A 53430-nucleotide genomic window follows, 5' to 3' on the forward strand; every position below is an offset into this window, starting at 1 on the left:
TGACGCCGGCTCATCCAGCAGGAGAACCTCAGGATCATGGATCAGGGAGCGCGCCAGGCTCAGCCGCTGCTGCTGCCCGCGGGAAAAGACCCGCGCTGGCTTGTCCGCCAGATCACTCAGGTGCACCGTGTCCAGCAGCTCGGCCGCGCGGGCCCGGGCCGCCGGACCGGTCATTCCGTAAAAGGCGCCCATGGCCATCAGGATCTCGGTGGCGGTCAGCGAATCCCAGCTGCCCAGGGTGTCCGGCATCCAGCCCACCCGGCTGCGGACCTGCCCGGGATCGACGGTCGGGTCGAAACCACCGATCCGCACCTCTCCGGCGTCGGGCGCCAGCAGCGATGCCAGCATCAGCAGGAGCGTGGTCTTGCCGGACCCGTTGGGGCCAATCAGGGCCGTCACCGCTCCAGGCGGAGCCGTGAAGTCCATGCCCCGCACCGCCTCCACAGCGCCGAACCGGCGCCGGACTCCCAGGGCGCTCACCCCTGCGCGCACGCCGGCGGAACCGCTGCGCGCCTTGTTCATCCCGGGGTTCTCCGCGGGCTCACCGTTGGCCATGGCCCCACCCTAGGAGCCGGCGGCCGGAACAGTGCCGCCGGACTCGCCCGAACGTGACGTTAAGTTCATATGTCCGGCGGTATTTCGGCCCGGAACGGCAGCAGCGATAGACTTTTGCTGATTGGCCGCAGGATTTGCGGCCCGGCTCCCCGGAGTCCCGGGGAAAGAAATCAGATGCACCGCGCCGAGGATGTCGCCGGGCAACAACCGGAAGTGATGCAGAGAGCGTGTACGCATGAGCCTGATAGTGCAAAAATTCGGCGGGTCCTCCGTATCGGACGCCGAAGGCATCAAGCGCGTCGCCAAGCGTGTGGTGGACACCCATGCCGCAGGCAACGAGGTGGTCGTTGTGGTCTCCGCCATGGGCGATTCCACTGACGAGCTGCTGGACCTGGCCGGACAGATCACCAGCGGCGGCAACGCCCGCGAGATGGACATGCTCCTGAGCGCCGGGGAACGCATCTCCATGGCGCTGCTCGCCATGGCGATCAATGAACTGGGCGGTTCCGCCCAGTCCTTCACCGGCAGCCAGGCGGGCATGATCACCGACGCCATCCACGGCAAGGCACGCATCATCGATGTCTCGCCGCACCGGATCAAGACGGCAATCGAAAAGGGCGACGTCGCCATCGTTGCCGGATTCCAGGGCATGAGCCGGGACAGCCACGACATCACCACCCTGGGCCGCGGCGGTTCGGACACCACCGCCGTCGCCCTGGCCGCAGCGCTGGGCGCGGATGTCTGCGAGATTTACACCGACGTGGACGGCATCTACACGGCGGACCCCCGCGTGGTCTCGTCCGCACAGAAAATTGACACAATCTCCAGCGAGGAAATGCTGGAGCTGGCCGCCTCGGGCGCCAAAATCCTGCATCTGCGCTGCGTGGAGTATGCCCGCCGCTTCGGCGTGCCGCTGCACGTGCGGTCCTCCTTCAGCCAGCATGAGGGAACCTGGGTCCTGCCCAGCCCCGACGACAAGATCAAGATTCAAGAGGGAGAACCCTTGGAACAGCCCATCATTTCCGGTGTTGCACATGACCGCTCGGAGGCCAAGGTCACCGTGATCGGCGTCCCGGACATCCCCGGCAAGGCAGCGGAGATCTTCGGCATTGTGGCCGGAGCCAACTCCAACATCGACATGATCGTGCAGAACGTGTCGACCCAGGGCTCGGGAAAGACTGACATTTCCTTCACGCTGCCGATCATTGACGGCAAGGACGCCATCGACGCCCTGAATGCGGCCAAGGAAGAGGTCGGCTTCGACACGGTTGATTACGACGAGCAGATTGGCAAGCTGTCGCTGATCGGCGCCGGCATGCGGTCCAATCCCGGCGTGTCACACCGCTTCTTCGAAGCCCTGCATCATGCCGGCGTGAACATCGACATGATTTCCACGTCGGAGATCCGCATCTCTGTCGTCACCGACGCCAAGCTCCTGGACACCGCGGTCCGCGCGGTCCACGCGGCGTTTGGGCTCGACGGCGACGACGAGGCCACCGTTTACGGCGGCACCGGGCGCTAACACCGGGGGAAGCTAAGCGGCGTTCCTCAGAGTTCGGGGGCGTTCAGCGGCGGCCGATTGGCAAAATACCGGTAGGTTACTGCCGGTCCCGCCGGGTTTGGCTCCACCGGTAACGTCCTGCGGACACCGTAGTGCCGGCCGCCGGTGTCGGTTTCCACGCTGATGGACGCCAATTGCCGGTCAATCTCGTCCTCCACCGGATCATGAAGGTGCCGGACAGGTTCGGTGACCCGGTCCCGTTCCGCATCCCCGTAAAAGACGGACACCATATGGGCCAGCCTGCCCAGCGGTCCCCCTCCATGCGTGGCGGGTGCGGGCCGGGGCATAATTTCATCGCTCATGGAGAATTCCTTGTGCGGTCGAGGCCGGAGGAATCCCTGGGTGAGGGCTCCGGGGGTTCATCAACCGTACGCTTCGGAAACCCCCTGACGAGGGGTCTGCGCAAAAACTCTTTGGACTTCGATATCCAAGGCGCCGGGGCTCCGGCGCCGGCGGGCCGAACTTACTCCGGCTGGCGCGGAACGATGTAGCTGCTGCCGTCGGCTCGGGTAACCGTCTCCCACAGGGCCTTTTCCTGTGCCTGCTGTTCCTTGAGCAGCTGCTGGTTTTCCTCAGTCATGGGATGGTCCAGGGAACTGGTCTGGGCAGGGCCGAAAATCATCCGGACCTTGCCGGTGGTCCGCATGAATTTCGAGGTAAAGCTCTCTTTGTCCGCCATGTCCAGCACCTTTCCGCAGCGACTACTCCTTCTGCCATAGTACGCTAATGATTAGTGCACTAATGATGAGAGGGAGCGGACAATGGACCAAGCTGACGAGGATCTCCTGCTGGAACATCAGCTCTGCTTTGCTCTCTCCGTGGCCTCCCGCAGCGTGGTGGGCGCCTACAAGCCGGTGCTCGAGAATCTCGGGCTGACCCACCCGCAGTACCTGGTCATGCTCGCGCTCTGGGAGCAGAGCCCCCGCAGTGTCCGCAGCCTGGGCAACGCCCTGGCCATGGATCCGGCCACCCTCTCGCCAATGCTGAAGCGGCTGGAAACAGCTGGACTGCTTACCCGGAACAGGGCACCGGGGGACGACCGGTCCCTGGCCGTCGCTCTGACGAAAGCCGGCCTGGACCTGCGCCGGGACGCCGCAGAGATTCCGGGAACCATGATGGCCAGGCTGGGCCTGAACCGCGGGCAGGTGCAGGAACTCAATGACACCATGCGCCGGCTGATCGCAGCCGCGCAGGCTGCCCCCGCTGACGCCGGGAGTGCCGGATAGCCGGCGGGAAGCAGCCGGAACCACCGCGGACCGGGATAATGGGAACCGTGACCCCTTCCCCCTTTTCAACTGTCCTGACGGAGGACCAGTGGCTGCCGCTGAGCCGGCGGCACAGCGAGCGCGTGCATCCCTTCGTGGACGGCTTCCTCGAGCGCCGCTCAGCCGGGCGGAAGCACCCGGTGGAGGATTTCCTCTTTACCTATTACTCCCAGAAACCCGGCCAGCTGCTGCGCTGGCATCCCGGCGCCGGCGTTGTGCTGACCGGTGATGCTGCGGCGGAGCGGACGCAGTGGAAGTTTTACCGCTCCCTGACAGAACCTGAGCTGGAGCGGGAGGGGCTGGACAGCAGCACCGCAGCGGTCACCGTGGACATCGACGGTTTTATCGCAGCCCGGGGCGGCGCCGTCGACTTCACCCGCCTGCTGCTATCCCGCACGGCAGCCCGGAAGCCGTCCCTGGGTTGCTTCGGCATGCATGAATGGGCCATGGCCTACAAGTCCGAAGAAAACGGCATCCGGCATGACTACCTCAAGCTGCGCCTGGGCGCTGAGGGAACCGATCAGCTGGTGGAGAAGAGCCGGATCCGCTGTACGCACATTGATGCTTTCCGCTTCTACACGCCCCAGGCCGTTCCGCTGAACGAGCTCACCCCCACCCGGGAAAATCAGTCCGAGCTGGAACAGCCGGGATGCCTGCACGCGAACATGGACCTGTACAAGTGGACCTACAAACTGGTCCCGCTGCTGCCCAGCGCTTTGGTGATGGACTGCTTCGAGCTGTCCTGGCGAATCCGGATCATGGACATGCGCGCGTCCCCCTATGATCTGCAGGACTGGGGCTACAGTCCCCTGCCGGTGGAGACGCCGGCCGGGCGCGGAATGTATGCTAGCGCTCAACGCGCCTTCAGCGAGGAATCGCAACAGCTGCGGGCCCGCATCCTTGGCCTGCTGGACCCCCTTCAGGAGCAGCTATGCAACCAGAACCCACAGGCCGGATCAGCCGCACCGGGGAACAGGCCTACGACCTGACGCTGACCCGAAACTTCATCGAGCCGCCGTCGGCGCTGTGGAACAGTTTTACCAATCCGGTCCAGGCCGCACAGTGGTTTGGGCGGTGGGAGGGGACCCCCGCCCGCGGTGAAAGCGTTGACCTGCAGATGCTTTACGAGGACGGGCTGCCATGGAGCCGGGTGACGGTTTCCGAATGCGCCGCACCGGAGCTGCTCCGCCTCCTGGTCGAGGACGAATACGGCAGCTGGGACCTGGAGGTCCGGTTCAGCCCGCGGTCAGGCGGTACCCAACTGGATTTCATCCACCACCTGGAAGACCCGCTCGCCGCCGAGAGCGTGGGCCCGGGCTGGGAATACTATCTTGACCGGATGACGGCGGCCCTCACCGGCGGAACCGCCCCCGAGTTTGATGACTATTACCCCGGCCAGGGGCCCTACTTCCTGGCGCAGGCACGGGCCGCTGCCGATTCGGGCGGGACCCCGGACGAAAACCCCGGACAGGTTCCCGGGACGTCAGGCTAGGCTGGGACCCACCCTAGCTGGAGGTCTCACCATGCTCCGTCCGTTCCGTTACCTGCTGATTCCCGCGATCACCGTCATGGCCCTCGCCGGATGCGGAAGTTCCGGCGGCAGCGAGCCGTCCGAACCGGCATCCCCGTCCGCGTCGAACACGACGCCGTCGAGCCCGGCATCCTCAAGTCCCTCAGCCTCAGGCCCCGCGGCAGCTCCGTCGTCACCGGCCACCACATCCCTGACCGTGGAGTTCCGCGCGGAGGGCACCGACGTCACCGACACGTATTCACTCGAGTGCGACGGCGAAACCCCCGTGGGCGACTCCGGAGCCCCTGACCCGGCCGCCGCCTGCGCTGCGCTGGCCACCCGGGGTACGGAAGCGTTCGCCCCTCTGGACCCCAATCTCATGTGCACCCAAATCATCACGGGCCCCCAGCGGGCGCATGTAAGCGGCACGCTCAACGGTGCCGCCGTGGATCGTGAGTTCTCGCTGTCCAACGGCTGCGAAATCGGCCGCTGGGAAAGCCTTGCCGGACTGCTCGGCCCCGCCGCAGGCGCCCTCTAACCGAACCTCCGCCGGCAGCCCCTGCCCTCTGGCCCGGGAACTTTTTTCGCCGGACTTGTCTGTCCCGGAACCACTTGCGTAAACTGAGTAAGCATACTTACTACCTGTTCTGGGCGATGGAGTTCTCCGTCCGGACCTGAACTGGAGGAACGATTATGTCAACGCAAGCGAGACCCGAAGGTGCAGCCGACCCGGCCCCGGAACCCTACGTCCCGTGGTGCACTCACTGCGGGACGGATGAATTCCTGATCATTGAATCCGTGGAACCGGCCGTTGGCGAAGACGCAGCGGAGTTTCTGGAAATCAGTTACACCTGCTCGGAATGCGACCGCTTTTACGGGCATCCGGTCCGGCACTCCCCCGTATGGGCCCGCCGGATGAACAAGGACAGTGCGGTCATGGAATACCTGCACTGCGGTGAGCCCATGCAGCCCAAGGACACCACCTCAGTGTCCATTTTTGAACCCGTCTACACCGGACCGGACAACATCGTGGTTCCCGAGGTGCAGCTGGACACCACAGTGCTGCGGTGCCGCTGCGGGTTCCAGATGGGCGTTCCCGCCTAAGCGGGTCCCGCAATTGTCCTTCCGGCGGATCTACACACGGCGTAATGTCCCCTGTGGAGATCCGCCGGCAGTGCGTAACGTGGCAGCCAGACCCCTTAGGAGACACATGCGCACGCATAAGACCCTCGCAGCACTTGCACTGGCTGCCGCTGCTTCCCTGGGCCTGGCCGCCTGCGGATCAGGCGATGCCGGCTCAGAGGCCACGGCTGCAACCGGACTTGAGGCCGTCCAGGAGGCGGGCACCATTGTGGTGGGGACGGAGGGCACGTACCGCCCGTTCAGCTTCCACGCCGACGGCGCGGGTGATCTCACCGGATACGACGTCGAGATCACCGAGGCGGTAGCGGAGAAGCTCGGTGTTGAGGTGAAGTTCGAAGAGACCCAGTGGGACGCCATCTTCGCCGGGCTGGAAGCCAACCGCTTCGCGATGATCGCCAACCAGGTCTCCATTAACCCCCAGCGCGAGGAATCGTACGAGTTCTCGGAGCCGTACACCGTGAGCCCGGGCGTGATCGTGGTGCCTGCCGGCGAAACGTCGATCAGCTCCTTCGCGGATCTCAAGGACAAGACCACCGCACAGTCCCTGACCAGCAATTGGTACACGCTTGCCAAGGACAATGGAGCAAACGTCGAGGCGGTGGAAGGCTGGGCGCAGGCGGTCGCCCTGCTCGAGCAGGGCCGTGTGGATGCAACGGTCAACGACAAACTGACTTTCCTCGACTATATGCAGCAAACTCCGGACGCACCGCTTGAGGTCGCGGCCGAAACCGACGATCCGGCCCTTTCGGCGTTCGCTTTCGCAAAGGGCAACACTGAACTGCGCGACGCCGTCAACGAAGCGCTGTCCGAACTGCGCGCTGACGGAACGCTCGCCGAGATCTCGGAGAAGTACTTCGGCGAGAACGTCTCCGAGTAGCTCCGCGCATGGATGAGTCGACGTGGGACCTTGTTCTGCGCTCCTTCCTGCCGATGCTGGAAGGAGCGGTGAAGGGCACCATTCCGCTGGCCCTGGTCTCGTTTGTCCTGGGTCTGGCCATTGCGCTCGGCGTTGCCCTCATGCGCCTGTCCAAGGTGCGGATCCTCTCCGGGATTGCCCGCGTCTACGTGTCGATTATCCGGGGAACCCCCCTGCTGGTGCAGCTCTTCGTCATCTTCTACGGGCTGCCGTCCATCGGTGTGGTGGTTCCCTCCTGGCCCAGCGCCGTCATCGCTTTCTCCCTCAACGTGGGCGGCTACGCGGCAGAAGTCATCCGGGCTGCCATCCTTTCGGTCCCGCGCGGCCAGTGGGAAGCGGCGTACACCATCCGGATGTCTCCCGCGCAGACGCTCATCCGCGTGATCCTTCCCCAGGCGGCACGGGTATCGGTGCCGCCGCTCTCAAACACCTTCATCAGCTTGGTCAAGGACACGTCCCTCGCCTCGCTGATCCTCGTCACTGAGCTCTTCCGGCAGGCACAGGAAATAGCGGCCTTCAGCCGGGAGTTTATGGCCCTCTACATTGAGGCCGCCGTCATCTATTGGATGATCTGCCTTGTCCTGTCCACGGGACAATCAGCCCTTGAAAGGAGGCTGGACCGCCATGTCGCCAAGTGACAGCTCAGATGAACTCACCAGCGGGAAGGGACGGGCTGCTGCGGCGGACGTCCTGGCCGTCCGGGACCTGCACAAGCGCTTCGGCGCCGTCGAGGTGCTCAAGGGCATCGACCTGGACATCCGGCGCGGCCAAGTGGTTGCACTGATTGGACCCAGCGGATCAGGCAAAACCACCGTCCTGCGCTGCCTCAACGGCTTGGAGGTGCCGGACTCGGGGACGGTGCAGTTTGCCGAAGGGGCGGCGGTGGACTTCGGCAGCAAACCTTCGCGCCGCACGGTGTCGGGACTGCGGGAACACAGTGCCATGGTGTTTCAGCACTACAACCTGTTTCCGCACCGCACGGTGTTGGAAAACGTGATGGAGGGGCCGGTCCGGGTGCAGCGGCGCTCCCGGGAGGAAGCCTCCGCAGATTCGCTGGCCCTGCTGGAGCGGGTGGGACTGGCCGACAAACGCGACGCCTACCCCTACGAACTCTCCGGCGGCCAGCAGCAGCGGGTGGGCATTGTCCGCGCGCTCGCCCTGAAGCCGCGGCTGCTGCTCTTTGACGAGCCCACCTCCGCACTGGATCCGGAGCTCGTGGGTGAGGTCCTGGAGGCCATCCGTGAACTCGCAGCCGAGGGCTGGACAATGCTCCTTGTCACGCACGAGCTTCGCTTCGCACGCGATGTGGCGGACCGCGTCATCTTTATGGACGGAGGCGTCGTGGTCGAGGAGGGGCCGCCCTCGGAGGTTCTTACGTCCCCGAAACAGGAGCGCACCCGCCAATTCGTGCAGCGGCTGCTGGATCACTAGCGGCCCCGGCGAAGGGGCTGTTCGTGACCCCTGAAAGACACGAAAGGACTGGCGCGGAATTCGCCGCTAGACTGGGAGGTGCAAGCTCGCGGAGCGCTGAATCAGCGTGAGACGGCAGGGTCCGCGGCCACCCATTTCTCTCACAGGAGTTGCCCGGATGCCCCGGATCGTTGTTGACGTCATGCCCAAACCCGAAATCCTCGATCCCCAGGGCAAGGCCATCGCCGGCGCCCTTCCCCGGCTGGGCCTGACCGGGTTCACCGGAGTCCGGCAGGGCAAGCGCTTCGAGCTGACCGTTGACGGCGACGTCACACCGGAAATCCTCGAACAGGCCCGCACTGCGGCTGCCACGCTGCTGTCCAACCCCGTCATCGAGGACGTCACCCGCGTTGAAGTAATCCCGGAGGCCTGACCTTGAGCACTCCCCTGATCGGCGATTTCGCCGCTGCGCCCGCCAATGACGAGCTGCGGGCCATCCGGATCGGCATCATCACCTTTCCCGGCACCCTCGACGACCGCGACGCCGCCCGTGCGGTGACCCTCGCCGGAGGCACCGCCGTCGGGCTGTGGCACAACGAAGCCAACCTGCAGTCCGTGGACGCCGTCATCATTCCCGGCGGCTTCTCCTACGGCGACTACCTGCGCGCCGGCGCCATTGCCCGCTTCGCCCCGCTGATGGACAAGGTGGTGGATGCGGCGAACGGCGGCATGCCCGTGCTGGGCATCTGCAACGGTTTCCAGATCCTCACCGAGGCGCACCTTTTGCCCGGCTCGATGATCAAGAACAACCACCTGAAGTTCTCCTGCGCGGACCAGCTGCTGCGCGTGGAAAACAACACCACGGCCTGGACATCCGCGTACGCCAAGGATTCCGGCATGGTCATTCCGCTGAAAAACCAGGACGGCCAGTACGTCGCCGACGAAAAGACGCTGGACGAGCTCGAGGGCGAAGGCCGCGTGGTGTTCCGCTACGACGGCGTCAACCCGAACGGCTCGCGCCGGAACATTGCCGGCATTTCCAACGCCGCCGGGAACGTCGTCGGGCTCATGCCGCACCCGGAGCACGCCGTCGAGGCCGGGTTCGGCCCGGATTCCTCCGCCTACGGCGAAGTCGGGCTGGGTTACGGCACCGACGGCCTGGGCATCTTCACTTCAGTACTCACCTCGCTCGTTGCCGGAGGCAAATAAATGACCGTTTCCGCAGCCTCCACCGAGGCGAAGAAATTCCGTATCGACACCGTCGAACACGCAGCCGCCACTCCTGAAACGCAGCTTCCCTGGGCCGAACTGGGCCTGAAGGAAGACGAGTTCAACCGCGTCGTCGAAATCCTGGGCCGCCGCCCCACCGCCGCGGAACTGGCAATGTACTCGGTCATGTGGTCCGAGCACTGCTCCTACAAGTCCTCCAAGGTGCACCTGAAGCAGTTCGGTGACAAGGTCACCGAGAAGATGAAGGAACACCTGCTGGTCGGCATCGGCGAGAACGCCGGCGTCGTGGACATCGGTGATGGCTGGGCCGTGACGTTCAAGGTCGAATCCCACAACCACCCCTCCTTTGTGGAGCCCTACCAGGGCGCCGCGACCGGCGTCGGCGGCATTGTCCGCGACATCATCTCCATGGGCGCCCGCCCGGTCGCCGTGATGGATCCGCTGCGTTTCGGCGCCATCGACCACCCCGACACCGCCCGGCTGGTGCACGGCATCGTCTCCGGCATCGGCGGCTACGGCAACTCGCTCGGCCTGCCGAACATCGGCGGCGAGCTGGTCTTCGACTCCGTTTACCAGGGCAACCCGCTGGTCAACGCACTGGCCGTGGGCGTCATGCGCCACGAGGACATCCGCCTGGCCAACGCCTCCGGCACCGGGAACAAGGTGGTGCTCTTCGGCGCGCGCACCGGCGGCGACGGCATTGGCGGCGCCTCGGTGCTGGCCTCCGAGTCCTTCGATTCCACCAAGCCGTCCAAGCGCCCCGCGGTGCAGGTGGGCGACCCGTTCGCCGAAAAGGTCCTCATCGAGTGCTGCCTGGAACTGTTCAAGGCCTCCGTGGTCGAGGGCATCCAGGACCTGGGGGCTGCCGGCATTTCCTGCGCGACGTCGGAGCTCGCCTCCAATGGCGACGGCGGCATGCACGTGGAGCTGACCAATGTGCTGCTGCGCGATCCCACCCTGACCCCGGGCGAAATCCTGATGTCCGAGTCGCAGGAACGCATGATGGCCGTGGTGACGCCGGAGAACGTCGAGGCGTTTGAAGCGATCATGGCCAAGTGGAACGTGGAGTACTCCTGGCTCGGCGAGGTCACCGGCACCGGACGCCTGGTCATCGACTGGGCCGGCGAAACCATTGTCGACGTCGACCCCAAGACCGTGGCCCACGAAGGCCCCGTGTACAACCGCCCGTTCCACCGCCCCGAAGGCCAGGACAAGCTGCAGGCGGATTCCTTCGCCGAAACCCGTCCGTTCGGCAGCGAAGCGGTCAAGAAGACCATCCTGGAACTGATGGCGTCGCCGAACATGTGCGACAAATCCTGGGTCACCAATCAGTTTGACCGCTACGTGCAGGGCAACACCGCACTGGCCATGCCCGACGACGCCGGCGTGATCCGCGTGGATGAAACCACCGGGCTCGGGGTTGCCATCTCCACCGACGCCAACGGCCGTTACGCCTACCTGGACCCGTACGAGGGCGCGAAGCTGGCCCTGGCCGAGTCCTACCGCAACGTCGCCACGTCCGGGGCAACACCGCTGGCCGTGTCCGACTGCCTGAACTTCGGCTCCCCCGAGGATCCCGAGGTCATGTGGCAGTTCGCCGAGGCCGTCCGCGGCCTGGCGGACGGCTGCCAGGAGCTGGGCATCCCGGTCACCGGCGGCAACGTGTCGCTGTACAACCAGACCGGCGGCGTCGCCATCCACCCCACCCCCGTGGTGGGCGTGCTGGGAGTGTTCGACGACGTCGCGCGCCGCACGCCGTCGGGCTGGCGTGAAGACGGGCAGGCGATTTACCTGATGGGCGTCACGAAGGACGAGCTGGACGGCTCGGAATTCGCGAACCTGCGCGGACACCTGGGCGGCCGGCCGCCGGCTGTGGACCTGCAGCGCGAAAAGCTGCTCGGCGAACTGCTGGTCAACGCCTCCCGTGACGGCATGATTGACGCCGCCCACGACCTCTCCGAGGGCGGCCTCGCTGCGGCACTGTCCGAAATGGCGCTGCGCTTCGGCGTCGGGGCCCGGATCGGGCTGGATGAAGTCTGTGAGCGCGACGGCGTGGACCTGTTCACCCTGCTGTTCTCCGAAACTCAGTCCCGCGCCCTGGTCTCCGTGGCCCGCAGCGAAGAGGTCCGGTTCAAGGACATGTGCGGTGCCCGCGGCTACGCCCACATGCGGATTGGCGTGGTGGATACCGAGATTGGCGCCCTGGACTTCCAGGGCCACTTCTCGCTGCCGCTGTCGGAGCTGAAGGAAGCCTACGAGGGGACCCTGCCGAAGCACTTCGGCTAACCCTCTCTTCCCTCCCCCTGCCCCGTCAAAGGACGTCCCCCGAGATGGCAGACAGTGCGGTTCTCAGCCCTGAGAGCCGCACTGTCTGCCATTTCGGGAAGCCTCCGCAGGGCCGAGACGCCAACCTGCAGCAATCAGCGCTGACCGGACCTTGTTAACGGCAGGCCCGCCGCCGTCGGCCATATGCCGCCGGGATATTCGAACCTCGGTCCAGCCCAGCGCCCGGATCCGTTCCTCGCGGCTGATGTCCCGTTCCACCTGACCGGGTTCGGAGTGCCCCGCGCCCTCATACTCCACGGCCACCCTGTATTCGGGGTAGGAAAGGTCCGGCTGATGGTGCATATTGCCCGCAGTATCAGGAACCGGCGCATTCACCAGCGGTTCGGGCAGCCCTGCGTCCACCAGCGCCAGCCGAAGCAGCGTTTCCGGAGGCGAATCCGCTCCCATACGGCTCAGGTCCAAGGCCAGCCTGGCCTTCCGGATCCCCCGTTTGCCGGTATGCCGGTCGATGACCTCCTGCAAAGACTCCTTGGTGGCATACGGCGCCGTCCTGTTTTCATACTCGGGACGGGGGATGCGGATCAAATGGTCTGCTATGACTGTGAGATCCGGGACGGTCAGACGCTGGGCCAGGTCAAGCCATGTCCGTTCCCTCGATGTCAGCGACAGTCCGTCCACGACACAGATCTCCCCCGCGAACATTTGTCCGGTGTGTCCGCTGACTCCTCCACGCCGCTGCGGAGACATGCCGGTGAGCCTCGTAATGTGCAGCATGCCGTCGTCGGCGAAGTGCGGCATCGGAAACTCCCAGACTTCGGCCGCGGAGTAGTGGGATGCGACGGAATAGGGAGTCACTTGGGTGAATGCCCGGTAGCGGCGTTGCGGGGGCATGCTTTGCAGGTCGGCCAGGTCCTGGGAATCCACCCACCGGATGGACCGGCTCAGGCGGGTAATCCGGGCGTGCCGCAGTCGGCCGCGGGAAATGCCGGACGCATCTGCCTCACTGACGGTGAAAGGGCCAGCAGTCAACCCCTGGGGCAACGGTTCAGGAATACGCATGCGAGAAGAATGGCCCTTTCGCATTTCCTCTGCAGCGGCTATCCACACCCTCCCGCGAACTGGCTGAAAGTGCACGTTTCAGGGCTGGGAAGCGCACTTTCTGCCAGTTCGCGGGAACAGGAGCTGGGCCGTCGCGGGAAGGGGGCGCGCGAAGAGTCGGCCCGGGACGCGAAAAAGATACTGGTCACGAAATTGCGGTAAATCCGGCGCGGGCGTGGACAATTAGCCAGTGACCTTGACCCCTGACCACACAGCATCGGCCGCGGAACCCCCCGTCCCGGCCACCGGTCCCGCCAGCGCTTCGGCCGGGCTTTCCACCGAGCGGCTGCAGCTGACTCCCATCACCGCCGCGGAGCTGGACGCCCTGATCGTCCAGTCCCGGCTCCCGGACTGGGCCCCGGATTTTCCACAGCCCACTGACCACGACGCCGCCCGGCAGTTCTTCGAAGCGGGCCTGAGCACCGTGGAAAAGGCCCTGAGCACCCGCCTCATCCGCGAACGCTCAACGGACCAGGTGGTGGGGACCATCGGCTTCCTGCTGCTGCCCGAAGAAGGGGACGTTGAGGTCAGCTACAGCATCGTCCCGTCACGGCGCGGCCAGGGCTACGCCACCGAAGCGCTCACCACGCTGGCACGGCACGCCCTGGACCAGGATGCGGTGTCGCGGGTCATCGCCTACACGGAGCCCGAAAACGACGCATCCCAGGCACTGCTGCTCACGGCCGGATTCCTCCCCGTCGAGACTCCGGGCATGGGGCTGGGCTTCATCCTTCAGGCAGCTGCGCTGCCCGAAGCCAACGTGTAGGCTGCCGCGACATACCGCCGCGTGATGAACCCCTGCACGGCACGGTTGGCGAAATCTCCGGCGGCTATCAGCCGGTTGGCGGGCCTGCTGTACGCCGCCACCCGGAAGGCCAGCTTTCCCTCGCCGTCCAGCTCGGCGTAAAAGCCCTCCTCACCCTGTTCCGGGTGTCCTTTGAGGGTGCCGTAACCAAACCCGGCGCGCTGCCCCGCTATGGGAACGCCGCCGTCGTCGACTTCGGGTTCCTCGGCCCACAGCACGCGGCAGGGGGCGTAATACCGCAGCGGACCCAGCCCGACTCCCGAGGACATCTCCACGCCCGCAGCCGCGCGGGGTGTCCGCGCCGCAACCCGGAGCCCGGACAGCCGGTGCAGGTCCCAGTTCAGGATGCCGTTGGCCAGGCGGAGGAATCCTGCCGCCGGATCCGCAACGTCCAGCCGTTCCCGCCGCAGGACCAGCCGGTATCCCTCCGGCCAGCGGTGCGTCAGCGGCTGGGGATAGGGCCGGCGGGTGTAGCCGGAATCCGGATAACTCAGGCCGCGGATCACCCGCCGGCCAGCCCTTTCCACATCAGCGATTCCCGGTCCCGCCGCGGCAGCGAGGCCACCACCAGATCGTAGGAGTCCTCCACGAGGTCCTGCACCAGGTCAACGTCCAGGCCGTCGTCGAGCCGCACCGAGTTCCAGTGCTTCTTGTTCATGTGCCACGCACCGTTGATCTGGGAATGGGCGGCGCGCAGCTGCAGCGCCAGCTCCGGTTCGCATTTGAGGCTGATGGTCAGTGGTGAGCCGCCCAGCCAGCACAGGGCAAACATCTTCGCTTTTCCGCCCGAGGCCTGCACCTTGAACACTGACGCATCCGGGCCGAACGGAAAGTCCTCATAGGCCCCCGGGAACTGCAGGCACACCCGCCTAACCTCTGCCTCGTCCATCCATCGAGCCTAGTCCGCCGCAGCACGCAGGCGCCACAAGTGACAGGATGGGAGCACCCGCATCTCAACCCGGCGCTCACCCCGAGTGGGCGCCCGAAACACGGAGGACACTTTGGCTCGCACAGGACACGGGGACCGGCTGGCGTCGGCCGCCGCGAAGGCCGCCGATTCCAAGAGCTTTGAACGCGCTGCCCGCGTCGGTTACGCCGCCAGCGGGCTGCTGCATCTGCTCATCGGAGTCATTGCACTGCGGATCGCCTCCGGAGGCAGCGGCGACGCCGATTCCTCCGGTGCGGTGTCGGCACTGTCCGGGCAGCCGGGCGGGCTGGTGCTGCTCTGGGTCTGCTTCCTGGGCTGCCTCACCCTTGCCCTTTTCCAGCTGTCCAGGATTTGGTTGCAGGGCGGAGGCTTGAAGGACAAGGAGCTGTGGAAGATGCGCGGTTCCGCCGCCGGCCAGGCCATTGCCTACGGCGCCATCGGCGTGACCTTTGGTTCGTTTGCCCTGGGCGGCGGATCGGACAGCGGCGAAAGCTCCACCAGTTGGAGCGCCCGGCTCATGGCACAGCCCGCCGGAGCGCTGCTGCTGGGCCTCGTGGGCCTGGGGATCGTCGCCGTCGGCGGTTACTTCGTCTTCAAGGGCGCCAGCCGCCGCTTCCGCAAAGACCTCCGCGCTGTTCCGCCGGGAGCCTGGGACCGCGCGGTCACCGTCACGGGTGTTTTGGGATTCATAGCCAAGGGTATTTCCCTGGCCATCCTTGGCGTCCTGGTGATGGTTGCCGCAGCCACCGCCGATCCCGAACGTTCCAGCGGTCTCGACGGCGCCCTGCATGCCCTGCGCGAACAGCCCTTTGGCTGGCTGGCTCTGGGGGCTGTGGGTGCTGGCCTCATTTGCTACGGCCTCTACACCGGGATCCTGCGGGCTCGGTTCGCCAGGCTGTAGGCGGCTTCCAAGCTGCAGGAGGGCTCAGAGCCCGAAGTGCGGGGCCTCAATAACGGGGCAGGTGTTCATGACAACGTCCAGGCCGGCGTCCTCGGCACGGCGGGCTGCCGCTTCGTCAATAACGCCCAGCTGCAGCCACACCGCTTTGGCGCCGACGGCGATGGCCTGGTCCACGACGTCACCAACACGGCTCGAGTTCACGAAACAGTCCACGACATCGATGGGGCCCGGAATGTCGCTGAGCCGCTTGTAGCCCTGGTTGCCGTGGACGTCATCGCCCTTGAGGCTGACCGGAATGATCTCCATGCCCAGGTGGTCCTGAATGTACTTGGACACCCCCAGCGCCGTGCGCAGGGGGTTGTTGGACAGCCCGACGACGGCCCACCGGCCCTTCTCCCGAAGCAGGCGCTCGACTACCGCCGGGTCATTTACGTGTGCGCCGTCAACTGCCATGTGCCGTCCTTTGTGGGAGCCGTGATGGGGCTCCAGCTTACGCCGGGGCTGCGGACACCCGCGAGGAGGTGTCCGCAGCCCCGGCGTTATGCGGAGGAAACCCGGCTACAGATCCTCGCCGGATCCGCGGCGCCGCTTAGCCGCCAGGAGCAGCAAGGCCCCAAGCCCCAGGGCTCCGGCTCCCGCCGACATCACCAGAACCGTCCCGTCGCTGCCGGTTGTGGGGAGCTTCCCCCGCTTTCCGGGCTTCTCCGGCTTTTCCGGAGCGGGTGTTGGCGCCGGCGTCGGAGCTGGTGTCGGCGTCGGCGTCGGAGTCGGAGTCGGCTCCACTACGGTGTAGGCATTGGTTACCGTGAGGCTGGCTGAACCGCCGGCCGCCACTGCAACCGGATCCGGCAGCGTGGTCTGCACGGTCACGGTTTCGCTGCTGCCGTTTGCCGGCTCCGTCACCACACACTCCGATCCTGCCTGCACGCCGGGAGTTTCCTGGCTGTAGCTGCCGGTGAAGCCGGACGGAACCGTGATCTCGGTTTCCAGGGTCAGGTCCTCACCAATAGCGCACCGGAGCATGAGCCTGACCTCACCCTGTTGTCCGGCGGCGCCTCCCGTAATCGCCTTGGTGACGGTGACAACTCCGGGGTTGAAGCCGTAGGTGTTGGTTACCGTTCCCGCCACCGAGCCGCCGCCCACGATCGTCAGGACACCCGGAAGATCCGTGGTGACTCCAACTTCCGCAGTGGAACCGGTAACCGGCTCCGTCACGGTGCATTCGGCTCCGGTGGGGACGGTGTCGAAAGTCCAGGCGCTGGGGTCCGTGGTCCCGGCGGCAACCGTGACCGTTTCATTCAGGACCTCAACATCACCGGAGAGGCACACGACGTTCAACTGGATCTCGCCCTGCTCCCCGGCTGCTTCACCGGCCACGACCTTGTTCAGCACCAGCGAACCGGCGATGAAGGTGTAGGTGTTGGCCACCACGGCTTCCGCACCGTCACCGGCCGGAATCGTGACCGGGTCCGGCAGATCGGTCTGCACGCCAACGGTTTCCGTTGCGCCGGTGACCGGTTCAGTCACCGTGCACTCGGCTCCGGCGGGCAGGTCCTCAAAGGCCGTCTCGAAGGTCTCTGTTTCGCCGCCCGGGATGTTGACCGTCTCATTCAGCACGGTGCCGCCGTCGTCGGTGCAGACGACGAGCAGCTGCACGTCTCCCTGGGAACCCGCGGCCTCGCCGGCAAAGGTTTTACGCACTGCCAGCGTGCCCGGGTTGAAGGAATACGTGTTGGTCACCTGCGCCTCGACCACGTCCCCTGCGGGAATGGTGACGGGATCCGGTGTTACGGTGACCACCGAAATGGCGCCCGTGGTGCCGGCACTGGTTTCCGTCACGGTGCACTCGGTTCCTGCCGGAATGTTGCGGAACTGGGCATCTCCGGTGCCCGTAATGCCCGGCTGGATGTTCCAGGTTTCGAGCAGAACCGATCCGTCCGGTCCGCAGCTGACAACGATGGTGATCGCCTCTTGAAGGCCCGCTGCCTCGCCGTCAACCGTCTTGAACACCTGCAGGACACCGGGTTTGAGGGTGTAGGTGTTGGTCACCGTTGCGGTGGCCGCGCCCCCGGCCGGGACGACCACCGTGTCCGGCAGCGCCACATCCACCGCAACAGTCGCCGTTTCACCGGTCGCCGGTTCGGTAACATCACACTCGGCGTTGGCCGGAATGTCCGTGAAGGTCTGGGAAACACCGGTGGCTGATCCCGCGGCCAGTGAAACGGTCTCGTTCAGCACGGTGGCTCCGTCACTGGTGCAGGTCACCTGCAGGGTCACTGCGCCCTGCTGTCCCGCCGCCGGCCCGGCCAGCGCCTTCGTTACGGTCAGGCTGCCCGGGTTGAGCGTGTAGGTGTCGGTCACCGTGATTTCCGCGCCGCCGGCGGGTGGAATAACTACGTCTCCGGTGCTTTCCGTGACGACGCCGACGGCGGTGGTGGCGCCGGTGGACGTTTCCACCACGGTGCAGGTGGCGCCCGCGGGGACACCTGGATATTCGTTCCGAATGGTGTCGGTGGAACCGGCGGGAATGGTAATGGTTTGGCTGAACACGGTGGTGCCGGCGCTGGTGCAGGTCAGCGAGAGCACCACGTCGCCCTGCTGCCCGGCCGCGGCACCGGCAATGACCTTGTTGACCGCGATGACGCCGGGGTTATAGGTGTAGTCGTTGCTGACCGTGCTGGTCACGCTGTCAGCAACCGGAATCGTCACGTCGGCGGGAAGGGTGGGCGTCGCCGTCACTTCGGTGGTGCTGCCGGTGGTTGGTTCGGTGACGGTGCAGACCGTCCCGGCGGGCACATCGGCGAATTCCGTGGTGAAGGGCTCAGTCTGTCCGGCCGGAATGGTCACCGTGGTGTTCAGTGCGGTGCCGCAGACGACCTGCAGGACAACCACACCGTGGTTGCCGGCAGCTTCACCGGTGAATAGCTTTTCCACCACCAGGGTGCCCGGAGCGAACGTGTAGGTGTCGGTGACCGTGGCCTGCGCCGCCGTTCCGGCCTCGATAGTGACGGGCTGCGGCAGCGCCGTACTGACGAGGACGGTGTCTGTGGCCCCGGTGACGGGTTCTGTCACGGTGCAGGTGTTGCCAACGGGAATCCCGGTGAAGGTTTGGGACGCCCCGGTGGTGCTGCCGGCTTCCACCTCAAGGGTGAACTGATATCCGGTTCCGCAGTCGATGGCGATGGTGACCGCTTCTTGGCTGCCGGCTGCTTCGCCGAGAATGGTCTTGGTGACCGTCAGGGATCCGACGGCGAAGAATTCCGCGGTGGCGGTGGCGGTGCTGGACAGGTCCCGGGTGTTGGCCAGAATCAGTTTTTGCGCTGCCGTCACGTCGGGATTGGTGCCGTCATACAGGTAGACGTTGCCGGTGGGCACCGTGACCACCGCCCGCGCGGTGACCATCGCCGGGTCCGTGCTGCCCGTATCGCTGCGGACCCACACCTGGGTTCCCGATGGCACCGGATTTTCCAGCGGCTGGGTGCCCGCCGCGTCGGTGTAGAGGCTGTAGCCGGCAGGAACGCTGACAGTCACTGTGGCGGCGTCTTCGGCGGCAACCGTGTAAGGACCGGTGACCCCGTCAGTGGGGCCGGCTGCCGTGGCCGGGGTGATGCTGATGTCCGGCGCGTCCGGTTCGGTAAGGGGGCCGGCGGCGACCGTGGCGTTCACGATCGCTTGGACGGCCGGGTACAGCGCGTTGCGGGGATTCACGACGTAGCCGTCGCTGAAGAACCAGATGGCCGCCTGGACGGCTGCCGCCCGCTGATTGTTATTCAGCCCCGCCGGCTGGTTGGGGACGGCGGGGTAGTACGAGTTGAGGATCCGGTTGACGTAGCCAATGTTGGGCACGGTCGCTTCGTCCCACGTGCCGTTCTCATAACCGATCCCGACACGGGTTTCGGTGCGGATATCGATGCAGTACATGGGCGCCGTTGTTTCGCCGTTAATGTCCTCGGTAACGATGACGCCGGCGAAACTCGGGTTATTGGTTTCGTAGCCTTGCGGGATGGATGTCGGGTACGTCGTGACCGGCCACGTGGTCCCCACCGGAGGCAGGGCTCCCGTCAGGGCCTGCCCCTCCCCCAGTCGGCTGATGACAATGTCGGTGTTGGGGCCGTAAGGCCCGTTAGCCGTCGGGACCCCCCGCACAAATTCGATTCTGGCCGACGCCGGAGAAGCGAGCGGGGCAGCCACCATCAGCAGCGCCAGGAGCACCCCCAGCAGGCCGCGTCCGGTAACTTGCAACGGCTTTCTCAGCGCTCCGTGGTGTGCTGCGGAAAGTGGTTGTGAACTCATAGGGTGTGCCTGCCTCTGTTGAGATCAAAAAGCGCAGTGAAACGCTTGGGGTTCCCGAACATATCGGCAGGCAACAACAGCGTTCCAGAGCGGCAAGCAATATTGGCTGTTCAACTCGCAAAGTTTTTGGAAGCTGCGTCTGCTCCGGAGCAAAAACCCGGGAAAACCGGAGCATGTACCTTTCCGGCAACCCGGAGAAACTCGTTGAGGACGCGGAAAAATACGGGCCGAATACTTGCGCCGGGATCCAGGAAAGGCGGCTTGACTCCGACGCAGCGTCATAGTTCTTACTCAAGAGCATGAATCGAACCACAATTTTCTACCTCACGTCCTACGCCCTGTCACTGCTGGGCAACTCGGTAGCTGCAATAGCCCTTCCCCTGATCGTGCTGCAGGCTACCGGCAGCATCATGTCCGCCGGCATCCTGGCGGTAGCCACCGCCATCCCCGCATTTCTGGCCGGGCTGCTGACGGGAGTGGTCATTGACCGCGTCAACCGACGCACTGCCTCTGCGGCTGCAGACGTTATTTCCGCCGTTTCGCTTGCGGCGCTGCCGGTGGTCGATGCCCTCACCGGCCTGAGTCTGGGATGGTTTATTGTTTTCGGCATTCTTGGTGCGCTGGGTGATATGCCGGGCTTAACGGCGCGGGAGGCGCTCCTTCCGGCCGTAGCCCGTTCAGCAGGTCTTTCCGCCGGGAAACTCATCGGAATTCGGGAGAGCATCGGGGCGATGGTTATGGTTATTGGCCCGGCTGCCGCGGGCGGATTAATGCTCTCCTTCGAGGGGTCGACCGTCCTCTGGATAACCGCCGCAACTTCACTGGCTGCGGCTGCAGTGACGCTGCTGATGCCGCGCAGCACCGGTGTTCATGCTGCCGCCCCGGACGCTGCCCGGGAAGCTGACCCGGAATCCATTGAAGATTCCGCTCCGGCAGGCGCCTCCGCAGGGAACCAGCTGCGGCAGGGCTGGGCCACCTTGTTCCGGGGCGACAAAACCCTGCGCGCCGCCACCTTCCTGACCCTGGCGATGGTGGCTTCCCTGGTTGCCCTGCAGGGCATCATCCTGCCCGCCCATTTTTCGCTGGGAAACAACCCCGGGCAGCTGGGCTTCACCCTCACCGCGCTGGCAGCCGGCACTTTGGCGGGCGGCATCCTCTACGCCGGCTGGTGTTCCGGGGCCGGCCGGCGCCGCTGGCTGACGGCAGGCCTTGCCGGGACGGCGGCCGGCCTGGCCATCCTGGGCGCCCTCCCGCCGTCGTGGGTTCTGATGGCCGGAGCCGTGATCCTGGGCTTGGCCTCCGGGCTGCTGGGATGTGGAACGGGAACCCTGATGGTTGAACGCATTCCGGAAGAGATGCTGGGACGGATTATGGGAACCCAAAACTCCCTGGCCCTTCTTGCGGCGCCACTGGGGATGCTCGCGGCCGCCGTGATCGCCGAACGGCACGGGCTGGCAGCGGCAGGCATCACGGTTGCCGCTGCGTGGACGCTGGCGGCGGTTTGGGCACTGACATCGCCTTCCCTGCGACTTCCCGCGACTGCCACGGCAGGGGCGGGAAGCCCACACCTGGCAACACCCGGCACAATGGACCCGGAGAGGACGGTTGCCCATGAAAAGCAGTGAGCTGGCTGCGCTGGCCGGAGTGACGGTGCGGGCTTTGCGGCATTATCACCAGCTTGGCGTGCTGCCCGAACCGGAGCGCGGGTACAACGGTTACCGCAGCTACGACGCCAGGGATCTGATCCGCCTCCTGCGCATTAAGCGCCTGGCCGCCATCGGAATTCCGCTGGATGCAATGGGGGAGCTGTTGGACGATGACGGCGTACACCGCGGCGGGGCAGGTCCGGCCGCGCTCCTTGATGAACTGGAGGAAGGCATCGACGCGGAGCTGGCACGGTTGCAGCAGCAGAAACGCCTGATCAGCGGCCTGCGGACGGCACAGGCACTGGATCTGCCGCCGGAGCTGGCCCTTATTGTCGATTCTTTTGCCGCCTCGGCGCCGCCGTCAGTACGCCGGATGGACCGCGAGCAGGCGGTGCTCCTCGCACATCTTGCCGGCGAGGAGGGTCTTGACGGGCTCACGCAGGTGTACAAGAAAATGAGCTCCCCGGACCTGGCCGAACAGGTGCTGCAGTTTTACGCGGGCTTCGCCGCACTCACGCCGGAGACCCCCGCCGAAGACCTGGAGCGCCTGGTTGCCGGATTTATGGAAACCGTCGCCGGGCCGGTCAAGGCGGCGCTGGCAGGTTCGGAAACGCCCCTCTTTGCGGATGAATCGGCTGTTGCGGCAGTTTTCGACGAGTACCGGCACAGCGCACTCAATTCCGCCCAGCAGCTTGCCTTGGCCCGAATCACGGCCCGACTGGAGAGTGCCGGCTAAGCTCCACCGGTTGGCGCCCCACGGCCTCAGCTCAGGAAGGAGCCGATGGCATCAGCGAGCGCCGCGTCGGGGACACTGCTCGCGTCGCCCTCCAGCAGCTGAAACTCACCCTCGTCCAGGGCTGCCGCGGCACGGCGGGCCAGGTCCTGTGTTTCGTCGCCGCTGGTGCTGCCGGCCAGAACCAGAACCGGAACGGAGACGCCGCCCAGCCCCTCCAGTTCCGTCTGCAGGAGCAGCAGTTCGTCCTCGCCCTCGTTCAGGGCCAATGCTGGTTCCAGCGCCACCACCCGGGTGATGACCGCTGACTCCTCTGCTGCGCGCAGCGCGAGGAAGGCGCCGGAGCCAAACCCGTACAGGCTGGCGGAACCACCGGCCACCTGCACCACGGCCAGCAGGTCATCGACGTCGGACTCCTCCGTGTACTCCTCGCCCGTCCCGCTCTCGCCGGTGCCCCTCCGGTCATAGGTGTACACGGTGTGGTTCTCCGACAGCAGGTCGGCCAGGACCTGAGTGCTGGAGCTGCTCCGGTCAGCCATGAGCGGGTCGACAATCACAAGCGGCGGACCGGATCCCTGCCGGGACCAGGCGATGCGGGTTCCGTCGGCGGAGAGAGCGGTTCCGGAGGCGCTGGGCGGGTGTTCCATGGCAGGCTCCTGCTCACATGGGGAAGAGGCGCCGGATGTGCGCCACCTTTCCAAACTAGGAGCGGGCCACGGGAGGGTCAACGCTCCGGCCCGTAATCCGGACCCGCGCCGGCGTACTGCCAGGGAACAGGGTTGGTGAGGTCAACGCACTGCGGGGCTCAGCCGGTACGAGGCGCCGCGGTGCTCCGCCGGCAGCTTGTCCCCCCGGCCGAAGAGTTTCTCGCGGAGGGTTCCGGGCGTGTACTCGGTCCGGTACGCGCCGCGCTGCTGCAGTTCGGGCACCACAAACTCGACGATGTCCTCAAACGTGCCCGGTGTGACCGCATAGGCCAGGTTGAAACCGTCGACGTCGGTTTCCTCCACCCAGCGGATCATTTCCTCGGCGATTTCCGCGCCTGAGCCGACCATCCGCGGCCCCAATCCACCGATGCCCACGGAATCGGCGATGTCGCGCACCGTCCAGGGTTCGCCGTCGTCCTTCGGTTTCTGGAAGTTGCCGGCCGCTGACTGGATGGCGTTGGATTTCACGTTGCCCAGCGGTTCGTCGAGGTTGTAGGTGGACAGGTCCACGCCCATCCACCCGGACATCAGTGCCAGCGCGCCCTCGTGGCTGGCGTACTGCTGGTAGTCCTCGTGTTTGGCGGCGGCTTCCTCGGCGGTGGCGGCGGTAATGACCGTCATCAGCGTGTAAATGCGGATGGAGTGCCGGTCCCGGCCCGCGGCCTCGGCGGCGTCGCGGATCCTGGTGACCGTGGCCTTGAGCTTTTCCTTGGTGGGCGCTCCGACAAAAACCGCCTCCGCATTTTCGGCGGCGAAAGCCACACCGCGCGGCGAGGCACCGGCCTGGTAGATCACCGGGGTGCGCTGCGGCGACGGCTCGCTGATGTGGATGCCGGGGACGGTGAAGTATTTGCCCTCGTGGTTGATGTCGTGGACCTTTGCCGGGTCGGTGAAAACGCCGGTTTCGCGGTTGCGGACGACGGCGCCGTCCTCCCAGGAGCCTTCGAGCAGTTTGTAGATGACCTCGAGGTATTCATCCGCATGGTTGTAGCGCTCATCGTGTTCCAGCTGGTCTGCAGCGCCAAGGTTCCGCGCGGCGGAGGGCAGGTAGCCGGTGACGACGTTCCAGCCCACGCGTCCGTTGGTGAGATGGTCCAGCGTGGAGAGCCTGCGCGCAAACGGATACGGATGCTCATACGCGGTGCCCGCTGTGACACCAAAACCGAGGTGTTCGGTGACCAGGGCCATCGCGGACACCAACAGCAGCGGATCATTCACCGGAACCTGGGTGCCCTGCCGCAGCGTGGCCTCGTTGGAACTGCCGTACACGTCATACGTGCCCAGGACATCGGCCAGGAAAATGCCGTCAAACAGGCCCTTCTCGCAGGTTTTCGCCAAATGGGCCCAGTAGCGCAGATCGGTGTAGTCCGAGGACCGGTCCTCCGGATGGCGCCACAGTCCCGGAGACTGGTGGCCCACGCAGTTCATGTCAAAAGCGTTGAAGCGGATCTGCCGCCGGCCGGTCTCTGTGGTCAAGGGGGTGTCCTGTTCGGACATATGGGTGCACCTTTCGCAACGGGACGCACCAGGGGAGCGCCGTACTTGCCGTCCGCGGGCGCGGTACGGCCGGATCCTCATCTGGGGCACCCCGCTACGGAGAAGAGGGTTGCCGCCCAACCAGCCAGAGCTTCGCGTTGGGACTCATGATCCTTCGGCTCCAGTATCAGCACAGCTGCGGAGCGCAGGGAAGTCGATGACCAAATATGAACCCGCCGGACGCTAGGCCAAAAACCCGTTAATGGCTTCAGCCAGCACCTGGTCCTGAACTCCGTGCCACCCGCCCTCGAGCACCTGCAGCCGGGCATCGGCCAGCGCTTCAGCGGTTTCCCGCGCCCATTCGTGCAGCCGCGGGTCACTTCCGCCGCTGACCAGCACCAGAACCGGGACCCGGATGCCGCCCAGGCTGCCCGGGTCCGCCTCCGCATTCAGGGTCAGGTCATAGGCAATCGTGTGGGCAGCCGGAGCAAACACCTCCACGTCCGACGCCTGAACCATTTCCTCCGGAACACCAATGGAGCGCTGGAACAGCCGCACGGCCTCGGCGCGTTCCCCCGCATTCACCAGGTCCTGCAGCTGGCCGCGGATGTCCGGGGTGTCCTCCACGCGGCCAGACAACGGAGGTTCCAGGGCCACCACACCGGTTACGGCGGGGGAATCCGCTGCGGTCATAAGCGCCAGCACCGCCCCGGATGAAAACCCATACAGGTCCGCCTCGCCGCCGGCCGCTTCGATGACGGCCAGGAGGTCTTCAACTTCCCGGCCCGGCTCGTAGTCCGCACTGTCACCGCTTTCGCCTTTACCCCGCCGGTCATACGTGTAGACCGTCCGGGTTGGAGCCAGCAGCTCCGCCAGGCCTGCGGCTACGGAGGTCCGGCGATCCATCAGAACCGGATCAACGATGACCAGCGGCGGCCCGGATCCCCGGCGTTCCCAGGCAATAGGCGTGCCGTCCGCAGACTGCACCTTTCCCGACGCTGACGCTGACGCGGCCATGACTGCCTCCCTGCGTGGACGACGGCAGGCTCCCGCCGCACCGTTTCCCTGGAGCCTAGGATCCACTCCTCCACAGGGTCAACGCCCGACCGCAAATCCGGAAAACAACGCAACTCCGGTTGCCTGCCGCCCACGACCAGCGGCGCGAAATATTACGCGGAGGACTTGCCCGTTTCACGAATGGCGCGTTTAGTAGCACTTGACCATCCCGAGCGGCTGAGAGACCTGGATCAGTGAAGCCGCAGCAACCCTGGTTGCCGTACCTCCTCCTTGAGGAACGGCAATATCGAGGACAACACCGCAGGAGGCCGTAACCGGCCCAAGGCGTTTTCCGTAGGGTGCTACTGCCAGGACCGATGGAGAGTTAACATGACCGCCTTGGCTTCAAAGTCCCCTGCCGCCGCGCCGCCCGCTGCGCCGGCCGGCTCCGCCCTTCCCGTCACGTTTTCCGAGCTGGGCCGCAGCTTTGGCTCCGGTCCGGCGGCACACCATGTGCTGCGTGACATCAGCTTCGAGGTCCGCCCCGGCGAGGTCCTGGCCATTCTGGGGTCCAGCGGCTGCGGAAAGTCCACGCTGCTGCGCGCCGCAGCAGGGCTGGACGCCGCCAGCACCGGGGAAGTCCTGATCAACGGCACTGCTGTCCGCGGGATTGACGACCGCTGCGCCGTCGCCTTCCAGGAACCGAGGCTGCTGCCGTGGCAGACCCTGCAGGCCAACATTGCCATGGGCCTGCCCAAGAGCATGAGCGCCAAGCACGGCAAGGCCAAAGTGGCCGAGCTGCTGGAACTGGTGGAACTGACGGCCTTCGCCAAACACCGCCCGCGCGCCGTTTCCGGCGGCATGGCCCAGCGTGCGTCCCTTGCCCGCGCCCTGGCACGAACCCCCGGAGTGCTGCTGCTCGATGAGCCCTTCGGTGCCCTGGACGCCCTCACCCGGCTCAAGATGCAGGACCTGCTGCTCTCGGTGCACCGGGCCACCCCCACCACCGTGCTGCTGGTCACGCACGACGTGGACGAGGCCCTCCAGCTGGCGGACCGCATCATCATTCTCGGCAAAGAGCCCGGGAAACACGGAGCCACCATCACTGACGTCATCACCGTCCCCGGCGCCCGGCCCCGCGACCGTTCCTCGGCCGAGCTGGCCCGAATGCGCGGCGAGCTCCTGGCCCGCCTCGGCGTCGACCGCCACTAACAGCGGCACCGCCGGCTTCCCGGCAGCTCTTTCCCAACAGCGCCTCCGGTTGCGTTCCCTTGACGCTTCCCCACCCCTTCCGTGCCGTTTGCCGCACGGCCCCTCTCCTCCACCAGAAAGAAATCCCCATGAACAGCCGTTCCTTCACCACCTCGGTTCCCTCCCCGCTCAAGGCCCTCGCCGCAGCTGCGGCCGCCGCCTCCCTGCTGCTGACCGGCTGCGTGGCCGGCGAGGACAGTGAATCCGCCGCGAACGCCGGCGCCGCCGACGGCGGAACCCTCACCCTGGACTTCGCGACCTACAACCCGCTCAGCCTGATCATCAAGGACCAGGGCTGGCTGGAGGAGACCCTCGCCGAGGACGGCGTCACCGTGGAATGGGTGCAGTCGGCCGGTTCCAACAAGGCGAACGAAAACCTGCGGTCCGGCGCCGTGGACATCGGGTCAACGGCCGGGTCCGCAGCCCTGCTCAACCGTGCCAACGGCTCCCCGATCAAGGCCATCGACGTCTTCTCCCAGCCGGAGTGGTCCGCGCTGGTGGTTGGCGCGGATTCGGAGATCACCTCCGTGGCGGACCTCAAGGGCAAGTCCGTGGCAGCCACGAAGGGCACGGACCCCTACTTCTTCCTGGTGCAGGCACTGGATGAGGCCGGGCTGAGCCTCTCGGACGTCACCGTGGAGCAGCTGCAACACGCTGACGGGCGGACGGCACTGGAAAACGGGTCCGTGGACGCGTGGGCCGGCCTGGATCCGATCATGGCCGGCGCGGAACAAAGCGGAGCCAAGCTGATCTACCGGAATTTGGACTTCAACACCTACGGCATCCTGGCCGCCAACGAGGACTTCCTTGAAGCGGATCCCGAGCAGGCCCAGGCCGTGGTCAACGCCTACGAGAAGGCCCGGGCCTGGGCCGCGGAAAACCCGGACGAAACCGCGCGGATCCTGGCCGACGTCGCCGGCCTGGACCCGGCCGTGGCGCAGACCGTGGTGCTCGAACGCAGCAACCTCGACGTGGACCCGGCCCCGGGCGATGCGCAGCGCAGCGTACTGGAGAAGATCGGGCCCACGCTCGTGGAAACCGGAGACGTCGCGGATCAGGCCAAGATCGACACCGCCCTGGAGAGCCTGTTTGACGACTCCTTCGTCCGCAGCGCCGCACCGGATGCGGTCAAGGAGTCCTGATGCCGAATATCGGAAACCCGTACCTCTCGGGAAACAGTGTTGTTCCCACATCCCGGGCCGGCCTGGCCGCCACCGGAGCGGCAGGAACCGGGCCGGCACCCGCTCCCGGCGGGCCGCAGCGGGACGCCGCAGCAGCCGGCGCGCTGTCCCGCCGCTGGGTGCGGCTTTCGCTGGGCCTCGTGGTTCCCGCCGTCCTGCTCGCGGCCTGGCAGCTGAGCACGGCCGCCGGCGTTTTCACAGCAGTTCAGCTGCCCTCCCCCACAGCCGTTTACACCGCGGCCATCGACCTCTTGGACCGCGGCCAGCTTGGCCTGCACATTGCCATTTCCACTCAGCGGGTGCTCATCGGCTTTGCTATCGGCGCCCTGCTGGGGCTGGCACTGGGTGCCCTGCTGGGCCTGTCCCGGCTGGCGGACATCCTGTTGGGTCCGGCCATCGGCGCGCTGCGCGCCGTACCGTCCCTGGCCTGGGTGCCGCTGCTGATCCTGTGGCTGAAGATTGGCGAGGACTCAAAAATCACTTTGATCGCCATCGGCGCGTTCTTTCCGGTGTTCACCACCGTGTCCCTGGCCCTGCGCCACGTGGACCGGAACCTGGTCGAAGCCGCCCGCGCCTTTGGCCTCAACGGGCTGAAGCTGCTCAGGACGGTGCAGCTGCCCGCCGTCGTCCCGGCTGTCTTCTCCGGCCTGCGGCTGGCGCTGGCCCAGGCTTGGCTGTTCCTGGTTGCCGCTGAACTTATTGCCTCGTCCATGGGCCTGGGCTTCCTGTTGATCGATTCGCAGAACAACGGACGCACCGACCGCCTGCTGCTGGCCATCGTGCTGCTGGCCGTCATCGGCAAACTGACCGATGCCATCCTCGGCGTGGCCGAAAAATGGGCGGTGGCAAAATGGGCCTGACATCCACGGTTACCGCGGACCCCATCACCGAAGCCGAGCGCATCGCGTTTTGGGAAGCCGCAGCCGGGCGGCTCCAGTGGGAGCAGCCGTGGCACACCGCGCACACGTTTACTCCCCCGCAGCGCCTCAGCGGACCGGAAATCCCCGAGGCCGACGCCGACTACAGCATCCCCGCCATTGAATGGTTCACCGGCGGCACCCTCAACGTGGCAGTGAACTGCGTGGACCGGCACGTGGCTGCCGGCCGCGGCGACAAAGTGGCACTTCACTTCGAGGGCGAACCCGGAGACCGCCGCACCGTCACCTATGCCGATCTGCAGCGGGACGTTTGCCGCGCCGCGAACGCTCTGCTGGCGCTGGGCATTGGCCGGGGTGACCGCGTGGTGATTTACCTGCCGGTGATCGTGGAAACCATTGTCATCACGCTGGCCTGCGCCCGGATTGGCGCCGTGCATTCGCTGGTGTTCGGCGGTTTCTCCGCCGAGGCGCTGAAGTTCCGGGTCGAGGACACGGGCGCCAAGCTGCTGGTCACCACCGACGGCCAGTTCCGCCGCGGCGCCGCAGTGCCGGTCAAGGACAACGCCGACACCGCGGTGTCCGGAACCAACGCCATCGAGCACGTGCTGGTGGTCCGCCGCACCGGATCCGCGATCAGCTGGACCGAGGGCCGCGACCTCTGGTGGCACGAGACCGTGGACACCGCCGCGGACCTGCACGAACCGGAAGCCTTCGACGCGGAGACGCCGCTGTTCATCATGTACACCTCCGGCACCACCGGAAAGCCCAAGGGCCTGGTGCACACCATGGGCGGCTATCTGACGCAGGCATCCTGGAGCTACGAGTACCTCTTCGCCAACCCGGATCCGGACGCCCGCGAGCGCGATGTGCACTGGTGCACCGCGGATCTGGCCTGGGTCACCGCCCACACCTACGAGATCTACGGCCCGCTGTCCAACGGCGCCACCCAGGTCATCTTCGAGGGCACGCCGAACACTCCGCATCCGGGCCGGCACTTCGAAATCATCGAGCGGTACAAGGTCACCAGCTACTACACCGCGCCCACCCTGGTCCGGTCCCTGATGGGCTGGTTCCCGGACGGTGTTCCGTCCGGCCATGACCTCTCCTCCATCCGGCTGCTGGGCACCGTGGGCGAAGCGGTCAACCCCGAGGCCTGGCGCTGGCTGCGTGAACAGCTGGGCCGCGGGGAGGTGCCGGTGATCGACACCTGGTGGCAGTCCGAAACCGGCGCCACCATCCTGTCCCCGCGTCCCACCGACGCGGAGTTCAAGCCCGGCTGCGCATCCCGCGCCCTGCCGGGAGTGAGCACCCGGATCGTGGACATTGACGGGAACCCGGTGCCCCCGAACACGCAGGGCTTCATAGTGGTGGATCAAACCGGCCCGGCCATGGCCCGCGGGGTCTGGGGTGACCCGCAGCGTTACCTGTCCTCCTACTGGCGGCAGTATGCGCGGCAGGGCTGGTTCCTGGCCGGCGACGGCGCGAAATACGACGACGACGGCCACATCTGGATTCTTGGCCGCACCGACGACGTGCTCAACGTCTCCGGGCACCGGTTGTCCACCATTGAGATTGAGTCAGCCCTCGTCTCGCATCCCTGGGTCACCGAAGCGGGTGTGTGCCCGGTGCCGGATCCTAAAACGGGGCACGCCATCACGGCGTTTGTGGTCCTGTCCCCGGCAGCGGCTGCCGCACTGCCTGAGGCAGGGCCGGAGGATCCTGCGTTCACCCGGCGGGTCGCTGTTGAGCTGCGCGCCCACATCTCCCGGGAGATCGGGCCCATCGCCAAGCCGGCCGCCGTCGTCGTCGTTCCCGATGTGCCCAAGACCCGCTCCGGGAAAATCATGCGCCGGCTCCTGACCCAGCTGTTCGAGGGCACGGCACTGGGCGATACAACGAGCCTGCAGAATGAACCCTGCATCCCGGACATCGCCCGGATTTGTGCCGCCCGGAACGGAGCCGATCAGTGAACGCGGGCCAGCGTCACCCGGTCCATCACCACAACCCCGCCCATCAGGCTGTGGACCCGCATGAACTCCGTCGGCGAGACCTCCAGGTAGGTGGCGTCCGCCTTTGCGGGCAGCAGTTCAGCGTGCATCCCGTCCAAGAGCTCCTGGAAGAGCTGGTTGGCTTCCACCTGCGGCAGCGGATCAGTGGCAGTGATCTTATGCGTGGCGGCGGCCAGCCTGTAGCCGGTTTCAATGACAACGACGTATTCATCCATCGCGGTGGTGCCCTTCGTCGGTCCGTCCGGCGTCGTCCGCCGCTGCCAGTCCGCTGTGTATGCAGCCCTGCTGAACATTCTTCGTCCGCCACGCCCAACTTGCAACGATCAACGAGCCGCTTTGCCGCGGCCACCAGGAAGGAGCACTCATTCCATGAGTGAGCGCCAATTCGGCTTCCGGACCCGTGCCCTGCACGCCGGAGGCACCCCCGATGCCACGCACGGTGCACGGGCCGTGCCCATCTACCAGACCACGTCCTTTGTCTTCAAGGACACCGACGACGCCGCCAACCTCTTCTCGCTGCAGAAGTACGGCAATATCTACTCCCGAATCGGCAACCCCACCGTGGCTGCCTTCGAGGAACGCATCGCCTCCCTCGAGGGCGGAATCGGAGCGGTGGCGACGGCGTCGGGCATGTCCGCGGAATTCGTCACCTTCGCCGCGCTCTGCGGCGCCGGCGACCACATTGTCGCCGCCGCGCAGCTCTACGGCGGCACGGTCACGCAGCTGGACGTGACGCTGCGCCGCTTCGGCATCGACACCACCTTTGTCCCCGGCACCGACCCTGCCGACTACGCCGCCGCGATCCGGGAAAACACCAAGGCCGTGTATGCCGAGGTCGTGGCCAACCCCAGCGGCGAGGTCACCGACATCGCCGCCCTCGCCAAGGTGGCGCACGACGCCGGTGTGCCGCTGATCCTGGACGCCACCCTGAGCACTCCCTATCTGGTCCGGCCGTTTGAGCACGGCGCGGATATTGTGATCCACTCAGCCACCAAGTTCCTCGGCGGCCACGGCACCACCCTGGGCGGAGTGGTGGTGGAATCCGGCAAGTTCAACTGGGGCAACGGCAAGTTCCCGGCCATGACCGAGCCGGTGGCCAGCTACGGCAACATCTCCTGGTGGGGAAACTTTGGCGAATACGGGTTCCTCACCAAGCTGCGCTCCGAACAGCTGCGCGACATTGGGCCCACGCTCAGCGCAACCTCGGCATTTGCCCTGCTGCAGGGGGTGGAAACCCTTCCGCAGCGCCTGGATGAACACCTCAAAAACGCGCAGGCCGTGGCCGAATGGCTCGAGGCCGATGAGCGGGTGTCCTGGGTCAGCTACGCGGGACTGCCGTCCCACCCGCACTTTGACCGGGCCCGGAAATACCTGCCCAAGGGGCCGGGATCGGTGTTCAGCTTCGGGGTCCGCGGCGGCCGGGAAGCCGGCAAGACCTTCATTGAGGCACTGCAGCTGGCCTCGCATTTGGCCAACGTGGGCGATTCCCGGACGCTGGTCATCCATCCAGGCTCCACCACGCATGGACAGCTGTCCTCGGAGCAGCTGTCCGCCGCCGGCGTTGCCGAGGACCTGGTCCGGATTTCCGTGGGTTTGGAGGACCTCGAGGACATCCTCTGGGACCTGGACCAGGCGCTGGACGCGGCAGTAACCGCCGAAGACAGCGCCCCTGCCCTACCTGCTGTTCCGACCTTTGAGGAGCCCGCCCGTGTCAGCTGAAACAACAACCGAAGTGCGGACCTGGGACGGCCCCAGCGCACCGGAACGGCTGGCGCTGCTCCGCCGGGCCAAATCCATTGCCATTGTTGGCGCTTCGGACAAACCGTCCCGCGCGTCGTACTTCGTGGCAACCTACTTGCTCTCGTCCTCGCCGTACACCGTCTATTTCGTGAACCCGGTGGCCAAGGAAATCCTGGGCCGCCCCGTTTACGCCTCGCTGGCGGACCTGCCGGAAGTGCCGGACATCGTGGACGTGTTCCGCCGCCATGATGACCTGCCGACAGTGCTGGAGGAATCCATCGCCGTGGGCGCGAAAACACTGTGGCTGCAGCTCGGTTCCTGGCACGAGGAGGTGGCCCGGGCCGCCGAGAATGCCGGCATGGACGTGGTGATGGACCGCTGCGTGAAGATTGAGCACGCCCGGTTCCACGGCGGGTTGAACCTGGCCGGCTTCAACACCGGCGTCATTTCCTCCAAGCGGCAGCTCACCGCTTAGGGGATGGTTATTGGTTCCGGGAATGGCCCTGGCCGGGTCCGGGGCCGGGGCCGGGGCCGGGGCCGGACTTGCCCGCACCGGGGCCGGGGCCAGACTTGCCCGCACCGGGGCCGGCGTCGCTGCGAGCCTGCCGGTCTCCGGGGCGGCCGGGGCCTCCACCGGCATTGTCCGGGCCCGGCCGAGCCGTAATCGTGTGGCTTCCGCTCTTGCCTTTTTCTTGCGCACCCTGGTCTGGAACGCCGGGTTCGGGTTCGGCCCCAGGCACGGGGAGCGGAGCTCGGACCGGGGGCTGGTCCACAACGTCAGCGGGGACTTCGCCATCAGGGGACTCCTCACCCGCCACCGGCATGGCAGCGGCGGGCGGCGCCGGGTTCGCTGCGGCGCCCTCCAGTTCAGCCGCAAGCTCGGTTTCAGGCACAGCTGCAGCCTCATTGGCCATCGCGGGAGTCTCCTCCTCGGCGGGGGGAGCTCCGGCGGACATCGGTTCGACGGATGGTTCGCCGGCCGGGGGCTCCGGCTCCCCGCTGTCACCCAGCACCTGCCCCATGACGTCGGCGCAGAAAGATTCGGTGGCAAGACGCAGGTCATTATTCGCCGCCACTCCGGTGGTGCCAGCCGCCATGGCTCCCGCCAGCGCAAAACTCAGGATCAGGCCGCGGTGCCGCTGGGATCGCCGCCGGGGCTGGGCCGGTGGTTCGGCCAGCATGGCGGCAAGTTTGCCCGTCGGTGCCGGGGCGGGGAGTGCGCGAAAGGAACGGAGCTGGCGCAGCCCTTCAAGGAGCTCGGGGCTTTCCGCGGTCCCGGATTCGATCAGAAGGCGCCGAATACTGCCGTCATCATCCGTTTCAGGCGATTTGTTCATGAACTGGCTCCTCCTTTCGTTCCTGTTCCAACCGTTCCTTTAAGATCTTCAGCGCCCTGCTTTGGAGCTGCTTTACGGCTCCAACACTGCAGCCCATGATTCGGGCTGATTCCTCAATCGATTGGTCGCCCACTACGCGCAGCAGAAGAACTTCCTGCTGCCGCGGGGTCAGGCCTTCAAGCAGCTCTGCAACTCCGGCTCCTGATTCAAGCACCGTCTCCTCGGCCGAAACGGTGGACCGGACGTCAGCGGAGGGATGGAACTGAGCCAGCACCGGTTGCCGCTCGCGCCGCCGAGCGTCATCGACCATGCGTGCGTGGGCCACGGAAAAGGCGAAGGTGCGCATGCCGGACAAGCCGCCGGTGAGGGTGTCCAGTTTCCCGAAAACAGTGAGAAAAACGTCCTGGGTTAAGCCCTCCGGGTCCTCGCAGCCTTTGCCCGTGAGGTAGGCGAGGATTGACGGAGCCAGCACATTATAGATTTTGCGCAGCGCCCCCGGCTCTCCGGCAGCGGCGGCACGGAGGACGTCCTCCGTCAGGGTTTTCGCCAAAATTCGGTCTTTCCCTCGCGTAAGGATGGGCGTCCCACATACTACCGTGCCAGGCACCCGCCTCGGGGCATAAAGAAACGGCCGCACCGGGGCTCGTTGGGGGGATAAGCCTCGGTGCGGCCGTTCCAAAAGAGTAATCGTATGGGAGCACCAAAAGGTTACGTTGTTGCGAAAAAAGTTTTAAAGCGCTGAAACAATCCGGTCGTTGGCTTCAAAACGGCGGTTTTTGAGCACCGGCAGGAACTCCCGGACGTCATCAATGCGCTTGCGGGTCACGTCGGCCGTGACCACTGCCTCGGACTCATCACTCAGGAAGGCCTGCGGCACGCCCATCGGATCAAGGATCGCCGAGTGCCCCACGGTGTGGCGGCTGGAGGTGCCCGCCGCGGCCACCCACACCGTATTTTCGATGGCCCTGGCTTTCAGCAGGGTTTCCCAGTGCTCAATCTTGTGTTCGCCCTTGAACCAGGCGGCGGGAACCGCCAGCAGGTCAGCGCCCTTATCCGTCAGAGCCCGCGCGAGTTCGGGGAACCGGATGTCGTAACAGGTCATGAGCCCCACTTTGATGCCGCCCAGTTCCACCACCTTGACGCCGCCGTCGCCGGGCTTGATCCGGGTGGACTCCGAGTAGCTGAAGGCGTCATACAGGTGCAGTTTCCGGTAGGTGTCGGCAATCCGGCCGGTGGCCTCAATCAGCACCAGCGTGTTGAACGGCCGGTCCTCACCGCTGGATTCATAACCGCCGGCAACAATGGCGATGCCCAGCTCGGCGGCCAGCAGCGACAGCTGCTGCACGAAGGTGGTCCAGCCGGCGTCGACCGCCGCGGCCAGCGGACCGTCAACCCTGCCAACACTGAACATTGATTCCTCGGGAAAAACGATCAGCTCGGCGCCGTCGGCCCTGGCCTTGGCAGCCAGGGTGCGCATCACGTCAAGGTTCTCCGCAACATCGCCCGTGGGACTGAACTGGCCAACGCTCACCAACATTTCCAACCGCCTTCTTCCGCAACCGAAGTTTCTCCCAGCCTAGACCAGGACCCCGGCGCGCAGAACGGGTGTGTTGCCGGCGCCGCCTAGACTGGGACCGCATGGACGAACTCACGCTGCCGACCGACCTGACTCTTGCCCGCGGAACCCTGAATCCGCAGGCCGTGGGCTACTCCCGCGCCCCGCTGCACCGCACCCCGCTGCCGGACGGACCTGCGGGCCGGTTGCGGACCAAGCGCTGGGAGTACTGGGGGATTTTGTCCCCCGAGCTGGCGGTTGGCATGACCATCGTGAATCTTGGGTACGCGGCCAGCCTGCAGATTTATGTCCTGGTCCGGGCCACCGGGGAGGAAATCAGCATCGAGCCGCTGAAGATCCTTCCCTCCCCCGCCGACATCCAGCTCCCGGACACGCTGCCTCCGCTGACGGCGTTCGGGTCCGCCGGCGATGTGTCGCTGCGCTTCCATGACGACGGCGGCGGCACTCACCTGCGGGCGCGTTCACCGCGGGTTGCGGTGGATCTGTACGCACCGGCCGACGGCGATGTGCTGGGCGTGGTGGTGCCCTGGTCCGAGCGCCGGTTCCAGTACACGCTCAAGGATGTGGCCCGCCGGGTTACCGGCACCGTCACCGTGGACGGCAAGACCTTCACCGTGGGCGAAGACGCGTTTGCCGTGCTGGACCGGGGCCGTGGCCGCTGGCCCTACCGGACCACATGGACCTGGGGCGCGGGGTCGGGAACCGTGAACGGCACCCGGCTTGGACTGCAGATTGGCGGGCAGTGGACGGCAGGAACTCCGGCCACCGAAAACGCCCTCATTGTGGACGGACGGCTGCATCACTACGACGGCGAACTGGAGTTCACGTATGACCTCACCGATCCTGAGTCCACCTGGACGGTTCATGGTCCGTGGATCGATGCCGTGCTGACGCCGTTCCACCGCCGGACCTCGGCCACCAAGCTTGGCGTGATCTCGTCCGAAATCTGGCAGGCGTTTGGCTCCTGGACGGGAACGGCCCGGACTCCGGACGGGACCGGGTATTCGCTGAACGGACTGACCGGCTGGGTCGAGGAGGCCCGGCACCGCTGGTAAACCCCGCGGCCTCAGCGGCGTTTTCAGGCCCGGCCCGGCGCCGTCATAGGCTGGTGCCATGAATTTCACGCGCCTCATCCTGCCCGTTGCCGCACTGCTGCTGGCCACGGGCTGCGCCGCCGGCCCGGACAACAGTGAAACGAACAGCCGCGACCTGCTGCGCGAGCATGGGTTGGAGGAGGCCAGCACCTCGGAAGTCATTGAACAGCTGGACCGCACCAATGAGGACCGGTCCACGGGCCTCTCCGCCTCCGTGACCTATGATTCGGTCATCCTCCAGGACAAGGGGCAGGAGACCATCCTGGCTCTGCCGGAGAATCAGTTCTATCTGGCCGTGGCACCTTGGACAACCACCACCCACGACTGTTTCCACCACAGCCTCTCCGGATGCCAGGGCGAACTCAGCAACACCCCCGTGCAGGTGCGGATCACCGGCGCCGACGGAACGGTGCTGGTGGATGAAAGCACCAGCACCTATGACAACGGCTTTGCCGGCTTCTGGCTGCCGAAGGACATCACCGGGTCCCTGCACATCACGTCCGCTGCAGGCACTGCAACCCAGGACTTCAGCACTTTCGAGGACGATCCCACCTGCATCACCACAATGCGGCTGGTCTAAGCACGCAGGGTGCTCTTCCAGGTGCGCCCCCGGCGAATGCTGCCGCGAAACACTTAAATCCAGAGGTGAGGGAGGCGCCGCGGGCCCGGGGGCGGTTACTCTGGCGAGATGCTAAAGGGATTTAAAGACTTCATCATGAAGGGCAATGTCCTGGACCTGGCGGTTGCCGTCATCATCGGCGCAGCGTTTACGACCGTCGTCAACGCCCTGGTCAATTCGGTGCTTATGCCGTTCATCTCCGGGCTCGTCGGTTCGCCGAACTTCGACAGTTTCGCGGCGGTTAACTTTAACGGAAACCAGATTCAGTTCGGGGTCCTGCTGACCGCCGTCGTGAACTTCCTGCTCATCGCGGCGGCCGTCTACTTTGCGATCGTGCTGCCGATGAACAAGATGATCGAGCGACGCAACCGCAGGCTTGGAATCACCCCGGAACAGAGCGCGGATCCGCAGGTGATGCTGCTGACCGAAATCCGGGATGCGCTCACTTCGCAGCCACCGAACGGAACAGCACAGTCCCAGGAGGGACCGAAACACTAACAGGAGACTCATGGCCACCGTCATTTCATCCATTGCCATCGACGCACTGAGTCCACCCCTGCTGGCACGATTCTGGACCCAGGCGCTGGGCTACCGGGTCCTGGAGAGCAACGACGCCGACGTGATTTCCCTGGCCCCTGCTGACGGCACCGGGCCGGACATTGACATCATTCCGGTGCCAGAGCCAAAATCCGTCAAGAACCGGCTGCATCTGGACCTCCGGGCGGCCGGGGGCAGCACTCAGGAGCAGGAAGTGGAACGGCTGCTCGCACTGGGCGCGGTGCGCGCCGACGTCGGCCAGGGGTCAGCGGTGGACTGGGTAGTGTTGGCCGATCCGGAGGGCAACGAATTCTGCGTGCTCCGCCGTTCCGCGGAGGAAGCCGCCCTGGATGTGCCGGCAACTCTGGACACGTCGGCCGCCTCCTCAACAGGGAAGGCCCCGCAGCCTTAGCGGCTGCGGGGCCTTCCTGATCTCGAAGTCCTACTCGCTGATCAGGTCCCGCACCACGATGGTCTGATCGCGGTCCGGTCCAACACCGATGGCGGAGAACCGGGTGCCTGACATCTTTTCCAGCGCCAGCACGTAGTCCCGGGCATTCTTGGGCAGGTCATCCAGCGTCCGAGCGCCGGTGATGTCCTCGGTCCAGCCGTCGAAGTACTCGAAGATCGGCTTCGCGTGGTGGAAGTCGGTCTGCGTCATCGGCATTTCGTCGAAGCGCACGCCGTCGACGTCGTAGGCCACGCACACCGGAATCTGCTCGATGCCGGTGAGCACGTCCAGCTTCGTGACGAAGTAGTCGGTGAAGCCGTTGACGCGGGAAGCGTGGCGCGCCAGCACGGCGTCGTACCAGCCGCAGCGGCGGGGGCGGCCGGTGTTCACGCCGAACTCGCCGCCGGTCTTCTGCAGGTACAGGCCCATCTCATCGAAGAGCTCGGTGGGGAACGGGCCGGCGCCAACGCGGGTGGTGTAGGCCTTGATGATGCCCACGGAGCGGGTGATCCGGGTCGGGCCGATGCCCGAGCCCACAGACGCGCCGCCGGCGGTGGGGTTGGAGGACGTAACGAACGGGTAGGTGCCGTGGTCCACGTCCAGGAACGTGGCCTGGCCGCCTTCCATCAGCACAACCTTGCCCTCGTCCAGCGCGCGGTTCAGCTCGTACGTGGAGTCGATGACCATGGGCCGCAGCCGGTCCGCGTAGGAGAGGAAGTATTCAACAACCTCTTCGACGTCGACGTCGCGGCGGTTGTAGACCTTGACCAGCAGCTGGTTCTTCTGCCGCAGGGAGCCTTCGACCTTCTGGCGCAGGATCGACTCGTCAAAAATGTCCTGGACGCGGATACCCAGGCGGGCCACCTTGTCCATGTAGGCCGGGCCAATGCCGCGGCCGGTGGTGCCGATGGCGCGCTTGCCCAGGAACCGTTCGGTGACCTTGTCCATGACCTGGTGGAACGGGGCCACGAGGTGGGCGTTGGCGGAGATCCGCAGCTTGGAGGTATCTGCGCCACGGGCTTCGAGACCGTCGATCTCGTCAAAGAGTGCTTCGAGGTTCACCACGCAGCCGTTGCCAATCACGGGAATGGCGTTGGGGCTCAGGATGCCGGCCGGCAAAAGCTTGAGTTCGTATTTTTCACCGCCGACGACGACGGTGTGGCCGGCGTTGTTTCCGCCGTTGGGCTTAACGACATAATCGACACGGCCCCCCAGCAGGTCGGTGGCCTTACCTTTACCTTCGTCGCCCCACTGGGCGCCGACGATGACAATTGCGGGCATGGGATCCTCCCCCATTAGTTACGGAAGGGGAAAACGCCGACGGCGCGATCCGCTTCCGTGCATGAGAACGCCCCTGAACTCGCAGGCCAGACCCGGAATAACAGAAAGCCGGGGTCAAGCCGGAGTCGCGGGGCTCTTACCTAGCAAGTTTAGCCGATTGTAACGCCGGTGCCCTTTCCGCAGCGCCACAATGGGTATTCCCTGTGGAAACCTTCGCGTAGCGTGACCGGATGGACCGTTTTCGCGGCTACATCGCAGGTATCGGCACGTCCTCCGGCACCCGCCTGGTGGTGGGCCACTGGCTCGAGTCACCGCTGGGTGCCTTCACCGACGTCATGGCGGAGAATGCTGCCGGATCCCGGCTGCTTCTGGCGCCGAATCCTGAGGTCGCCGCCTATGTTGGAGGGACCTATCACTTTGACGCGGTGGACGTGGTCGACGTCGAAGCCCGGCTCACGGCGGAACGGTTCCTAGTGAGCGCCGGTCCCCTGCGGCTGAACCTGGCCCTGGGCCCGCGCACCTTGCTGGGGCAGCTGTTGGAGCGGATACCGCCGGCACTGGCCGTACATCCGCGCTGGCTGGCGGCAATCAATCCCCTGGCAGGCCTGCTGGTCCCCGGCGTCTCCACCGCGGGTTCCGCGGGCGGCGAGCGCCGGGAATTCTACGGCGTGCGGTCCATCCGCTCCCTGGCCGGTGCCTCCGCCTCGTGGAACGGCCGGGATCTGGGCCGGCTGTCCCCCATCGAACCGCCCGTTCACTTCGGTTTCAGCTCGGTTCCGCCCAAACCCCAGATTGTGGCCGTGACTACCAGCATTGTTTCCTGAGCGCTCCCGCACCGGAATATATTTGCCTCCCGCAGAGGCAAAAACCCGCTCTACTCGGGTGACAAAAACTACCTTCTTCATACTCTGTTCCCGTCATCCATCACTTGGATGACTACCTCCACAGGGAAAGCAGAGACATCATGAACAAACGCACTGCAGGTCTGGCACTCGCAGCAGTCACAGGTTTTTCGATCCTTTCGGCAACTCCAGCTTTTGCCGTGCCCGGAGGCCCCTATGAAAACTGTACTGAGGCGGCCGGGGAAGGCGTGTACAACATTCAGCTGGGCGATTACAGGTACGCAGACAACCTGGACAATGGTGGCACGCCAGGACTGGCCTGCGAAGATGACAGCCAACCCCTGACGCCGATAGTTGCCCAGCCCCCCGCACCCACGCCAGAACCCACCACTACGCCCACGCCGCCCGGCATGCCGATGCCGAAGGGCGGGGTTGATGCCGGAGTAGTGACGGAGAAGGGAACAAATCCGGGCTCACTCGCCCTCGCCGGAGGATTGGTACTGGCAGCCGCCGCCGGAGCCGGAACCTACGCTATTCGGCGCCGCAGCGGGAACCATGCCTAGTTCCCGGCGAAGACGGCCAATCGCAACACGCTTCCAGTCCCCATGAGCCAACTGATAGCTAAGACCGGCGGCGGCAGGATTCTTCGGAAAACTGCGGCCGCCGGCCTGCTCATTACAGGCGGATTGCTGCTGCCGGGCTGCGGAATTAGCCCTGGCGCTGAAGCCTTGCCGCCGGAGCCGTCGGCGTCGTCCTGGCAATTGCCGCCGTCACCCGATCAGGAAAACGGCAGCACAGTTGTCCCGGTTATCCCCGAGCCAACCGATACAGCCCGTCCTGACGCAGTAACTGAAACCACGGCACCACCCAGAACCTTGAGGCTTCCATCAATGGCCGCAGGTTCAGACCTCATACAGGTGGGACTGCGGGAGGACGGAACCTTGGAAGTGCCTCCGGGCAACCCCGGAGCACCCGCGGCCTGGTACGCCGGATCGCCAAAACCAGGAGACCCGGGACCTGCCGTGCTCCTGGGGCACGTCAACGCCGAAGGCGGTGGGCCGGGGATCTTCGCGGACCTGCGCAAGCTTCAGCCCGGCGACGATGTGGAGGTGGTCCGCGAGGACGGCACCACCGCCGTCTTTGCAGTCCAATATGCAGAGCAATACCCCAAGGTTTCCTTCCCCACCGAAAAGGTCTACGGAAACACCGGCGGACCGGAGCTGCGGCTGATTACCTGCGACGGTTATGACGCGAAAAGCGGAACCTTTGCTGACAACTACGTGGTGTACGCGCGCCTCAAGTAATAGTCCGGACCGGGCCATCCGGACGGACGGCGACTCCGAAGCATTCCTTAACCCCGGATACCCGGGCGAAGGAATCCGGCTGCGGCCGGCATCATTCGGGAGGCTGGCCATGGAGCATCAACCGCGCAACCATGCACAGGACCGCGCGCAGGAGTCCGTTTGGGACTATCCACGCCCGCCGCGGCTGGAACCCAGCGAGGAACGGGTCCGGATTTTCCTCGGCGGACAGCTAATTGCCGACACCACGTCCGCCGTCAGGGTGCTCGAAACCAGCCATCCTCCGGTGTACTACATTCCCCTCGAGGATTTTGCCCCGGATGCCCTGGTCCCGGTTAAAGGGTCCACCTTTTGTGAGTACAAGGGCAAAGCGGCCTATTTTGACGTCGTTGGCGGGGGTACCCGCGTGCCGAGGGCTGCCTGGACCTACCCGGGCCCGAGGCCCGGTTACGGCCCGCTTGCCAGCCGGGCCGCCGTGTACCCCGGAAAAATGGACCGCTGCACCGTGGACGGCGAGGAGGTGCAGCCGCAGGAGGGCGACTTTTACGGCGGCTGGATCACCGGACGCATCACCGGACCATTCAAAGGCGCCCCGGGCACCGGCGGCTGGTGAACGCTGATGACCGCCGGCGAACAAAAGCCCCCGGACACAACGTAAGCCGGCAACCCCCGGAAAGAGGGGCTGCCGGCTTAGGTGCGGACGAGTCTAGGACTCGCGGCCCTCAATGGCGATTTTTGCCTGCGGGTCCGACTCATTCAGGAACTTCGTGATGCGGTCCACTTCTTCGCTCTCGCCAATGGCTGCGGCCGCACGGCCCAGCGCGTACAGCGCGCGCAGGAAGCCCTGGTTCGGCACATGCTCCCAGGGGATGGGGCCGGCGCCGCGCCAGCCTGAGCGGCGCAGCGCATCCAGGCCGCGGTGGTAGCCGACCCGGGCGTAGGCGTAGGACTCGATGGTGCGGCCTTCATCAAAGGCCTCGTCAGCGAGGATTGCCCAAACCTGGGAGGAGGTGGGGTGCTTCGCTGCCAGGTCCAGGGCTTCGTCTCCGGCTTCGAGGCGAGCGACGACGTCGGACTCCTCGGGCAGGTACGTGGGCTCGGGGCCGAGCAGGTTCTTGCGGAATTCATCTGACATTAGAGGGACTTGCCTGCCGATCCTAGGGTTTGGGCTGCTTCCATCACGCGTGCGGACATGCCGGCTTCAGCCGACGCGCCCCATACGCGCGGGTCATACTGCTTCTTGTTGCCAACCTCGCCGTCAACCTTCAGCACGCCGTCGTAATTGCGGAACATGTGGTCCGCAACGGGGCGCGTGTAGGCGTACTGGGTGTCAGTGTCGATATTCATCTTGATCACGCCGTAGGAGACTGCGTCGGCAATCTCCTGGGCGGACGAGCCCGAGCCGCCGTGGAAGACCAGGTCAAACGGGCGTTCCTTGCCGAGGGAACCACCCACAGCGTCCTGGATGTCCTTGAGGATTTCCGGGCGCAGCTTGACGCCGCCGGGCTTGTACACGCCGTGCACGTTGCCGAAGGTCAGCGCCGTAATGTAGCGGCCCTTCTCGCCGGTCCCCAGCGCCTCAATGGTCTTGGTGCCGTCCGCAACCGTTGTGTACAGCTTGTCGTTGATGGCGTTCTCCACGCCGTCCTCCTCGCCGCCCACGGTGCCGATTTCCACTTCGAGGATCATCTTGGCGGCGTGGGTGCGGGCGAGCAGTTCCTGCGCGATCCGCAGGTTCTCTTCCAGGGTTTCCGCGGAGCCGTCCCACATGTGGGAGTTGAAGATGGGATCTTCGCCGCGCTTGACCGCTGCCTCGGACGCCGCCAGCAGGGGCAGCACAAAGTCATCCAGCTTGTCCTTGGGGCAGTGGTCAGTGTGCAGCGCGATGTTCACGTTGTAGCTCTTGGCAACTTCACGGGCATAGGCGGCGAAGGCGAGGGAGCCGGTGACCATGTTCTTGACCTTGGCGCCGGACCAGTATGCGGCGCCGCCGGTGGACACCTGGACGATGCCGTCGGAACCCGCCTCGGCGAAACCTGCCAGCGCCGCATTCAACGTCTGGGACGAGGTGACGTTCACGGCCGGATATGCGAATCCCCCGGCTTTGGCGCGGTCGATCATCTCGGCATAAATCTCGGGGGTTGCAATAGGCATGCTGACTCCTCGTGGAAGGTTGATCTACGGCGGGCCGGTCACGGCAGAGCCAGGCCCTCATTGGCTCCTTACATCCTAGCCACAAGTCGCCTTCCGGCATCAGGGCGTGTCACCGGCTTAGTTCACCCGCTGGCCGAAGACGTGCCGGCGGACCCATCCGTGCATGGCAATGGCGGCGGCGGCCGAGGCGTTCATGGACCGGGTGGAACCGAACTGGGCAATGGACAGCGTGGCGTCCGCCGCGGCGTGAACCTCCGGGGTCAGGCCGGGACCTTCCTGCCCAAACACGAGCACGCAGTTTTCCGGCAGCTCATAGGTTTCCAGCGGCACGGAGTCCGGGAAGTTGTCGATCCCGATGATGTGCAGCCCCTCGCCCTGGGCCCATTCGACAAACTCCTCCACGGTGGGGTGGTGGCGCACGTGCTGGTAGCGGTCGGTGACCATGGCGCCGCGCCGGTTCCACCGCCGTCGGCCAATGATGTGCACTTCCTTGGCCATGAAGGCATTGGCGGTGCGCACAACGGATCCGATATTGAGGTCATGCTGCCAGTTTTCGATCGCGACGTGGAAGGGATGCCGCTTCGAGTCCAGGTCGGCCACGATGGCGTCATGCTTCCAGTACCGGTACTGGTCCACCACGTTGCGGGTGTCGCCGTTGACCAGCAGTTCGGGATCCCAGTGCCCGCCCTCGGGCAGCGGCCCTTCCCAGGGACCGACACCGATTTGGTGGACCGGCACCGCGTCCGGGCCGGCGGGTTCGGCGGTTTCGACTGTTAACTCAGGGTTCTCCGGCAATTGCTCAACGCTGTCTATCACCCAACAAGCCTAAGGTGAAAGACTGAACCGCAGGATCACGAGGCAACAGCGGCCCAGGGGGAACCCGGCCGCAGGCAAGGAAAAGGAACAGCGTGGGCGAAAACGAGAACATTGAATGCTGGCTGACGGACATGGACGGCGTCCTGGTCCATGAAAACCATCCCATTCCGGGAGCAGCCGAACTCATTGAACGGTGGGTGGCCACATCAAAGCGGTTCCTGGTGCTGACCAACAACTCGATCTACACCCCGCGTGACCTGGCCGCGCGGCTCCGCGCCTCCGGGCTCGAGGTGCCGGAGGAGAACCTGTGGACCTCGGCGCTGGCCACCGCAGAGTTCCTCAAGGACCAGGTGAAGAACACCGGCGCTCCCGGCCGCTGCTTCGTGGTGGGAGAAGCCGGACTGACGACGGCGCTGCACGAGGCCGGAATGATCCTCACCGACACAAACCCGGATTACGTGGTGCTGGGTGAGACCCGCACCTACTCCTTCGGCACCATCACCAAGGCCATCCGCCTGATCCTCGGCGGCGCCCGTTTCATCGCCACCAACCCGGACGTCACCGGACCATCCCACGAGGGCGTCCTGCCGGCCACGGGCGCCATCGCCGCCCTGATCACGGCGGCCACCAGCATGGAGCCCTACATTGTGGGCAAGCCCAATCCCATGATGTTCCGTTCCGCGATGCGCAAGATCGACGCGCACTCGGAAACCACGGCCATGATCGGTGACCGGATGGACACCGACATCGTGGCGGGTATCGAGGCCGGACTGCATACGGTGCTGGTGCTCAGCGGCATCACCCAGCGCGAGGACATCAACCGGTATCCGTTCCGTCCCACCCAGATCATGAATTCAGTGGCTGACCTGATCGACACCGTCTAGAACACGGACCTCAGCCCGCCGCCAAGCTCCGGCGGGGAGTACAGCCGCAGCACTTCGCGCACCACCTCCTGGTAGATGCCCGGGTTCCACTGCGGACTGGCGTGGGCGGGCCTGGCGCCTTCGGTGACCGGGGAGGTGGTGACGATGTTGTCGGGAAAGACCGCGGCCCACTCGTACTTCGCACTGAAGTAGTTGACCGTCTTATCCTCCGGGTTGCCGATGAAGGCCAGCGACGCGCCGCCCAGGGCCGCGGCGTACAGCCGTGCGTCGAAATGGTAAATGTAGGACGCTTCGGCCTGGATCAGGGTGGTGGACGGCGCCAGCGGGGACAGCTGCTCCAGGGTTTGGTCCACCACCGTGTCCCAGGTCCTCTCGTCCTTGTGCAGGACCCGCTCCCCCAGTTCGTAGCCGCCGCGCAGCACGCTGGGAATGCGGTAGCCGGCGTCGTACAGGGCCGCGACGCCGCGGAACATGGCGCGGTCCAGCACGTCCTGGGCGCCTGCCGGGCTTGAGTCCAGAATGATGAGTTCGACGGCGACGCCCCGCTCGAGCAGGCGTGCAGCCACTTCCACGGCAAGCATCCCGCCGAAGCTGTGGCCGTAAAAGTAGATGCGCCGCAGCTGGTGGTTGCGGATGTAGCGGAAGACCGCGGCGACGATGTCGTCAACGTCCAGCCCGAGGTTGGAGTACCCGACGCCGGCCATTTGCCCGCGCGGGATGAGCGCAGGGCGCAGCGAGTTCAGGATCCATACGGTCTCTTCCCAGCTTGTTTTGTAGCCGGGGAACAGGAACCAGGATGCAGCCGGAAAGCGCCGCTCGGCCTCGTCGTCGCGCACGCGCAGGATCTCCAGGTCTTCGCGGTACCGCTGAATCCTGCGGGTGACATAGAGGTCCGCGGCCAGGGTCAGGCCAAGCGCGCTGCCGGCGAGGAAGCGGCGGCGGGAGAACCGCTTCAGGCTCTCCGCCGACCGCAGGAAGTCGGCCGGGTCCATGCTCACGAAGACCCGGTTTCCCAAGCTGGCATTCCGGAAGCAGCCGGCGTTCCGGCCCTAGTCCAGACCCAGTTCATCCTTGCCATAGGCGTACAGGTACGGCACGCCGGCTTCAGCCTCAATGCGCTCCTTCGACCCGGTGTCCCGGTCCACAATCACGGCAACGGCCACCACGTTGCCTCCGGCCCGCCGCACGCCTTCCACTGCGGTCAGCGCGGAACCGCCCGTGGTGGAGGTGTCTTCCAGGACCACGACGTTGCGGCCGGCAACATCGGGGCCCTCCACCTGGCGCCCCATGCCGTAGGACTTCTGCGCCTTGCGGACCACAAACGCGTCGATGGGACGGCCCGCCCGGGCCCCGGCATGCATTACCGCGGTGGCCACCGGGTCAGCGCCCATGGTCAGTCCGCCGGCACTTTCGAAGGAGATTCCGGCCCGGTCGATCAGGTCCAGCATCACGTCTCCCACCAGCTGTGAGGCCTCGTGGTGCAGGGTGATCCGGCGGAGATCAATGTAGTAGTCGGCTTCGGCTCCGGAGGAGAGGATCACTTTGCCGCGGACCACCGCCAACTCATCAATCAGATCCAGGAGGCGGGCACGGGCAGCAGGTGAAACAGGCGCGGTCATGGCCTCAATCCTAGCCGAGCCGCACTTTCCCCACCGCTGATGTGACGGGAGATATAGGGTGGAGCACATGCGCCAACTACAAGCTGAAATCATTGCGGAAATGGGCGTGCAGCCCGAAATCGATGCCACGGCTGAAATCCGCCGGCGGGTGGACTTCCTCAAGTCCTACGCCGAGGCATCCCACACCAACGGATTTGTGCTGGGGATCAGCGGGGGCGTGGACTCCACGCTGGCCGGCCGCCTGGCCCAGCTTGCCGTCGACGAGCTCACCGCCGAGGGCATCGAATCCCAGTTCATCGCGCTGCGGCTGCCCTACCAGGTCCAGCACGATGAGGCGGATGCCCAGGCAGCGCTGGAGTTCATCCGTCCCACCCTTTCCTGGGTCTACAACGTTGCTCCGGCCGTTGACGGGTACCAGGAGGAGTACGTGAAAATGAGCGGCGAGCAGCTCAGCGACTTCAACAAGGGCAACATCAAGGCCCGGGCGCGGATGACCGCCCAGTACGCCGTCGCCGGAGAGCGCAACCTGCTGGTCATCGGCACCGACCACGGAGCGGAGTCCGTCACCGGGTTCTTCACTAAATACGGCGACGGCGGTGCGGACATCCTGCCGCTCTTCGGGCTGAACAAGCGCCAGAACCGGCAGCTGCTGGCTGAACTCGGCGCGCCGGAGGCCCTGATCAGCAAGGCTCCCACGGCGGATCTGCTCGACGACGTCCCCGGCCAGACCGACGAGACGGAGCTGGGCATCAGCTACGACACCATTGACGATTATCTCGAAGGCCGGGAGGTTCCCGAGGACGCGGCGGAGAAGATTGAGCGCCGCTTCCTGATGACCCGGCACAAGCGCACGGTGCCGGTCAGCATCTTGGACACGTGGTGGAAGCCCTGAGGCATGCCCTGATCCGGCGGCTCATTCGGTAACGTAGCAAGGGTGAAGATTGCTACCTGGAATGTGAACTCCATCCGTGCCCGCGCCGACCGCGTCGAAGCGTGGCTGCAGCGCTCCGACGTCGATGTCCTGGCCATTCAGGAAACCAAGGCCAAGGACGAGAATTTCCCGTGGGAGATCTTTGAGAACAACGGCTACGAGGTTGCGCACTTTGGCGTGAACCAGTGGAACGGCGTGGCGATTGCCTCGCGTGTGGGGCTCGACGACGTCGAGCGCACCTTCCCGGGCCAGCCGAAGTTCGGCAAGACCGAGGAAACCACGGCGTCGGAGGCGCGCGCCATTGGCGCAACCTGCAACGGGGTCCGGATTTGGAGCCTCTATGTGCCCAACGGCCGGTCCCTTGACGATCCCCACATGCCCTACAAGCTGGCGTGGCTGGACATCCTGAAGGACCAGGCCGCAGGCTGGATAAAGGAAAACCCGGACCTGCCGCTGGCCCTGATGGGCGACTGGAACATTGCGCCGCAGGATGACGATGTCTGGGACATCGAACTGTTCCGGCGCGAGAACCACACTCACGTCAGCGAACCCGAGCGGGAGGCCTTCCGGGCGTTCCTCGACGCCGGATTCACCGACGTCGCCCGTCCCTACACGCCCGGACCCGGCGTCTACACATATTGGGATTACACCCAGCTGCGGTTCCCGAAGAAGGAAGGCATGCGCATCGACTTCGTCCTCGGCTCCCCGGCGCTTGCCGCCCGTGTCACCGGTGCCTCGATTGACCGCGAGGAGCGCAAGGGCAAGGGCGCCTCGGACCACGCGCCCGTGATCGTGGAGCTGGACTGACGTGAGCGGGCAGCCGCAGCGCTCCCTCTACCGCACGTTCCCCTACGTGTCACATCTGCGCGTTTACGAACCGCTGGATGTGTTTGACGACAACCAGCAGCTGGCCATCATGGAGCAGCGCTCCCGCGGCCGGCACGAAACCGAAGTGCTGGACCGCAGCGACGCCGTGCGCCGCCTGGTGCGCGCCGTCTCGGATCCCTTCCCGCACAGCACCACCGACCTGGTGCGGGTGCTTCACTACCCGGGCCATGAAGGAACCACCCGGCGGTTGTACTGCCCCAACCAGCTCGCGGTCCGGGCGTCGCTGGCTGCGGAGTCACTGGGCGAGAGCATCCGCGGACCGCTGGTGGACGTCCTGGTGCCCGAGGTGGCCCGCGAGGCGCACGCCGCCCGCATCGATCCCGATTCCTTCGCCGACTCCCTGGCACACCTGCACACCCGGTCGGCTACCTGGGGTGTCCCGTTCGGCTGGTTCGTGCTGCTGCATGAGGAGGACCACTCCGAGGTAGTGGAGGATGACGGGAAGGTCCAGACCGTGCGGCTGACCGCACCCGTCAGCCAGTGCCTGGACCGGGCCCGGCGGGCCACTGCCGCGCTGGCGCTGGCCGCCCCGGAACTGGATTTGCTGGACGAGCTGGATGAGCTCACCAACTGGCTGGAGATCTTCTCCGAGGACGCGGTCCTGGAACTGGACTACGGCCCGGTGGCGGACCTGGTGTTCCCCGATGATTCGCCCTCTGACGTGCGGCTGGGCATCGAGTCGCTGGCCGAAGGAGACATGACCGGAGCCGCGGCGTCATACCGCCGGCTGGCCAACCGCTGGATTCCGATCCGCCAGCTGGCCCGCGCAAGCTAGCCCTTCCTCCCTTCCTAGCCCGCGAGATGGCGGAAACTGCACGTACCAGCGCTCAGAGGGACACTTTCTGCCATGTCGCGGAGTGGGCTAGCGGACGCGGTCCTCCCGGCTGAAGCGCAGCTTCCGGCCGCCGTCGATGCTGATCAGCACCGGGGTTTCCCGGCCCAGCGCGACGTCGAGCGCTTCCACCAGCGCGGTGGCATCGGCCGCGATGAGGTGCGGCGCGGCGCCCTGCCGGGGGTTGATGCGGATCCGCAGCGCGGAACTGCCGCGGACGTCGTAGGTGCTCACTGCCGCGGCGGCCACGTCCGGGTCTTCCTGCAGCGCCGAACGCAGCGCCTGTTCCGCCATGGCCCCGCTGATCGCCACCCGTCCCGGCGCGCCGTCATCGTCATATTCCGAAACCAGGGTGCCGGTCCGGCCCCGGCCCTGCGCAGCGGCCCAGAGAATCAGCAGCACGATCGTTACGACCATGACCAGGGCCAGCAAGGCCCAGATCCAGCTCTGTGACTGGCCGGGCATGGCTGTTTGCTCCCCAATGTCCCGCAGCCTATCCAGCACACCGGGCGCAAAGGACTGCCAGCGGCGGGCGGCACCGCCGTCAACGCTGATCCACAGCAGTCCGCCGCCGACGCCGATCAGGATCAGCCCCAGCAGTCCCAGCAGGATTCGGTTCAGTGATCTGGGAGTCCGGTTCACTGTCCAATCACCCCAAGGGTGGAAACCTGCACCCGGACCTCGGGCTGCGGATCCAGTCCGGTCAGCCGGAGTTCATCCTCCACGGCCTCCCGCACCACGTCGCCGTTGACCGGCACGCCCGAGGTGGGGCGGATGCGCACATCAACACGGGTCCGGCCGACGGTGACCAGCACCTGTTCGGCGGTGACCCCGGCCGTGAGCCGTGCGCGGCGTGCCAGCGAGGAGGCCAGCACTTCTGCGTCCACGACGACGGCGGCCCTCGGGTTGGGCAGCGCGTAGCGCGGGCGGCGGCCCGGCAGGACCGACTGCAGGAAAAAGGCCAGCCCCGCCAGCAGGAGCAACAGGCCGCTGAGCCCCAGGACACCGCTGTCGGCTTCCGCGGGCAGGCGTGACAGCCAGGCGCCGAGCGCTGCCGGATCCGTTAGCCAGGCATCCTGGCCCAGCGCCTGCAGCGTGGCCTCCAGCAAAACGTAAAGGCAGAAGAGGATCCCCAGAAACGCTGCAATCATGGAACCCGGTGTCCGGCTGGCATGGGTTTCCCGGCGCACGATCCGCCGGGTGAGGGAGTCGTTGCTGTTCAACGGACCCTGCTTCCTTCGTTGATCTGGACGCCGGTGACGCGGATGTCCACCCGGGACACCAGTGATCCGGTCAGAGCTGTGACTTTGTCTTTCAGGAACGGCTTCGCCGCGTGGGCGCGGTCCCATACCGATCCGCCGGCGCGCTCGATAACCCCGGGATCAGCGGCTATCCGGTTCAGGGCCGGCAGCGACACCGGCAGGGACAGGGACATGGCCAGCATCCCCTGGTCATCGGACCACGCAACACGGATGGAAGACGAGGGAACACCGAAAAACTCCGCCGCCGCCGCCTTCGCCGTGGAAGTCAGCGCCTGGGTGCTGATGCGGTTGTGGCCGGCCAGCCCGGAAGCACGTTCAGCGGCCGGAGCGGAGGCCAGGACGGCGTGGCTCACGAGGAGGAACGGCGTCCGGTCAGCGCATCACGGACGGTGCGGAAGTCCACTTTGCCCTCCACGGCGCGCCCGCACAGGGCACCCACAGCGATGAACAGCGCCATCAGAAGGAACCCCCAAAAATCGAAAATCAGGGCGGTGAAGGCCAAAACTGCCCCGATCGCCATGCCCGTAACGGTTGGTTTCATTGTTCCTGCCTCATGACGGTGTTCCTGGTGTTCCTGGTGTTGCGTTCCTGGCTCTCTTCGACCCTATACCGCTTGCTCCCGCGCTGCCTCGCCCGCTGCGTCCTCCGCTGCCCGCTAGGCCGGAGAGGAACCAGTCCGGGCCTTATCCGGGCGGCCTTCCGGCGCTCCCGGAACCTGCACGTCGTTGACGTCCACGTTGACTTCGACCACCCGCAGGCCCACCAGGGATTCCACCGCCGAGTAGACGGCAGCCCGGACAGCATCGGCGATCCGGGTCAGCGGGATGCCGTACACAGCCACCAGCGTGACGTCGACCGCCACTTCGGTTTCGCCGACTTCCACGTGGACTCCCTGCGTGGCGCTGGATCCTCCCACCGCGTCCCGGACCGCACCGAGCGCACGGCCGGAACCGGTGCCGAGCGCATAGACGCCCTCCACCGAACGGGCGGCAATGGCGGCAACCTTGGCCACGGCCTGCTCGCTGATGGCCGTCTTGCCGCCGACATTTTCCGGCAGGACACCGGATGCGGCGGCGGCTGCCTCCGCAGCTAGTGGAGCCTGCACACCCGAAGGCGCCTGCACCGGAGCGGGCGCGTGGGCCGGCGTAGGCGCCGGAGCGTGGGCCGGCGTGCGGGGAGGCATGGCGGCAGCATCCGTGGAACCGCTGACTGCCGGGGGCATGTTGGCTGGAGGAAAGTTCTGGTTCTGGGCGTCATCCATAAGGCCCAGCGTATCCTGCAGCCCTGGTCTGCGGGCAGGTCCGCTTCCCGACGCTGCTCACCGCATCCCGACCCTGCGGCCGGTCACCACGGTGGGCTGGATTCCGATAAAAACATCACGCTGCCCGCCGCCCCAGGGCTCGGCCATGCGCCGCCCCCAGAGTGTCGTCAGCAGCTCGGAGTCCACAACGGGCTCGGCCCTCCCGCTGAGCAGGACGGACCAGCCGTCCATCCGAAGCGGGTCATGGTCATCAATCTGGAAGGATGCGCTGCGGTGATCCGATCCACCGCCGAGGACGCCGTCCTGTGCGGTGCGGAAGTAGACAGCCTTGTCGTGGACAACATAGTTCACCGGGAAGACCAGCACCCGGCCGTTGTCGGAATACGCGACCCGCCCGGTTCCCTGTGCGGCCAGAAGGGTCCAGCATTCAGTTTCGGTCAGGTCTTCGCTGCGGTGAGTCGCTGCGGTTTCCCATGCAAAATCCCGTGCATCCGTCGCCATCATTGCCTCCGAAGTAGATTTCGGACCAGTCAAGCGCAATGAGGGGGAATTTGGAAAGAGCTGCGGCACGGTGCCGGGACAAGACAAAGAAAAACCCCGAACTCGTGGAGTTCGGGGTTTTAGCTGGTGGCTCCGACCGGCGTCGATCCGGTGACCTTTCGATTTTCAGTCGAACGCTCTACCAACTGAGCTACAGAGCCGGGCATCATCGCTACCGATGATCACCGAGATCTTCCAAATCGCTTCAGAAAATCTGAGCGACCCTGACGGGACTCGAACCCGCGACCTCCGCCGTGACAGGGCGGCGCGCTAACCAACTGCGCTACAGGGCCTTACTTTTCACGAGTGTAAACTCTACCAGCATTTCACCGGCCCGATTACCACTCATGAGTACCCCCAACGGGATTCGAACCCGTGCCGCCGCCGTGAAAGGGCGGTGTCCTAGGCCGCTAGACGATGGGGGCCTTTAGAACACACTGGAACGCAGCCAGATCGGAAGTTTCCGTTCGTTTGCGCCCCGGTGGACTCATAAAACTATAGGGCCTGTTGGGGAAAACAGCAAAACGGCTGCGGTCACCCGGCGCCACCGCTCCCGTTAGAGTGGCTTAGGTGCCCATAAACATGCTTCCCGAAGACTTCGAGACCGCAGTTGATGATGCCATCGACTCCATCCCCGCTGACCTGGCGGCGGCCATGAACAACGTCGCGATTTTCATTGAGGACGAG

Annotated in this window: 62 protein-coding genes, 3 tRNA genes and 1 riboswitch (2 of these 66 running past the window's edge); of the genes, 35 read left to right on the forward strand and 30 right to left on the reverse strand. The window is 65.7% G+C overall.

Going from position 1 to position 53430, the window contains the following annotated elements:
* Nucleotides 1-555, reverse strand: the 5' portion of a protein-coding gene (locus AAE021_RS14705) for an ABC transporter ATP-binding protein (protein ID WP_342023059.1). 432 nt of this gene lie to the left of the window's left edge; 555 of the gene's 987 nt are visible here — the first part of the coding sequence; the start codon lies at nt 553-555; its stop codon lies beyond the left edge, outside the window.
* 235 nt (nt 556-790) lie between these two features.
* Here AAE021_RS14705 and AAE021_RS14710 point away from each other — a divergent pair, with 235 nt between their 5' ends.
* Nucleotides 791-2077 carry an aspartate kinase gene (locus AAE021_RS14710; RefSeq protein ID WP_152220448.1) on the forward strand — a complete coding sequence of 429 codons (1287 nt, stop codon included), beginning with the start codon at nt 791-793 and terminating at the stop codon, nt 2075-2077.
* Between the two features lie 26 nt (nt 2078-2103).
* Here the strand turns inward: AAE021_RS14710 and AAE021_RS14715 are convergent, their stop codons facing one another.
* Both AAE021_RS14715 and AAE021_RS14720 read right to left on the reverse strand, forming a co-directional pair.
* Nucleotides 2104-2418: a hypothetical protein gene (locus tag AAE021_RS14715; protein ID WP_342023060.1), complete on the reverse strand. Its 315-nt coding sequence runs from the start codon at nt 2416-2418 to the stop codon at nt 2104-2106.
* Between the two features lie 161 nt (nt 2419-2579).
* Nucleotides 2580-2795 (reverse strand): hypothetical protein, encoded by a 216-nt coding sequence (locus tag AAE021_RS14720; RefSeq protein WP_152220452.1) that lies wholly within the window; start codon nt 2793-2795, stop codon nt 2580-2582.
* A gap of 82 nt (nt 2796-2877) precedes the next feature.
* Here AAE021_RS14720 and AAE021_RS14725 point away from each other — a divergent pair, with 82 nt between their 5' ends.
* From AAE021_RS14725 to purL, 11 genes are all read left to right on the forward strand, one after another.
* Nucleotides 2878-3342, forward strand: a complete 465-nt coding sequence (locus AAE021_RS14725; protein WP_342023061.1) for a MarR family transcriptional regulator — start codon at nt 2878-2880, stop codon at nt 3340-3342.
* A 38-nt stretch (nt 3343-3380) separates the two neighbouring features.
* On the forward strand, nt 3381-4370 hold the full coding sequence (locus AAE021_RS14730) for a 3-methyladenine DNA glycosylase (RefSeq protein WP_425362407.1): 990 nt from the start codon (nt 3381-3383) through the stop codon (nt 4368-4370).
* Nucleotides 4313-4873 (forward strand): SRPBCC domain-containing protein, encoded by a 561-nt coding sequence (locus AAE021_RS14735; RefSeq protein WP_342023063.1) that lies wholly within the window; start codon nt 4313-4315, stop codon nt 4871-4873. Before AAE021_RS14730 ends, AAE021_RS14735 begins: the two co-directional genes overlap by 58 nt.
* A 31-nt stretch (nt 4874-4904) precedes the next feature.
* On the forward strand, nt 4905-5429 hold the full coding sequence (locus AAE021_RS14740) for a serine protease inhibitor (protein ID WP_342023064.1): 525 nt from the start codon (nt 4905-4907) through the stop codon (nt 5427-5429).
* Between the two features lie 155 nt (nt 5430-5584).
* On the forward strand, nt 5585-5995 hold the full coding sequence (locus AAE021_RS14745; protein WP_152220460.1) for a hypothetical protein: 411 nt from the start codon (nt 5585-5587) through the stop codon (nt 5993-5995).
* A 106-nt stretch (nt 5996-6101) separates the two neighbouring features.
* Nucleotides 6102-6911, forward strand: a complete 810-nt coding sequence (locus AAE021_RS14750) for an amino acid ABC transporter substrate-binding protein (protein ID WP_342023065.1) — start codon at nt 6102-6104, stop codon at nt 6909-6911.
* 8 nt (nt 6912-6919) lie between these two features.
* Nucleotides 6920-7588, forward strand: coding sequence for an amino acid ABC transporter permease (locus tag AAE021_RS14755; RefSeq protein WP_342023066.1), 669 nt, complete (start codon nt 6920-6922; stop codon nt 7586-7588).
* Complete coding sequence (locus tag AAE021_RS14760) at nt 7575-8381, forward strand: amino acid ABC transporter ATP-binding protein (protein WP_342023067.1); 807 nt, start codon at nt 7575-7577, stop codon at nt 8379-8381. Before AAE021_RS14755 ends, AAE021_RS14760 begins: the two co-directional genes overlap by 14 nt.
* Before the next feature lie 157 nt (nt 8382-8538).
* Nucleotides 8539-8793: a phosphoribosylformylglycinamidine synthase subunit PurS gene (gene purS / locus AAE021_RS14765; RefSeq protein ID WP_152220468.1), complete on the forward strand. Its 255-nt coding sequence runs from the start codon at nt 8539-8541 to the stop codon at nt 8791-8793.
* Nucleotides 8790-9569 (forward strand): phosphoribosylformylglycinamidine synthase subunit PurQ, encoded by a 780-nt coding sequence (purQ, locus tag AAE021_RS14770; protein WP_425362488.1) that lies wholly within the window; start codon nt 8790-8792, stop codon nt 9567-9569. Before purS ends, purQ begins: the two co-directional genes overlap by 4 nt.
* Nucleotides 9570-11876, forward strand: a complete 2307-nt coding sequence (gene purL, locus AAE021_RS14775; RefSeq protein WP_342023069.1) for a phosphoribosylformylglycinamidine synthase subunit PurL — start codon at nt 9570-9572, stop codon at nt 11874-11876.
* A 63-nt stretch (nt 11877-11939) separates the two neighbouring features.
* On the opposite strand, the gene AAE021_RS14780 is transcribed toward purL, so the two are convergent.
* Complete coding sequence (locus AAE021_RS14780) at nt 11940-12935, reverse strand: hypothetical protein (protein ID WP_342023070.1); 996 nt, start codon at nt 12933-12935, stop codon at nt 11940-11942.
* A gap of 229 nt (nt 12936-13164) precedes the next feature.
* Here AAE021_RS14780 and AAE021_RS14785 point away from each other — a divergent pair, with 229 nt between their 5' ends.
* Nucleotides 13165-13740 carry a GNAT family N-acetyltransferase gene (locus AAE021_RS14785; RefSeq protein WP_342023071.1) on the forward strand — a complete coding sequence of 192 codons (576 nt, stop codon included), beginning with the start codon at nt 13165-13167 and terminating at the stop codon, nt 13738-13740.
* Here the strand turns inward: AAE021_RS14785 and AAE021_RS14790 are convergent.
* Nucleotides 13707-14285: a DUF1990 domain-containing protein gene (locus tag AAE021_RS14790; RefSeq protein ID WP_342023072.1), complete on the reverse strand. Its 579-nt coding sequence runs from the start codon at nt 14283-14285 to the stop codon at nt 13707-13709. The two genes, AAE021_RS14785 and AAE021_RS14790, sit on opposite strands and share 34 nt — an antisense overlap.
* Nucleotides 14282-14668, reverse strand: a complete 387-nt coding sequence (locus tag AAE021_RS14795) for an MmcQ/YjbR family DNA-binding protein (RefSeq protein ID WP_342023073.1) — start codon at nt 14666-14668, stop codon at nt 14282-14284. Before AAE021_RS14795 ends, AAE021_RS14790 begins: the two co-directional genes overlap by 4 nt.
* Before the next feature lie 112 nt (nt 14669-14780).
* Between AAE021_RS14795 and AAE021_RS14800 the strand changes: the two genes are divergently transcribed.
* Entirely contained in the window at nt 14781-15608 is an 828-nt protein-coding gene (locus AAE021_RS14800) for a DUF1206 domain-containing protein (RefSeq protein ID WP_342023074.1), read from the forward strand.
* Nucleotides 15609-15632: 24 nt separating this feature from the next.
* Here AAE021_RS14800 and AAE021_RS14805 read toward each other — a convergent pair whose 3' ends face one another.
* Together AAE021_RS14805 and AAE021_RS14810 are read right to left on the reverse strand one after the other, a co-directional pair.
* On the reverse strand, nt 15633-16061 hold the full coding sequence (locus AAE021_RS14805; protein WP_342023075.1) for a CoA-binding protein: 429 nt from the start codon (nt 16059-16061) through the stop codon (nt 15633-15635).
* Nucleotides 16062-16166: 105 nt separating this feature from the next.
* Nucleotides 16167-19850 carry a thioester domain-containing protein gene (locus AAE021_RS14810; protein WP_342023076.1) on the reverse strand — a complete coding sequence of 1228 codons (3684 nt, stop codon included), beginning with the start codon at nt 19848-19850 and terminating at the stop codon, nt 16167-16169.
* A 350-nt stretch (nt 19851-20200) separates the two neighbouring features.
* Here AAE021_RS14810 and AAE021_RS14815 point away from each other — a divergent pair, with 350 nt between their 5' ends.
* Nucleotides 20201-21526, forward strand: a complete 1326-nt coding sequence (locus AAE021_RS14815) for an MFS transporter (RefSeq protein WP_342023077.1) — start codon at nt 20201-20203, stop codon at nt 21524-21526.
* On the forward strand, nt 21513-22283 hold the full coding sequence (locus AAE021_RS14820; RefSeq protein WP_342023078.1) for a MerR family transcriptional regulator: 771 nt from the start codon (nt 21513-21515) through the stop codon (nt 22281-22283). The genes AAE021_RS14815 and AAE021_RS14820 overlap by 14 nt, the downstream gene beginning before the upstream one ends.
* Nucleotides 22284-22309: 26 nt before the next feature.
* On the opposite strand, the gene AAE021_RS14825 is transcribed toward AAE021_RS14820, so the two are convergent.
* The 3 genes from AAE021_RS14825 to AAE021_RS14835 form a co-directional block, all read right to left on the reverse strand.
* Nucleotides 22310-22927 carry an alpha/beta fold hydrolase gene (locus tag AAE021_RS14825; protein ID WP_342023079.1) on the reverse strand — a complete coding sequence of 206 codons (618 nt, stop codon included), beginning with the start codon at nt 22925-22927 and terminating at the stop codon, nt 22310-22312.
* A 141-nt stretch (nt 22928-23068) separates the two neighbouring features.
* Entirely contained in the window at nt 23069-24484 is a 1416-nt protein-coding gene (locus AAE021_RS14830) for an LLM class flavin-dependent oxidoreductase (protein WP_342023080.1), read from the reverse strand.
* Between the two features lie 36 nt (nt 24485-24520).
* Nucleotides 24521-24636, reverse strand: a riboswitch (SAM riboswitch).
* A gap of 70 nt (nt 24637-24706) precedes the next feature.
* Nucleotides 24707-25480, reverse strand: coding sequence for an alpha/beta hydrolase (locus tag AAE021_RS14835; RefSeq protein ID WP_342023081.1), 774 nt, complete (start codon nt 25478-25480; stop codon nt 24707-24709).
* A gap of 369 nt (nt 25481-25849) precedes the next feature.
* Between AAE021_RS14835 and AAE021_RS14840 the strand changes: the two genes are divergently transcribed.
* The 4 genes from AAE021_RS14840 to acs all read left to right on the forward strand — a co-directional run bounded on the left by AAE021_RS14840 (nt 25850) and on the right by acs (nt 30739).
* On the forward strand, nt 25850-26671 hold the full coding sequence (locus AAE021_RS14840; RefSeq protein ID WP_342023082.1) for an ABC transporter ATP-binding protein: 822 nt from the start codon (nt 25850-25852) through the stop codon (nt 26669-26671).
* Nucleotides 26672-26799: 128 nt separating this feature from the next.
* A complete protein-coding gene (locus AAE021_RS14845) occupies nt 26800-27852 on the forward strand; it encodes an aliphatic sulfonate ABC transporter substrate-binding protein (protein ID WP_342023083.1) in 1053 nt (350 codons plus the stop codon).
* Nucleotides 27852-28751 carry an ABC transporter permease gene (locus tag AAE021_RS14850; protein ID WP_342023084.1) on the forward strand — a complete coding sequence of 300 codons (900 nt, stop codon included), beginning with the start codon at nt 27852-27854 and terminating at the stop codon, nt 28749-28751. The genes AAE021_RS14845 and AAE021_RS14850 overlap by 1 nt, the downstream gene beginning before the upstream one ends.
* Nucleotides 28742-30739, forward strand: coding sequence for an acetate--CoA ligase (gene acs, locus AAE021_RS14855; protein ID WP_342023085.1), 1998 nt, complete (start codon nt 28742-28744; stop codon nt 30737-30739). Before AAE021_RS14850 ends, acs begins: the two co-directional genes overlap by 10 nt.
* Here the strand turns inward: acs and AAE021_RS14860 are convergent.
* A complete protein-coding gene (locus tag AAE021_RS14860) occupies nt 30733-31071 on the reverse strand; it encodes a hypothetical protein (protein ID WP_342023086.1) in 339 nt (112 codons plus the stop codon). The genes acs and AAE021_RS14860 overlap by 7 nt on opposite strands.
* A gap of 76 nt (nt 31072-31147) precedes the next feature.
* On the opposite strand from AAE021_RS14860, the gene AAE021_RS14865 reads away from it, so the two are divergent.
* Together AAE021_RS14865 and AAE021_RS14870 are read left to right on the forward strand one after the other, a co-directional pair.
* Nucleotides 31148-32497, forward strand: a complete 1350-nt coding sequence (locus AAE021_RS14865) for an O-acetylhomoserine aminocarboxypropyltransferase/cysteine synthase family protein (RefSeq protein WP_342023087.1) — start codon at nt 31148-31150, stop codon at nt 32495-32497.
* Nucleotides 32487-32993, forward strand: coding sequence for a CoA-binding protein (locus tag AAE021_RS14870; protein ID WP_342023088.1), 507 nt, complete (start codon nt 32487-32489; stop codon nt 32991-32993). The genes AAE021_RS14865 and AAE021_RS14870 overlap by 11 nt, the downstream gene beginning before the upstream one ends.
* Nucleotides 32994-33000: 7 nt before the next feature.
* On the opposite strand, the gene AAE021_RS14875 is transcribed toward AAE021_RS14870, so the two are convergent.
* From AAE021_RS14875 to AAE021_RS14885, 3 genes are all read right to left on the reverse strand, one after another.
* Nucleotides 33001-33855 (reverse strand): hypothetical protein, encoded by an 855-nt coding sequence (locus AAE021_RS14875; protein WP_342023089.1) that lies wholly within the window; start codon nt 33853-33855, stop codon nt 33001-33003.
* Nucleotides 33839-34405: an RNA polymerase sigma factor gene (locus AAE021_RS14880; protein WP_342023090.1), complete on the reverse strand. Its 567-nt coding sequence runs from the start codon at nt 34403-34405 to the stop codon at nt 33839-33841. The genes AAE021_RS14875 and AAE021_RS14880 overlap by 17 nt, the downstream gene beginning before the upstream one ends.
* 180 nt (nt 34406-34585) lie before the next feature.
* Nucleotides 34586-35392: a carbon-nitrogen hydrolase family protein gene (locus tag AAE021_RS14885; protein ID WP_342023091.1), complete on the reverse strand. Its 807-nt coding sequence runs from the start codon at nt 35390-35392 to the stop codon at nt 34586-34588.
* 101 nt (nt 35393-35493) lie between these two features.
* Between AAE021_RS14885 and AAE021_RS14890 the strand changes: the two genes are divergently transcribed.
* The 4 genes from AAE021_RS14890 to AAE021_RS14905 all read left to right on the forward strand — a co-directional run bounded on the left by AAE021_RS14890 (nt 35494) and on the right by AAE021_RS14905 (nt 38093).
* Nucleotides 35494-36486 (forward strand): DUF2804 domain-containing protein, encoded by a 993-nt coding sequence (locus AAE021_RS14890; RefSeq protein ID WP_342023092.1) that lies wholly within the window; start codon nt 35494-35496, stop codon nt 36484-36486.
* 58 nt (nt 36487-36544) lie between these two features.
* Nucleotides 36545-37105 carry a CueP family metal-binding protein gene (locus AAE021_RS14895; protein WP_342023093.1) on the forward strand — a complete coding sequence of 187 codons (561 nt, stop codon included), beginning with the start codon at nt 36545-36547 and terminating at the stop codon, nt 37103-37105.
* A gap of 108 nt (nt 37106-37213) precedes the next feature.
* Nucleotides 37214-37642 (forward strand): large conductance mechanosensitive channel protein MscL, encoded by a 429-nt coding sequence (gene mscL, locus AAE021_RS14900; RefSeq protein ID WP_342023094.1) that lies wholly within the window; start codon nt 37214-37216, stop codon nt 37640-37642.
* Between the two features lie 10 nt (nt 37643-37652).
* Complete coding sequence (locus AAE021_RS14905) at nt 37653-38093, forward strand: VOC family protein (protein WP_342023095.1); 441 nt, start codon at nt 37653-37655, stop codon at nt 38091-38093.
* Nucleotides 38094-38123: 30 nt separating this feature from the next.
* Here the strand turns inward: AAE021_RS14905 and AAE021_RS14910 are convergent, their stop codons facing one another.
* Complete coding sequence (locus tag AAE021_RS14910) at nt 38124-39413, reverse strand: adenylosuccinate synthase (RefSeq protein ID WP_342023096.1); 1290 nt, start codon at nt 39411-39413, stop codon at nt 38124-38126.
* A 230-nt stretch (nt 39414-39643) separates the two neighbouring features.
* Between AAE021_RS14910 and AAE021_RS14915 the strand changes: the two genes are divergently transcribed.
* From AAE021_RS14915 to AAE021_RS14930, 4 genes are all read left to right on the forward strand, one after another.
* On the forward strand, nt 39644-40237 hold the full coding sequence (locus AAE021_RS14915) for a hypothetical protein (RefSeq protein ID WP_342023097.1): 594 nt from the start codon (nt 39644-39646) through the stop codon (nt 40235-40237).
* A 140-nt stretch (nt 40238-40377) separates the two neighbouring features.
* Nucleotides 40378-40818, forward strand: a complete 441-nt coding sequence (locus AAE021_RS14920) for a hypothetical protein (protein ID WP_342023098.1) — start codon at nt 40378-40380, stop codon at nt 40816-40818.
* Between the two features lie 327 nt (nt 40819-41145).
* Nucleotides 41146-41559 (forward strand): sortase domain-containing protein, encoded by a 414-nt coding sequence (locus AAE021_RS14925; RefSeq protein ID WP_342023099.1) that lies wholly within the window; start codon nt 41146-41148, stop codon nt 41557-41559.
* 109 nt (nt 41560-41668) lie between these two features.
* Nucleotides 41669-42169, forward strand: coding sequence for a DUF427 domain-containing protein (locus tag AAE021_RS14930; RefSeq protein ID WP_342023100.1), 501 nt, complete (start codon nt 41669-41671; stop codon nt 42167-42169).
* 93 nt (nt 42170-42262) lie between these two features.
* Here the strand turns inward: AAE021_RS14930 and AAE021_RS14935 are convergent, their stop codons facing one another.
* The 3 genes from AAE021_RS14935 to AAE021_RS14945 form a co-directional block, all read right to left on the reverse strand.
* Nucleotides 42263-42691 carry a DUF3151 domain-containing protein gene (locus tag AAE021_RS14935; protein ID WP_342023101.1) on the reverse strand — a complete coding sequence of 143 codons (429 nt, stop codon included), beginning with the start codon at nt 42689-42691 and terminating at the stop codon, nt 42263-42265.
* On the reverse strand, nt 42691-43710 hold the full coding sequence (gene fbaA / locus AAE021_RS14940; protein ID WP_342023102.1) for a class II fructose-bisphosphate aldolase: 1020 nt from the start codon (nt 43708-43710) through the stop codon (nt 42691-42693). Before fbaA ends, AAE021_RS14935 begins: the two co-directional genes overlap by 1 nt.
* Nucleotides 43711-43827: 117 nt before the next feature.
* A complete protein-coding gene (locus tag AAE021_RS14945) occupies nt 43828-44526 on the reverse strand; it encodes a TrmH family RNA methyltransferase (protein ID WP_425362408.1) in 699 nt (232 codons plus the stop codon).
* 131 nt (nt 44527-44657) lie between these two features.
* Between AAE021_RS14945 and AAE021_RS14950 the strand changes: the two genes are divergently transcribed.
* Nucleotides 44658-45410, forward strand: coding sequence for an HAD-IIA family hydrolase (locus tag AAE021_RS14950; RefSeq protein WP_342025430.1), 753 nt, complete (start codon nt 44658-44660; stop codon nt 45408-45410).
* On the opposite strand, the gene AAE021_RS14955 is transcribed toward AAE021_RS14950, so the two are convergent.
* A complete protein-coding gene (locus AAE021_RS14955; protein WP_342025431.1) occupies nt 45407-46402 on the reverse strand; it encodes an alpha/beta fold hydrolase in 996 nt (331 codons plus the stop codon). The two genes, AAE021_RS14950 and AAE021_RS14955, sit on opposite strands and share 4 nt — an antisense overlap.
* 57 nt (nt 46403-46459) lie before the next feature.
* Nucleotides 46460-47029 carry an orotate phosphoribosyltransferase gene (gene pyrE, locus AAE021_RS14960; protein ID WP_342023103.1) on the reverse strand — a complete coding sequence of 190 codons (570 nt, stop codon included), beginning with the start codon at nt 47027-47029 and terminating at the stop codon, nt 46460-46462.
* Nucleotides 47030-47096: 67 nt separating this feature from the next.
* Here pyrE and nadE point away from each other — a divergent pair, with 67 nt between their 5' ends.
* Genes nadE through AAE021_RS14975 form a run of 3 tightly spaced genes read left to right on the forward strand, consistent with a single transcriptional unit; the run spans nt 47097 to nt 49623 of the window.
* A complete protein-coding gene (gene nadE / locus AAE021_RS14965) occupies nt 47097-47921 on the forward strand; it encodes an ammonia-dependent NAD(+) synthetase (RefSeq protein ID WP_342023104.1) in 825 nt (274 codons plus the stop codon).
* 42 nt (nt 47922-47963) lie between these two features.
* The gene (locus tag AAE021_RS14970) at nt 47964-48767 is read left to right on the forward strand and encodes an exodeoxyribonuclease III (RefSeq protein WP_342023105.1); all 804 of its coding nucleotides are present in this window, start codon (nt 47964-47966) and stop codon (nt 48765-48767) included.
* Between the two features lies 1 nt (nt 48768).
* Complete coding sequence (locus AAE021_RS14975) at nt 48769-49623, forward strand: hypothetical protein (RefSeq protein ID WP_342023106.1); 855 nt, start codon at nt 48769-48771, stop codon at nt 49621-49623.
* Between the two features lie 87 nt (nt 49624-49710).
* Here AAE021_RS14975 and AAE021_RS14980 read toward each other — a convergent pair whose 3' ends face one another.
* The 9 genes from AAE021_RS14980 to AAE021_RS15020 all read right to left on the reverse strand — a co-directional run bounded on the left by AAE021_RS14980 (nt 49711) and on the right by AAE021_RS15020 (nt 53168).
* Nucleotides 49711-50322, reverse strand: a complete 612-nt coding sequence (locus AAE021_RS14980; protein WP_342023107.1) for a hypothetical protein — start codon at nt 50320-50322, stop codon at nt 49711-49713.
* Nucleotides 50319-50903, reverse strand: a complete 585-nt coding sequence (locus AAE021_RS14985) for a DUF6286 domain-containing protein (protein ID WP_342023108.1) — start codon at nt 50901-50903, stop codon at nt 50319-50321. Before AAE021_RS14985 ends, AAE021_RS14980 begins: the two co-directional genes overlap by 4 nt.
* Entirely contained in the window at nt 50900-51295 is a 396-nt protein-coding gene (locus tag AAE021_RS14990; protein ID WP_342023109.1) for a hypothetical protein, read from the reverse strand. The genes AAE021_RS14985 and AAE021_RS14990 overlap by 4 nt, the downstream gene beginning before the upstream one ends.
* Nucleotides 51292-51483, reverse strand: coding sequence for a DUF2273 domain-containing protein (locus AAE021_RS14995; protein WP_342023110.1), 192 nt, complete (start codon nt 51481-51483; stop codon nt 51292-51294). Before AAE021_RS14995 ends, AAE021_RS14990 begins: the two co-directional genes overlap by 4 nt.
* Before the next feature lie 114 nt (nt 51484-51597).
* Nucleotides 51598-52203: an Asp23/Gls24 family envelope stress response protein gene (locus tag AAE021_RS15000; protein WP_425362409.1), complete on the reverse strand. Its 606-nt coding sequence runs from the start codon at nt 52201-52203 to the stop codon at nt 51598-51600.
* Nucleotides 52204-52260: 57 nt separating this feature from the next.
* Complete coding sequence (locus AAE021_RS15005; RefSeq protein WP_342023111.1) at nt 52261-52704, reverse strand: pyridoxamine 5'-phosphate oxidase family protein; 444 nt, start codon at nt 52702-52704, stop codon at nt 52261-52263.
* Between the two features lie 124 nt (nt 52705-52828).
* Nucleotides 52829-52904 (reverse strand) — tRNA-Phe (locus AAE021_RS15010).
* 58 nt (nt 52905-52962) lie between these two features.
* Nucleotides 52963-53036: transfer RNA gene (locus AAE021_RS15015), tRNA-Asp, on the reverse strand.
* 59 nt (nt 53037-53095) lie between these two features.
* A tRNA-Glu gene (locus AAE021_RS15020) sits at nt 53096-53168 on the reverse strand.
* A gap of 157 nt (nt 53169-53325) precedes the next feature.
* Between AAE021_RS15020 and AAE021_RS15025 the strand changes: the two genes are divergently transcribed.
* On the forward strand, nt 53326-53430 hold the start of the coding sequence (locus AAE021_RS15025) for a metallopeptidase family protein (protein WP_341394749.1). The gene runs 255 nt beyond the window's last position; the window shows 105 of its 360 coding nt (coding positions 1-105); the start codon lies at nt 53326-53328; the stop codon falls past the right edge of the window.

The sequence above is a fragment of the Arthrobacter citreus genome (assembly GCF_038405225.1).
GTDB classification, from domain to species: Bacteria; Actinomycetota; Actinomycetes; order Actinomycetales; family Micrococcaceae; genus Arthrobacter_B; species Arthrobacter_B citreus_A.

Excerpts from the sequence above, each read along its gene's own strand:
- AAE021_RS14930 (WP_342023100.1), top strand. The coding sequence starts at position 41,669 with ATGGAGCATCAACCGCGCAACCATGCACAGGACCGCGCGCAGGAGTCC.
- AAE021_RS14835 (WP_342023081.1), bottom strand. The coding sequence starts at position 25,480 with ATGGCCGCGTCAGCGTCAGCGTCGGGAAAGGTGCAGTCTGCGGACGGC.
- AAE021_RS14845 (WP_342023083.1), top strand. The coding sequence starts at position 26,800 with ATGAACAGCCGTTCCTTCACCACCTCGGTTCCCTCCCCGCTCAAGGCC.
- AAE021_RS14735 (WP_342023063.1), top strand. The coding sequence starts at position 4,313 with ATGCAACCAGAACCCACAGGCCGGATCAGCCGCACCGGGGAACAGGCC.
- AAE021_RS14850 (WP_342023084.1), top strand. The coding sequence starts at position 27,852 with ATGCCGAATATCGGAAACCCGTACCTCTCGGGAAACAGTGTTGTTCCC.
- AAE021_RS14995 (WP_342023110.1), bottom strand. The coding sequence starts at position 51,483 with ATGAAACCAACCGTTACGGGCATGGCGATCGGGGCAGTTTTGGCCTTC.
- AAE021_RS15000 (WP_425362409.1), bottom strand. The coding sequence starts at position 52,203 with ATGGATGACGCCCAGAACCAGAACTTTCCTCCAGCCAACATGCCCCCG.
- AAE021_RS14815 (WP_342023077.1), top strand. The coding sequence starts at position 20,201 with ATGAATCGAACCACAATTTTCTACCTCACGTCCTACGCCCTGTCACTG.
- AAE021_RS14760 (WP_342023067.1), top strand. The coding sequence starts at position 7,575 with ATGTCGCCAAGTGACAGCTCAGATGAACTCACCAGCGGGAAGGGACGG.
- AAE021_RS14710 (WP_152220448.1), top strand. The coding sequence starts at position 791 with ATGAGCCTGATAGTGCAAAAATTCGGCGGGTCCTCCGTATCGGACGCC.
- AAE021_RS14820 (WP_342023078.1), top strand. The coding sequence starts at position 21,513 with ATGAAAAGCAGTGAGCTGGCTGCGCTGGCCGGAGTGACGGTGCGGGCT.
- AAE021_RS14740 (WP_342023064.1), top strand. The coding sequence starts at position 4,905 with ATGCTCCGTCCGTTCCGTTACCTGCTGATTCCCGCGATCACCGTCATG.
- AAE021_RS14890 (WP_342023092.1), top strand. The coding sequence starts at position 35,494 with ATGGACGAACTCACGCTGCCGACCGACCTGACTCTTGCCCGCGGAACC.
- AAE021_RS14840 (WP_342023082.1), top strand. The coding sequence starts at position 25,850 with ATGACCGCCTTGGCTTCAAAGTCCCCTGCCGCCGCGCCGCCCGCTGCG.
- AAE021_RS14825 (WP_342023079.1), bottom strand. The coding sequence starts at position 22,927 with ATGGAACACCCGCCCAGCGCCTCCGGAACCGCTCTCTCCGCCGACGGA.
- AAE021_RS14875 (WP_342023089.1), bottom strand. The coding sequence starts at position 33,855 with ATGAACAAATCGCCTGAAACGGATGATGACGGCAGTATTCGGCGCCTT.
- AAE021_RS14955 (WP_342025431.1), bottom strand. The coding sequence starts at position 46,402 with ATGGACCCGGCCGACTTCCTGCGGTCGGCGGAGAGCCTGAAGCGGTTC.
- AAE021_RS14925 (WP_342023099.1), top strand. The coding sequence starts at position 41,146 with ATGGCCGCAGGTTCAGACCTCATACAGGTGGGACTGCGGGAGGACGGA.
- acs (WP_342023085.1), top strand. The coding sequence starts at position 28,742 with ATGGGCCTGACATCCACGGTTACCGCGGACCCCATCACCGAAGCCGAG.
- AAE021_RS14950 (WP_342025430.1), top strand. The coding sequence starts at position 44,658 with ATGGACGGCGTCCTGGTCCATGAAAACCATCCCATTCCGGGAGCAGCC.
- AAE021_RS14895 (WP_342023093.1), top strand. The coding sequence starts at position 36,545 with ATGAATTTCACGCGCCTCATCCTGCCCGTTGCCGCACTGCTGCTGGCC.
- pyrE (WP_342023103.1), bottom strand. The coding sequence starts at position 47,029 with ATGACCGCGCCTGTTTCACCTGCTGCCCGTGCCCGCCTCCTGGATCTG.
- AAE021_RS15005 (WP_342023111.1), bottom strand. The coding sequence starts at position 52,704 with ATGGCGACGGATGCACGGGATTTTGCATGGGAAACCGCAGCGACTCAC.
- AAE021_RS14865 (WP_342023087.1), top strand. The coding sequence starts at position 31,148 with ATGAGTGAGCGCCAATTCGGCTTCCGGACCCGTGCCCTGCACGCCGGA.
- AAE021_RS14860 (WP_342023086.1), bottom strand. The coding sequence starts at position 31,071 with ATGTTCAGCAGGGCTGCATACACAGCGGACTGGCAGCGGCGGACGACG.
- AAE021_RS14745 (WP_152220460.1), top strand. The coding sequence starts at position 5,585 with ATGTCAACGCAAGCGAGACCCGAAGGTGCAGCCGACCCGGCCCCGGAA.
- AAE021_RS14830 (WP_342023080.1), bottom strand. The coding sequence starts at position 24,484 with ATGTCCGAACAGGACACCCCCTTGACCACAGAGACCGGCCGGCGGCAG.
- fbaA (WP_342023102.1), bottom strand. The coding sequence starts at position 43,710 with ATGCCTATTGCAACCCCCGAGATTTATGCCGAGATGATCGACCGCGCC.
- AAE021_RS14905 (WP_342023095.1), top strand. The coding sequence starts at position 37,653 with ATGGCCACCGTCATTTCATCCATTGCCATCGACGCACTGAGTCCACCC.
- AAE021_RS14915 (WP_342023097.1), top strand. The coding sequence starts at position 39,644 with ATGGACCGTTTTCGCGGCTACATCGCAGGTATCGGCACGTCCTCCGGC.
- AAE021_RS14910 (WP_342023096.1), bottom strand. The coding sequence starts at position 39,413 with ATGCCCGCAATTGTCATCGTCGGCGCCCAGTGGGGCGACGAAGGTAAA.
- AAE021_RS14920 (WP_342023098.1), top strand. The coding sequence starts at position 40,378 with ATGAACAAACGCACTGCAGGTCTGGCACTCGCAGCAGTCACAGGTTTT.
- mscL (WP_342023094.1), top strand. The coding sequence starts at position 37,214 with ATGCTAAAGGGATTTAAAGACTTCATCATGAAGGGCAATGTCCTGGAC.
- AAE021_RS14715 (WP_342023060.1), bottom strand. The coding sequence starts at position 2,418 with ATGAGCGATGAAATTATGCCCCGGCCCGCACCCGCCACGCATGGAGGG.
- AAE021_RS14755 (WP_342023066.1), top strand. The coding sequence starts at position 6,920 with ATGGATGAGTCGACGTGGGACCTTGTTCTGCGCTCCTTCCTGCCGATG.
- AAE021_RS14805 (WP_342023075.1), bottom strand. The coding sequence starts at position 16,061 with ATGGCAGTTGACGGCGCACACGTAAATGACCCGGCGGTAGTCGAGCGC.
- purL (WP_342023069.1), top strand. The coding sequence starts at position 9,570 with ATGACCGTTTCCGCAGCCTCCACCGAGGCGAAGAAATTCCGTATCGAC.
- AAE021_RS14780 (WP_342023070.1), bottom strand. The coding sequence starts at position 12,935 with ATGCGTATTCCTGAACCGTTGCCCCAGGGGTTGACTGCTGGCCCTTTC.
- nadE (WP_342023104.1), top strand. The coding sequence starts at position 47,097 with ATGCGCCAACTACAAGCTGAAATCATTGCGGAAATGGGCGTGCAGCCC.
- AAE021_RS14720 (WP_152220452.1), bottom strand. The coding sequence starts at position 2,795 with ATGGCGGACAAAGAGAGCTTTACCTCGAAATTCATGCGGACCACCGGC.
- AAE021_RS14935 (WP_342023101.1), bottom strand. The coding sequence starts at position 42,691 with ATGTCAGATGAATTCCGCAAGAACCTGCTCGGCCCCGAGCCCACGTAC.
- AAE021_RS14750 (WP_342023065.1), top strand. The coding sequence starts at position 6,102 with ATGCGCACGCATAAGACCCTCGCAGCACTTGCACTGGCTGCCGCTGCT.
- AAE021_RS14725 (WP_342023061.1), top strand. The coding sequence starts at position 2,878 with ATGGACCAAGCTGACGAGGATCTCCTGCTGGAACATCAGCTCTGCTTT.
- AAE021_RS14795 (WP_342023073.1), bottom strand. The coding sequence starts at position 14,668 with ATGGACGAGGCAGAGGTTAGGCGGGTGTGCCTGCAGTTCCCGGGGGCC.
- AAE021_RS14885 (WP_342023091.1), bottom strand. The coding sequence starts at position 35,392 with ATGTTGGTGAGCGTTGGCCAGTTCAGTCCCACGGGCGATGTTGCGGAG.
- AAE021_RS14730 (WP_425362407.1), top strand. The coding sequence starts at position 3,381 with ATGGGAACCGTGACCCCTTCCCCCTTTTCAACTGTCCTGACGGAGGAC.
- purS (WP_152220468.1), top strand. The coding sequence starts at position 8,539 with ATGCCCCGGATCGTTGTTGACGTCATGCCCAAACCCGAAATCCTCGAT.